The sequence below is a fragment of the Exobacillus caeni genome (genome assembly GCF_005747095.1).
Classification (GTDB): Bacteria; Bacillota; Bacilli; order Bacillales; family Guptibacillaceae; genus Exobacillus; species Exobacillus caeni.
In genome coordinates, this window is record NZ_SWLG01000010.1 from 115,343 (window position 1) to 156,559 (window position 41,217).

The following is a 41,217-nucleotide window of genomic DNA, read 5'->3' on the forward strand; positions in this document are numbered from 1 at the left end:
AATTATTAGGATGGTGTCTTATAAATGGAAAAACTATATCAGCAGCTTGATCAATTGTACGATGAAATGGTGGAAGTTTTCCGCCATCTCCACATGCATCCTGAACTATCTTTCGAAGAAGTGGAAACCCCTAAGTTCATCGCAAGCTTCCACACACAGCTAGGGCACGAAGTTCGGACTGAAGTGGGAGGACGAGGCGTTGTTGCAAAACTAAAAGGTGGAAAACCTGGACCGACCATCGCCCTACGCGCTGACTTTGACGCACTGCCGATCAAGGAAGAAACAGATCTTCCCCATAAGTCCAAAGTGGATGGTGTGATGCATGCATGTGGCCATGACGGCCATACTGCTGAACTGCTGATTCTGGCAAAAGCGCTTAACAAAATGCAGGACGAGCTTGAAGGTACGATCGTATTTATCCATCAACACGCTGAGGAGTATCAGCCGGGCGGTGCGATCGCGATGATCGAAGACGGTTGCCTGGAAGGCGTCGATGTGATCTTTGGCACGCACCTATGGGCTAACGCACATGTTGGTGAAGTAGGCTTCCGATCCGGCCCGGCGATGGCAGCAGCAGACCGGTTCCATATTACGATCCAGGGGCAGGGGGGACATGGTGCACAGCCACATTTAACAAAGGATTCTGTCGTGATCGCTTCCCAGGTCGTTACTAACCTGCAGCAGATCGTGGCACGCCGTGTTGATCCACTTGAATCAGCCGTTGTTTCCGTTGGGAACTTCGTTGCGAAAAATGCGTTCAACGTTATCGCTGACACTGTTGAGCTAACAGGAACTGCCAGGACGTTTAAAGAAGATGTTCGTAATTTAGTGGAAGCAGAAATCGAGCGTGTCGTAAAAGGAGCATGCCTCTCTGCAGATGCTGATTATAAGTATGAGTTTGTGCGGGGTTATCCTGCGTGTGTGAACCATCCGGAGGAAACGGAATTCGTTGCAGGGCTAGCTGAATCTGTACCTGGAGTGACAAACGTATACGAAGCAGCTCCGCAAATGGGTGGAGAAGACTTCTCTTATTATTTGCAGCATGTAAAAGGAACGTTCTTCTTCACTGGAGCAGGCGATCCGGAATGGGAAAAAACGTATCCACACCACCATCCTAAATTTAAAATCAGTGAAAAAGCGATGCTTGTTGCTGCCAAAACACTTGGAAAAGCTGTGATCGAATATGCAAAGAAACAGGCTAACGTTCCTGTTGAACAATAAAAGATGAAGAGAAGGCTTTAGAATGGCAAAAAACCGGCTGGGATAAAAATTCCCTGGCCGGTTTTTAATATATTAGAAAATGGAACAACTAAGCGAGACATGCTTTTTTCTTCTCCTGGATCAGTAAACTTCTTACATATTCATTGTGTTTCTTACCTTTATATTACCTGTTTATAATAATTTGGTTAATTAGATATATGGTTACTTAAACGGGGGTATTACTTTAGAAAGTTCTCAAGGGGTGAAAACATGGTCAGTAAGTTAAACAGGCTATATGAAATCGAAACAGACCTTAACAGGCTGCAAAAGGCGATTAATGATAACGAGAAAACGTTTCTTCCGTTAATGAGAGAGCTGTTTCCTGTTACTTTCATGCAAAAATATACTAAATTCTCTTCTATTGATAGCTTTTTAGAGGAAAGCCCCTGGGATTTTTCATCAAAGGAGGCTTTTGAGGATCTTGCAGACCATTATTGGGATGAATTTATTAATGAAAACACCGACTTCAATTCCTGGGAGGAGATGATGACGGTTGGACTGAATAAATGGCTTAATAAAAAAGCTGAACATCTAACGTTTCTCATCAAAGAATCTTAAAGAGGCTTTAAACGTAAAGATTCGCATCTTCCTACAAAAATGAGAAGGAGTTGTTGAGAATGTTCGAGCACCAGTGCCCTGAATGCGGAGCCCAGGCTGAACCACTGAAATCAGAACCATTCAAACTCTGTCCCGAGTGCCATACAGTAATGGCTTATATTGGAGAAAAAGAAGAGCAGGAGGAGTAGTTTCCATTAACCGGATGAGGTTGCCAGGATCAAACCGAATATCTTATTGTAAGCAGGGATGACTCAAAAACAAAGTGTCAAGCACCTCCAACATTTTAACTAGATGGACTTGTATTAATGTTCATATGGATATTGCTAAACGGAGAGAGACAGGTAACTATAAGTCTAACGGGTTCCGTTTTGAACAGTAAGTGACAGTAAAATTGACGTGCTATTTAAATACAAATTAGCACGTCAATTTTTTATTATTGAAGAGCCACTTTACATAGTTTTGGACAATGAAAATTGAGGGTAAGCTACTCAACTGACGGGCAGAATAGATTAAGTAGTTATATGTGTTTTAAAATAAACTAAGAAAGCACACACTATTTATTGTATAGGAGTGTGTTATATGAATTTTATGGTATATACTGCAGAATGGAATGATGTTTTAAAATTACGTTTAAAATTAAAAGAAACCAACCTTGATTATTGGCTTCACCACAATTTATTTTCTTTTTCTTGGTGGTTCCTTCTTATTACAATGATATTATTCTTAATTTTATGGTGGCTTTTATTGGACAAATCTCGAATGATGGAGATACTTTTATACGGTTTTTTAGTGACTACATTAGTGATCTTACTTGATATAATAGGCGTATCATATGTGTTATGGGGTTACCCAAATATGTTGACACCTTTAATTCCTCCTATTTTAGCTATTGATATTGGGCATTTACCATTTATTTATATGATTATTTACCAATACTCATCTTCGCGAAAATCATTTTTCATTTTAATGGTGATAACATCTTTCTTTTTAGCTTTCATTTTTGAACCACTTGCAGCATGGTTAAGAATTTATGAATTAAATAATTGGCGCCACATATACTCATTTCCAATATATTTTGTAATAGGTGTCCTATGTAAGTGGTTTATATCAAAAATAAAAAAATTAGAAAGTTAATGCGAGAGTTGAAAAGCAACGCAAATTAAAGCGTTGCTTTTTAATTAAAAGAATTTTCGGTAGGAATCCAGTATCAGCTTTCCGCTTAACTGAGCATAAATCCGCGTCGGTTCACTCTTTTCGTGCCCCTTACTTTGGATTGCTTAAATCAGAGCACCGTTGTTTCATAAGTGAGAAGCATAACTGTGTCTCAGTTGATGAGGATAAATTTCTTTATTGATTCCTGCCCGGGTTGAAATAACGTTTCAGTAAGTTACTTGTAGCTTGTATGCTTTTAGAGTTGAGTGAAAAACCTTTGATTCATTTGTCTGCTTCATAGGATTTTCAGGCTTCGGATAGCAGCATTTTATATCCCACCAATTAACAAGTTATCAGGATTATTGACAGTTTAAAAGAATCTTACCCAGGGTGAGTACCCAAATTATGGTACAATTTTTAGTGAAAAAACAGTTAAATTTAAAAAGATACTTTAAATTAGGATGATGTATTTGAACAATGTTTATGTTTGGTATGCTCTAGTTGTTTTGTCTTTACTGTCCCAGATGTTGTTTTTGTTAATTTATAGAACTGATCATTTAGTTGACCTAGACCCTCTTTTAGCAAGTGCCTTCTGGATATCACCAGGCTTATTCGGAGTCTTGATCGGTACATATGTTCTTTTTAGGGTGGAAATTGGATTAGCAGCAAATATGCTATCCTTCGTGGTAGTAATTTTGGGGGCTTGTATGCTTTGTTCCTGGTTATTTTCAATTCTTCTTACATCTATGTGATTAGGCAGTAAGGTTGCCTTTATTAAGATAAAGGGCAGGATTGTTGGGTTATATGATAGTTTACATAGATGAGGGGATACACCGTTTTAAATAAAGAGGGTGAAGAAATTTTCTAATTGAATTAAGGGTTGCTATGTAAATTAAAAAATCCTTTAATTCGAAGAAATAATATTGATATTATGCCTAAATATAGCACCCCTACAAGTGCACCTTTTTATAATATTAAAAAGGAGTTCGATGATGAAATGGAGATCCTCTCCGTTTATTTAATTATCGGGGTATTGATTAGTACATCAATTTATGTGTTAGCAGATTTTCGACTCGGGTATTTTTTATTTGCATTGTGCATTGCCTGGCTGCCTCTAATACTCATTGGAATAATTATATCTTTACTTATGGATTTAGAAGAAGTCTCCAATAAGCAAAACAGATTAGAGCACAAAACCAAGAAATAAATCCAAAAACGGTAACAATTTTATTTTCAGACCACCCATATTTTTTTCCGAAATGAAAATGAATCGGTGTGAAACTAAAAAGACGCTTTTGAGTAAGTTTAAAGGAAGTAACTTGTAAAATAACTGAAAGTTCTTCAGCAATGTATACAAAGAACAAAACGGGAATTAAAATTTCAACTTTCTCAATAACTGCAAGAAATGAGAGTGATCCCCCAATAGCTAATGATCCCGTATCCCCCATAAAAGCTTTGGCAGGATATATATTATAAATGAGAAAGCCGAGTAAACATCCAATCATAATTAAACAAAAAAGTTGCACCTCTGGTCTGTCTGAAACCATAAAAAAGAAAAAGTATGAAGGGATTGCAACAACTCCTAAAAGACCGTCTAAACCATCCGTGAAATTTATGGCATTTGCAGAACCTACGACAAATAAGGTGATGACTATGACATATAAGACCAATGGAAAACCTAAGGATATATTTTTATAAATATCAATGTTGGTGTCTACGCCTATTTCATTGATTGCGTAAAAAAGCAAGGTACCAGTAAAAATAAATTGAAAAATAAGTTTGGTCTTACTCGATACCCCTAATGGATCTTGACGAGAAGCTTTCCAAAAATCATCCAAAAACCCAACAAAACTAAAAAGAATGTAGGTAATAGACAAGAAATACATTAATGGAGTAGGTGAAAAAAGAATTGATATTATAATTCCTACAAATAGAATAATTCCAAACATTAACGGAGTGCCTTTTTTTAACTGATGATCTGAAGGAAGTTCTTTTCTTATCGGCTGAAGGAGCCCAAGTTTTCTCAAAACAGCAATTAATAGTGGAGATAAAATTGCAACAACTACAAAAGCAATTAACGCTGGTATTATTTGATCGCTCACTTTTTATTTCTCCTTTTCTCTTTAAATCTATAAATAAGTTCCATAATCTTCATTAATTCCCTCTATTTTATTACAAAGTTAATATGTATAGGTTTCTTCAAGAGAACGGCATCATTAATTAATTAGCGTCTCTTTCCTTGTTAAACTAAATGGTGCAATAGTTGAAGATCCTGGAGTTGTTGCGGCACCTCAGCTGTAATTGAAGTTACTGGACAGTTTGAGTCAATAGAAAAGATTGGTTAAGCAAAGGTGGGATATGTTTTGACGCAATTGGAAGAAAGATTACACGAGAGAAACTGGAAAATGCTTAAAAAGGAAGTTATTAAGGGTGCTCACGCAGGATATATATATCGAATTCAAGTCCTTGATAAAGAAGATCGTAAGTCTGATTATATATATAAAGAATTTGCAGATGATCGAAATAATGAAATAAAAATCTATAAGAAGTTAAGTGACTATATTAAGCCCTTCAGTAAATTAGTAGAAGTGTGGGATACTGCTCCACAAGCTATTCTAATGTGTGACCTTAATACACCATTAAAAGAGGGTTTTAACCTATATACTATAGAGAATAAAAGAAAACTTATCGATAGTATTTTAAGCAGATTAGCAGCTTTACATAGTTTAAGCCCTAGCTCAGTTGCTAAAGAATTACCAACTCACCAAATTAACTCTGATTGGTTTGATTGGTGTTTGGTCCAATTGAATAAATTATCTTCACAGAATAAATGGAATGCTTCTGAGTGGATAAAAACAATAGAAAATGCTTACAAGCAATTAAATCTTATAAACTACAAGCAACGGAGTTCTTTCGTCATTACTCACGGAGATCCTCACCTGGAAAACATTTTTTATGCAGATGAACAGGTTTGGTTTATTGATTGGGAGTGGGCAGCTATCGGATCACCATTAAGGGACATAACCATATTGTGTCAAGATATATATGATGCACATTTGATTAAATACATAAATGAATCTTATAGAAAATATCTGAAGACTAGTAACCTCAATATTCCTATTGAAGATTATCAACGAGATTTTGATTATCTGTATGTTGACCATATAACAATGATGTTAGCCTGGGAAATCGAGAAATATTTTCAAGGATATACTTCTGAAGAGGAAATCCAAAGGATAATAGCTTTTAAAATTAAAGAAATAAAAAGAACAATGAATGAAGAGTTAAAGATATTAGACTAAAGGAGGCAAGAGTAAAGAAAAGGTGTTGTAGCGCGATCTCTTTACTTGTTGGGCATATGGCAGTTTAGTAAAAAAGGATACTTACTATTAATAAACAATTGTTGATGGACAGAGTAAAGAAGAATAGTGATAAAAATGAAATTCGTATCCTGTATAGACATTCAATTGTGACAAATTATATTTGTAGGGTGATAAGTCGATGATAGGAATAAGCATAGCAACGAAATGGGAATACGAAGCAACATTGGAATACTTTAATATAAAAGAAAACGAACGTTTTGGTTATCCATATGGCGAGTATTTCATGAGAACAATTAATGATACCGAGCTTGTTTTTTACAGTACAGGTGTAAGAAAAGTAAATGGTGTTGGTGGTAATCAATATATGATATCTAAATTTAATTTAACTAAAGTAATCGTTGCTGGAACATGTGCAGGAATAGATGATAAGTTCAGTAATTTGGATATTTTTGTACCCGATAAAGCGGTTCAATATGATTGCACGGTAAAAGAAATTGAGCCTTTTATTAAACAATCCTTCATAGTCGATATTGATCTATCAAAATATGGAAACGATTTTCATACCGGAACGATTGGCACCGCTGATAAAGCAGTAGTTATGTGGAAGGACTATTTAGAACTTATAGAAAACGAAATAACAATAGCCGATACAGAGGCGGGTGCAATCGCTTATATCTGTAAGAAGAATGATGTTGAGTGCATTATTATAAAAGGAATATCTGATTTCCCGACAGAAGAAAGTAACTCTGATAAATTCGAATCGAACGTTGAACAAATTAATGTTTATTTAGAAAACACCCCCAAAGTTATGAACAAAATACTTGGCGAATATTTAAAAAGATTTATTTAAAAGACATAAAAGATTATATGGAAGAATGCTAGGCTGTTATTGAACGAACGGATCAGTTTAGTAAATGGTGATTTTCTTTAACAACAGCGCTAAAAAACTATGTCAAATATCCATTAAAATTCAAAAATAGGCGTACAAAACTGATGTCAGTTGGTACGTCATTTTTATTGTCATTTTAGGTTTTGCACCTTAAAATGGAACAGCCTTAAATTATAATTGTCCTCACTTCTGTTAAAATAAAAGAAGTTATTGTCGGAAGTTAACTAAAAGGAGAAGGTCTGATGTTAAATCTTTTAGATACCGTGCAGGATGCCATTTCTTTATTTTCATCGACAGGGAAGAACTCCCTCGAGGTGCAGAATAGTGAAGGGGAAGTTGTTGGTTTTTTTATGTTGAGCGATTTGAATGATGCGATACAGCAGGGAAAACTGAATGAGCCGATAGAAGCAATTATGAAAGGGCGCACTAGAAATGAACATGCAGTTCCTCCTATGCAGGCAATTAACGAAGAGGAGTATTCAAAGCTTATTAACAGCAACGTGTTTCTGGATATCATCAATTCATTATACGATGGGGTTTATATAACAGACCATAACGGGATTACCGTGCAAATCAATAGGGCATATGAACGGATCACCGGGATAAAGGCGGAAGAGGTCGTTGGCTATCATATGGACGAACTTGTTGAATCGGGCTTGATTTCAAGATCGGTTTCGATCGAGGTTCTAAAAGAAAAACGCCAGGTCACGCTGATGCAAACGATAAAAGACAAACGGAGGGTTATCGTCTCAGGTACGCCTATATACGGAGAAGAAGGGAAAATCCTGTATGTGATCAGCAGTGTCCGTGACATCACAGAGCTGTTGCATTTGAAGCATGAAATCGATGAACTGCAGAGCTTAAAGAAACTCCGCCAGAGCACCGGGTCGATGCATGAGAATACGTACGATGAGATTCTCCATTCGGTGATTATAAGCGAAGAAACGAAGGAGCTATACAAGCTGGCAGAACGTGTAGCCAGAACCGATGTAAAAGTTTTGCTGCAGGGTGAAACAGGTGTCGGAAAGACGCTTGTCGCAAAATTTATTCATGAAAAAAGCAATCGTACAGACGAAGCATTTCTTGAACTGAACTGTGGAGCCCTCCCTTCTAACCTTATTGAAGCAGAGCTGTTTGGTTATGAAGCGGGAGCATTTACGGGAGCATCGACGAAAGGGAAAAAGGGTCTCCTTGAATTAGCAGACGAGGGCACGCTCTTTTTAGATGAAATTGGTGATTTGCCGATCGAGGTCCAGGTGAAGCTGTTAAAAGTGGTCGAGGAAAATAAATTCATGCCTCTTGGTTCTACGGAAGTAAAAACAGTCGATGTCCGGATCATCGCAGCTTCCCATAAAAATCTAAAACAAATGGTGGATAAAGGGCAGTTCAGGGAGGACCTCTTCTACCGCTTGAGTGTCGTGCCTGTTACGATTCCACCGTTAAGACAAAGAAAAAGAGAACTGATCCCACTGATCCATTACTATATGGATAGATTCAATGCCAGGTATAACATCGACAAAGAACTCACCATCGAAGCCATCGATGCGTTAACAGAATACCGTTGGCCCGGGAACATTCGAGAATTGATCAATGTGATCGAGCGTCTTGTGGTGACATCCACGACAGACCAAATAGATCTTGAGCACTTACCCGACTCGATAAGACTGTCTTCCTACCCTAGAGATTTAGATGTAAACGGGATTATACCGTTAAAAGATGCAACCGAAAAGATCGAACGGCAATTGATCACAAAAGCGTTAAAACAGTATAAAACAACGAGGAAAGCAGCTGAAGTGCTACAGGTAAGCCAATCGACGATCGTACAGAAAATGAAAAAATGGAATATCAGTGATTAGATAACGAATCAAATTCTCATATTTGATTCGTTTTTTAATCAAAAGAGTTATTATCAGAAAGAATGAAATATTCTTGAAACCCTTTGAAACCCCTTTCAAATGAGTCTCTTTTGTGAATGTTTAAAAGTTGGCACGGTTCTTGCAATAGTAATTAGGTGAAAGGGGAGTAATGTAATGAATGTATCAACATTTAAAATTGCCAACAAATTAATCACTGGAGAAGGGGCAACAGACCAATTATTTAATGAGGTTCAACGGTTAAACATCAAAAACCCGTTGATCGTGACTGATAAGATATTGAAAGAAGTAGGTGTGGTAGAAAAAATCGAGGATAAATTGAACTGCCTTACATTCGATGTTTGGGATGGCGTTAAACCAGAGCCGGAGGTCCATCTTGTAGAAGAATGTACTTCTGTGTTCCGTGAAGGAAAGCATGACGGCCTTATCGCGATAGGCGGCGGAAGTGCGATCGATATTGCGAAAGGGGTTTCTGGTTTTGCAGGCTTCGATGGGAAGATCGAAGAATTGTTTGGAACCGATATTGTTCCTGAAAAAGGAGCGCCTGTCATCGCGATTCCGACCACGGCTGGAACTGGTTCTGAGGTAACAAACATCTCGATTCTTTCCGATACGGAGGCTCAATTGAAAAAGGGAATCGTCAGCGACTATATCTTGCCGGATGTAGCGATCGTTGCACCGGAAATGACACTGACAATGCCCAGATCCGTTACTGCAGCAAGCGGAATCGATGCGCTTGTCCATGCGATTGAAGCCTATATTTCTGTAAACGCTTCACCGATTACGGACGCACTCGCTTTAGGGGCGATAAAGTTAATCGCAACCAATTTGCCAAAGGCATTTTCCAATCCAAACAATGTTAAAGCCAGGGAAAACATGGCGACAGGTAGCCTGATGGCTGGCATGGCCTTTGGGAATGCAGGAGTTGCAGCAGTTCATGCCCTTGCATATCCGCTTGGCGGACGATTCCATATCGCCCATGGCGTCAGCAACGCACTTTTATTGCCTTACGTGATGGAGTGGAACAAGATCAGCTGTGTGGAAAGGTTCCGTGATATCGCAGAAGCGTTAGGAGAAAACGTTTCACATCTCTCAGACATCGAGGCGGCCGACCGTTCTGTAGAATCGATGCGCCGGTTATGCGAAGCGGTCAACATACCAAAAGGGATCCGCCATTTTAACGTACCGGAAGACGCGATCGCTTCCATGGCTGAGGACGCAAGCAAAATTGAACGGTTGTTGAAGAACAACCCGAGGATTTTTACTGTCGAAGAAATTGAGAAAATCTACCGAGCTGCATATTAATTTTAATGGGGGAATGAAATAATGTGGAAAAACCGTAAAGAAGGAGCGGAACTGCCATATATTCCGTTAGGCCCTTTTAAGCTAAGGCTGCCTTTTATCCATTACAAGTTCGAATGGCCGGATTATGTTCAGGGATTGTTGATGTGTGCGGTCGACTTAGCTGCGATTCCGTTGATGATTGAACTTCTTGGAATGCCGTTTGAAGTGGCACTTGCCGTTGTTATGCTGAATGGTTTACTTTATTTGACTCATCATCTGTTGGGAGACCCTGTCGTTCCGGGATGGATCACACCTGCTATCCCGCTTATTATGGCTTATGTCTCAACCTTTCCAGAAGGACCGGAGAGGGTGCATGCACTAGTCTCGTTCCAGTTAACGCTTGGATTGTTGTCTATTTTGCTCGGTGCAACAGGGATGGCGCAAAAGGTTGTAAGGTTGGTGCCGCCAGCGATTAAATCTGGCGTTATTTTAGGTGCAGGATTCGCCGCTGTTATGTCTGTTTTTGAAGTTGGCGGACGCTTTGAATCATTTCCGTGGACAATCTCGATCGCGGTAGGTATCGCATTTTATATTATCTTTTCCAAACATTTTAGTAAGCTTAAAAACCGCAACAGTATGTGGATGTTGATTTCAAAGCTCGGCATTTTCCCGATCATTTTGTTAGCGGTAATCATCGCACCGCTTTTTGGCGAAGCGCCATGGCCGAACGTTGAATGGGGATTAAGTTCACCTGATTTCGCTACCCTCTGGAGTGAATATACAGTATTCGGGTTAGGGATGCCTCCTCTCATGATGTTTATCACAGCGCTTCCAACTGTTCTCGCAGCATATATCGTACTGTTTGGAGATGTTCTTCAAAGCAGGGCGCTGATTAAAGAGGGACAGGAAGAAAGAAAAGATATCGATGTGGATTATAACCCTGACCGGGCGCATATGATTTTTGGTGGAAGGAATACGATTATGAGTATCCTGGGACCTGATGTTACGATGGCTGGTCCGTTATGGGCGGCGATGCAGGTCGTTGTAATCGAACGTTTTAAAGAAGGAAAGAAAGCGATGAACTCCCTCATCGGAGGTTCTGGTTCTTTCCGCTGGGGTACCAACACAGGCTTGCTGCTCCTTCCGATTGTAAGTCTTGTGCAGCCGATCTTAGGAATCGCCCTTGCCTTAACCTTATTGATACAGGGCTATGTTAGTGTGAAAGTCGGTATCCTTGAATCACGAAGCCAGCGCGATCTTGGAATCGCAGGCGTGATGGGTGCTGTACTGGCAACAAAAGGCGCAGCCTGGGGATTCGCAGTAGGTATTGTCTTGACACTATTAATCTATGGTAAAAAGTTCTTCACAGGGGAAAACGAAGAAATCTTTACGAAGGATTTAGAAGAAGAAGAAAGCAAAGCTTCATAGAAAGGAATTTATACGATGACGACTAATTATATGATGTACATTAATGGAGAATGGACAGGACAGGATCTAGAAACGATCAAAGTTGAAAACCCGGCAACCAATGAACTGGTAGGAACAGTTCCAAAAGGCAGTACAAAGGAAGCGGAGGAGGCTGTTGATGCAGCTTATGAAGCTTTCAAGGAATGGTCCCAGTTCTCGGCTTACGAACGTGCGGAGATTATTCGAAAATGGCATGACTTGATCGATGAAAAGAAAGAAGAGATCGCAAAAGTCATGACTGCTGAACAGGGGAAACCGCTCAAGGAAGCTCTCGGGGAAATGGGTTACGCAAACGGCTTTTTCTCATGGTATGCAGAAGAAGCGAAGCGTATCTACGGGGAAACAATCCCTGCCACTCAACGAAACAAGCGCCTCTTTGTTCATAAGCAGCCAGTTGGAGTAGTAGCTGCGATCACGCCATGGAACTTTCCGGCAGCTATGATAACAAGAAAAGTTGGTCCGGCTCTTGCAGCAGGATGTACTGTGGTGATCAAACCGGCAAACCTGACACCGCTAACGGCGATCAAAATGATAGAGCTCGCGGAAGAAGCAGGCATTCCGAAAGGGGTCGTCAACCTTGTAACCGGTGATTCGAGAGCGATCGGACAGGTGTGGCTTGAGGATGACCGTGTTCGCAAGCTTACATTTACCGGTTCAACTGAGGTCGGAAAGGTATTGTTGAAGGGTGCAGCAGATACGGTGAAAAAAGTATCCATGGAGCTCGGGGGCCATGCGCCTGTTATCGTGATGGATGATGCCGACCTGGACAAAGCGGTGGAAGGTGTCATCAATTCGAAATTCCGTAATGCAGGACAGACGTGCATCTGCTCAAATCGTGTTTTCGTACATGAATCCATTGCAGATAAGTTCGTCCCTGCACTTGTTGCTAAAGTGAAAGAGCTTAAGATGGGTAACGGAATGGATGAAGGTGTCGATGTTGGTCCGCTTATCGATCAACATGCTGTAGAAAAAGTTCAAGCTCACATTGATAATGCCGTTCAAAACGGTGCGAAAATCGAAACAGGAGGAAAAAGTAAAGAAGGCCTTTATTTTGAACCGACTGTCTTATCGAATGTAAGTGATGACATGCTTTGTATGTTTGAAGAAACGTTCGGGCCATTAGCGCCTGTCACAACGTTTAAAACAGAAGAAGAAGTGATCAAACGAGCGAACGACTCGATCTTCGGACTTGCTGCGTATGTATTTACGGAAAACATCTCTCGTGGTATCCGTGTATCTGAAGCGCTTGAATACGGAATCGTTGGCCTGAATGACGGACTTCCTTCCACACCACAGGCACCGTTCGGCGGTTTTAAGCAAAGCGGTATCGGACGTGAAGGCGGACATTATGGCATCGAAGACTTCTTAGAAGTGAAATATATTTCTTTAGGATTGTAATCAGAAAAGTAGGCTGGCAAAGATCAGTCTACTTTTTTTCATTATCTTACCATATGTTTTATCACATGCTAGTTTTATGTTGAAAATTTTTCATTTGCATATGGTAAAGCCGAAGTATAGAATAAACATTAAGGGATGCAACTGAATATGAAGTTTCTACTAGGGGAGCCTGTGGTGCAGGCTGAGAAAAAAGCGATCAACTTTTTGACCCTCAGGACCTGATCTGGATCATGCCAGCGTAGGGAAGTAGTTTAGTCGTTTAAAACTATGACCGGGTCCTTTTGGAGCCCGGTCTTTTAGTTTTTTTGAGATATAAAAATAGGAGGCGAATGGAATGGAAGTCGGAAAACAAACGGTTCTGGTCACTGGGGCTAGCAGAGGGTTAGGGGCTGCCATCGCAACTGCTTTTGCAAAAGAAGGAGCAAATGTGGTAGTTAACTATTTTAAGAGTAAAGAAAAAGCAGAAGAGCTTGTGAAGGCGTTAGGCGATAATGCTATTGCCATACAGGCTGACGTAAGAGACAGGGACCAGGTAAATGAAATGGCCGCAAAAGCAAAAGAACACTTTAACACACCGGTGACAACTGTCGTGAACAACGCCCTGGTCGATTTTCAGTTCAATCCGGTTACCCAGAAAAATGTTTTTGAGCTCGATTGGGGGAAATTTAACACCCAATTTGAAGGAAGCATTAAAGGAGCGTTAAACACTGTTCAGGCCTGTGTAGCGGATATGAAAGAACAGGGATTTGGACGCATTATAAACATCGGAACGAACCTGGTACAAAATCCGGTCGTGGCCTACCACGAATACACAACAGGAAAGGCTGCTTTACTCGGCTTTACACGAAACCTGGCAAAAGAGTTAGGGCAATATGGCATTACAGTCAATATGATTTCTGGAGGCCTTCTAAAGCAAACAGACGCGAGCAGCGTGACGTCAGAAGAGGTGTTTGGGATCATCGAATCGGCCACACCTTTACAAAAAGTCACTTCCCCGGAAGAACTTGCAGATACCGCCCTATTTTTCGCTTCGCCATGGTCGAGAGCTGTGACAGGGCAGAATCTTGTTGTGGACGGCGGATTGGTGATGGATTAAGAGAAAAGGGGGAAACAAGTGATGCTTGAAACGATAGCGTTAGTGCAAGAGTCCAACCCTCTTGTACATAATATTACCAATGTGGTTGTAACCAATTTTACAGCGAACGGCCTGCTGGCACTCGGTGCTTCACCGGTGATGGCGTATGCACCTGAAGAGGTGGGAGAGATGGCAGGGATAGCTGGAGCGCTTGTTCTGAACATCGGAACCTTAACCAGTGAAGTGATCGAAGCGATGATCATCGCGGGAAAAGCTGCGAATGAAAAAGGGACCCCTGTCATCCTTGACCCAGTCGGTGCTGGAGCAACTGGCTTCCGTACCGAGATGGCCCAGAAAATCTTAAAGGAAGTGAACGTCACTGTCTTAAGAGGGAATGTAGCTGAAATCGCGAATGTCGCGGGAGAAAATTGGACGATAAAAGGAGTAGATGCAGGCGAGGCTGAGGGGGACGTGACGGAGCTTGCGAAAAAAGCAGCTTCGAAGTTTGGGTGCACTGTTGCCATTACCGGGAAAGTCGATGTGATTGCCAGCAAGAATGGCACAAACCTTGTGAAAAATGGAGATCCTCTATTAACAAAAGTAACGGGGACAGGCTGTTTGTTGTCATCTGTAATAGGTGCCTTCACGGCTGTCGAAAATGACACGCTTCTTGCAGTCACAGCAGCAGTTGCCTCTTACGGAATCGCGGCTGAAAGGGCAGCAAAAATAGCAGGGGATAAAGGTCCCGGAAGTTTTCAAATCGCATTTTTAGATGAGCTTTCAAAGCTAAGTCCTGAGGATGAAACTTATGCAAAAATAGAAAAGATATAACGGGATGGGTGCAATCTTCAACTGATCCGACATGGTTAATTATAGTGTAGAAGGGACATGGAAAGCTTCCATGTCTTTTTTCGCATACTTTGTTGCTTAATAAGCTTCACATTAAAGATGAACGGCGACGTAACGGATGGATGCCCGCGGAAAGCCAACTGCCCGAAGTGGAAATCAATGCTGCAATTACGACGCAGTTTACTGCTTTTGTGCAAAAACAACAAACTTATAGAAAAGGGCTTTATTTGATAAATACCTATCCTTAAATAGTTTATTCCGGACAGATAAAGGTTAAACGATTACTAAGTTACCGTTCCTATACTGGAAAACTTGAATTTAATAAAGGAGTTGTTTGCTTTGGATAAGGAAGAAAAGCTGGAAGCGCTAGTAGCTAAAGTAACGGAGGACACAGTGTCTAACAGTGCAAAGTTGCAGGTTATCATTGATTTATTGATAAAAAGCGAGATAACAACAGAAGAGGAGATTGATAGCTTAGTGAGAAATAAATATGAAAAGGAATCAGGAAAATTTACTGATGAGTTATCTGATGAAATAGAATGAACCAGAAATATTTATGGGAGATCGTTGCATAAATCGAATAGGTTAACACCCATACCTTTTCCCCATTAGGCACATACACTATGGTGAAACTTATGGAGGGGGAAAAGGAAAATGGATAGACAATTTTTTGGTTACCCAAGGCCGAGGCCAAGACCTTTTTATGGATATGGAGGCTATGGCGGATTTTATCCGGGATACGGGTACCCTGGATATGGAGGATATCCCGGGTACGGCGGGTACGGCGGCTATCCCGGGTACGGCGGTTATCCTGGATACGGATATGGTTTTCAACCTGGATTTGGCACGTTCTTTTAAAATGAGTTCGACCTAAAACGCAGTGAATACTGCGTTTTTTCACGTTTCAAAAGTATAAACTTGCAGCATTAAGTTTATTCAAAGTTCAGGCCGAATTTAAGTTTTAAGGAAAAGTTTAGCAAGGCAATCACCATCGCCCAATGGCCTTGTTCTAGCAAGTTTCCGTTATTTATTCCTGTGGATTTTATCTTCAAGGACATGTTTTTTTAACTTATTTGAAAAATCATCGTGCCTGTTTCTATAAGCCTATAAACGCTTTACAAAAGGATGCATAGAATGTAGTAAACCCTGGCAGAAAAAAGGTGAAAGATATGGCAAAAGCTCTAGAAAATAAGGAACGCATTTTTATCCTAATCGTTGTGCTATTCGTTCTTCTTGTGATCGTCGGCACCATTATTCCGACAGGTTGCACGCGTTGCGGTAGAGGAAATTGCAGAGGATGTAATAAAGGTTATTATGGCGGAGGATATGGATATGGCTATGGCGGCTATGGTGGGTACCGAGGTGGTTATTACAACGGATACGGCGGTTATGGGCCGTACGGATACGGAGGATACGGAGCACCGGGTTATGGCTACGGATGGCTCTAAAATGAATAATAGCCTGTGTAGAAAAAAGAGCCTTTTCTTCACAGGTTTTTTAATGGAATTTAGTAGCACTGTTTTTTGCTCCGTTCAGAGGGGGTATACGCAGCAAAAGTTCATTGGTACATATATTTCCTGAAATTTAGTTCACATTAGTGCTTCAATCTATCTTGATGATTAGAAAGGGCTACGTTAGAATATAAATTAACTAAAATAGTTAACCTATTTAAATATTTATATTGTTAATTAAAAGTTTTAATGGGAAAGGGGCTCAAGAGATGCCGAACATCGTGGAAGTATCAGGTTTAAAGAAGTTCTATAAAAATTTCGAGGCGGTAAAAGGAGTAGACTTGACCGTTAAAGAGGGAGAGATCTTTGGCTTTCTTGGACCGAACGGAGCGGGGAAAAGTACGACGATCAACATGCTTTCCACGATCATAAAACCCTCTGATGGTACTGCGAAAATAAACGGCTATGATAACGTAACGGAAAAAAATAAAGTCCGTGCAAGTATCGGATTGATCTTTCAGGAATCCACTTTGGATGAAAAGTTAACCGCCAATGAGAACCTGATGCTGCACTGTAAGTTTTACGGGATCGATAAAAGTCTGCGGGAAGAACGGATCCAGGAAGTACTGGAAATAGTAGATTTGACTGATCGCCGGAAGAGCATCGTCGAAACCTTTTCAGGTGGGATGAAGCGAAGGCTGGAGATTGCAAGGGGGCTTCTTCATTATCCAAAGGTGTTGTTTCTTGATGAGCCTACCGTTGGACTGGATCCGCAAACAAGGGCACATATCTGGGAGTACATATTAAAACTGAAGAAAAAAGCTGGGATCACGATTTTTCTTACCACACACTACATGGATGAAGCGGAAATCTGCGACCGGGTTGCCGTGATCGATCATGGAAAAATCATCGCGCTCGATACTCCGGAAATACTTAAGTCCCAGGTCGGCGGGGATATGATCGAGGTGTCGACCGGGGACAATGCCGCTGCGAAAAAATTAATAGAAGAAAGGTACGAAACGGAAGTGACTGAGAGTGAAAACAACCATCTTGCTTTCCGGGTCGATAACGGCAGTGAGTTCTTAGTGGATTTTGTTAAGGAGTTCGATATTCCGATCAAAAGCGTCAACTTAAGAAGGCCGACATTGAATGATGTGTTTTTGCATTTAACCGGTAGAGAGATCCGGGAAGAAACGCTTTCGAAAAAGGACCTTGCGAGAAAAGGCATGAGAAGGAGGTTCCACTGATATGGAAGGTATCATAGCAATCTGGCAGCGAGATGTGATCAAGTTTTTCAGGGACCGGCCAAGGCTTATCGGTTCTTTTGCGATGCCGTTCATGTTCTTGATATTGTTTGGAAGCGGGATGAGCGGAGCGATGTCGGCTATGCTGGGCGGTTCAAATCAGGCCGGGCCGCTCGCTGATTTTGACTTTGTGGAATTTATGTTTCCGGGAATCATCGGGATGACAGTGTTCAATACGGCGATCTTTTCTGCGCTTTCCGTTGTTCAGGATAAGGAGTTCGGCTATATGCGTGAAATTCTCGTTTCTCCCATCTCGAGGGTGTCGATCGCCATTGGTAAAGTCCTGGGAGGAAGTACCGTTGCCGTTTTCCAGGGACTGATGATGTTGATATTTGTGCCTTTTATCGGCGTATCACTATCGTTCGGAATGGTTCTTGAGCTAATACCTGTCATGTTCCTCGTTGCGTTTACGATCTCTTCACTCGGACTGTTGATCTCAAGTTCCTTAAAGACAACGCAAAGCTTTCAGATGGTCATCCAGGTGTTGATCTTTCCGATGTTGTTTTTATCAGGAGCATTGTTCCCGTTAAACGGTATGCCCTCATGGATGAATTTTATCGTGAAGATCAACCCGTTAACTTACTCGGTCGATATGTTTAAAAAGGTGATCCTACAACCTGAGCAGATGGCACCGGCATTAAGGCAGGCGATGGGACTGGACCTATCGATATTTAACCATGTGATTACTTTTTTGGAGGAAATCTTAGTAGTAGGAGTCCTCGGAGCAATCTTTGTGATAGCTGCAACGATCAAGTTTTCGAACTCAGAGGCGTAACGATCTTTAAAAGCTGTTCAGATAAGAAAGTACTTAATAAGGATAATAAACCTGATTTTAGTATGAGCTATGATTCGATGGATGGCACCTGCGATTATGAGAGGATTCAGTCCTTGAAAATAGCTATAAGTTGGACCCTTCACCGGAAGAGATTTCGGTGAGGGTATTGTTGTTTTTAGAGTGTTTTCCCTTTATCAGCTATTGAAGCAGTTTATGGTAAACAAAAAACAGAAGAAAAAACGGTGAGTGGCTGAGACCGCTGACCGTTTTTTATACCTGGATGGGATTCGGTTAAAACGCCGTGTAGGATAAGGCTGGTATTCCAAATTTTTAACAAAAATATCCAAAAGGATCAACTTTAAGTTCCAGGTTTTCTATCGTATAGGTACATAATATAGTCAGTCTGTACACCAGGAAAACCCTGTTGGCGAATCATTGCAGCAAGATTTCCACGGTGGTAGGTACCATGATTAACGACATGTTGCACAAGTTCTGAAAGGCGGGTTTCAAGTCGGCCGAACGTCGGATGTTCCGGAGCGATAGGCTTGTCTAAATCTTCTTGACTATTGAAAAAGGCTTTATACAGATCGGCCAGTTTTGCATACACGGTTTCTATTTCTTCGAGGCTTTTATCTTTTGTTTTTCCCTGCACTTGTACAATAGAAGCTTGAATCTCTTCCATACTGCACTCCTGCATTACGCCGAGCCATAATGTATCTGTGGTATAAATATGAACAAGTGCTTGCCTTATCGAGGGAAAAACACTTTGTATTTCCCGGTCATACATCTCCTCTGGCAATTCTTTCAATCGCTCAAAAAACTTATTGTTCGCCCAAACATGATAATCATATAGCTGCAACACGTGATGTTTTTTCATTACGGGTTCCTCCCTCGTTTTGGCTGGGTTTTTCCACAATATATATTTCTACTGTCTATGAAAAAATCCTTTATCCATTAGAATTGACCTTAAGGCATTTACCTTTTTTAAAAAGGGAAGTATGGTATTCATCAGTCGAAACGGGGACACGTTACCCCGGGAGTAATTTTTTATTTGCTCTTCTTATATTTTGTAAGCTATAATATCAATAGGAACAAATGTTCTGTTTTTTAAGTAGCATGGTCAATTGGAAGCACGATAGAAAAGGATTTTTGTTATTTGGAAAGTAAATGGGAAAAATTAATTTGAAAAATATTCCCAAAATTTAAACATTTAGGTATAATCGGATTTAGGGGTAGAAAAAAATGGAAAATAAGCGTATCTACTCGAATAAACACATAAACTGTCATCCTTTATTAAAGCCAGATTGTATCCTGCAGTTAAGTTGAAATTGCTCCCAACAAGATACTGAACAACAAGTACGTTTGGTTCAGCGCAACCCTGCGATATTCTTCTTATAGAAACTACTTCTAAGTCAATAAATTCCGCTTCTAGAAAGCTATTCCAACATTTGAAAAAACATCAGAAAAAAACGCATACCTTAAGACACTCTGTGAAAAACTGGAGATCAATATTCCGGGAATTGAAAGGAGGTGTAGATATGTGAGGAAAAAAGTACATAATAAAACCCCTGAATCATAAGTCTTGGGGACTCTTTCAGGGGAGTAAGCCGGCCAACAAACCAACTTATCTTTTATTATAACCGCTAACGTTTCAAAACGAAACTATAAACGAAACAAAAGCGCAAAGAAAAGTCCTTACGATACATAAAGATAAGTTGAAGTCAGTGAGTTTGCAGTACAGTCTTTCAGCCTATTTATATCATGAAAAATGGAGGTTTTATATGGAAATTACAGTAGAAAAAGTAACGGAACTTAGAGAATGGGTAGATTACGAGATTAACATCAATACGATGGCTATTCTGCCTGCAAAACATCTTGTTTATCAATCGATCGTCATTGAACCATCCGGCAGGTACTATGTAAAAGAAACGGTAAAACAGTTGCTGACGAGAGCATGTTTGGAAGGCGGTTCTACCTATGAAGGAAGAAAAATTGCGGTTATTCACCATTTTCACTATGAACAGAAAACACCGATCCCGGTAGATCCTAACCAGTCGATCTATGCTTTTCCTACAGAATCGCCAACCCAGATCGAATGCTGCTGGATATTTTATAGCCATGTGAGAAGAATTATACCAAGAAACAACGAATGCACGATTGAATTTAAGAATAAAACCACATTGGATGTTCGAGTATCTGAACATCAGATCAGAAAGCAAAGAGAAAGAGCTGGAAACTGCATGAGCCATTTCTCGAATCGGTTCGTGATTATTAAATAAGCAAAGAGCAGGAGCCATTAGGATTTTCTTAATGGCTCTTCTAACAAGCTGTAGATCCTGAATGTTAAAACCTTAAGAGGGTGATATAATAATGAAAAGCTATTCTGATCGGAGGAAATAGCATGGAAGAAACGTTAAAGCAAATTTTAAATGAAGTGAAAAGCCTGAATGTTCGCCAGGGCCGGATGGAAGTAGATATAACCAGATTAAAGGATGGCCAGGAGCGAATGGTATCAGATATACATGGACTCAAGGCAGGTCAGAAACGATTGGAATCAGATACTCATGAATTAAAAACTGGCCAGGAAAGACTAGAAAAAGGACAAAAGACACTACAGAAAAATCTTGTCGACAGTATGGGGTCTTAAACAGACAAAATTATCGAGCACTTTGATAATAGAACAGAAGCATTAAATAAAAGAGTATACAATGTAGAAACGCAAATTGAAGGGTTGAGCAGACAGTAGGAGAAGTTGTCCTTACTGTCTTTTCTTTTTTTATGGAGGCGATTAAAATTACTAATCAATTTCTTCAAAATAGACGTCATAGTGTAAACGGCAGCCTTCATTAAAACGAGATTTGCAGGAAGGGCATTCATAACCGGATTTCAGATATTCATTGACCGTTAATTCATGCTTGCAAACTCCGCAAAGAACCGCTTTTTCATCAAATTTTTCTTTTGGCCAGCGTGTACGTGGATGGTCGGCGCATTCATCATGGCATTTAAAGCATGGATAGTAAGTATCACAGCAATCGAACTTGATCGCAATAATATCTTGAGGTGTCTGGTAATGCTCGCACCTTGTTTCTTCGTCAACGAGCTTGCCTTTTAGTGGTAGCTGTTTCATGATTAGCTTTCCTTTCTGAAAAATTTTCTTTTAGTTATGTTGTTTGTTTTATCATTATCTAATCGTAACACACCTCCTAACCATTAGTGTGAGGCAGGTTCGATGAAAGTTTCAAAAATGGAATTCAGATTGAGGTAAAAATAGCTAAAGAAGGTCTGAAGTTCATTAATAGTTTAATTCAATTAATTTTACAAGTAGAAGGTTCTGATAAGTATGCCAAAAGTTACGCCGTTTTTTAATGTTCACAGGAAACACGGAAGAGGCGATGAATTACTATACTTCTTTAATTAAAGCCTATAGGGAACTACGGATTTAGTAAAAGGTTTGGATGGGTGACTGATCGGTTCGGTGTTTCATGGCAGCTTACTCTTCCTCAATAGCTTATTCTATTATGCTTCATCAATTCAGTTAATTAAATTCTCCAATAACGGGTATAAAACCAGTAGATTCAAACCAGGTGAATTAGTCACTTATAAGTCTGGAGGATTTATATATGAAGTGGAGAGGGAGAAGAGGAAGCACTAACGTTGAGGATCGCAGAGGGCGCGGGGGTGGAGGAGTAGGAAAGCTAGCTGGCGGTGGGATCGGAGGTATTGTGCTCCTCCTAGTTGTGATACTGCTTGGAGGAGATCCCGGACAGCTACTGAATGCGATTACGAACATGACGACCGAAACATCGGCCCCATATCAAGAAACTGAGCAGGAACAAGAGGCGTCTGAATTTGTTTCCGTTGTACTGGCGGATACGGAAGATGTATGGACAAAGATTTTCAATGAGAGGGGCCTGGAATACACAGAGCCTACCCTGGTTCTTTACACAGATAGCGTTCAGTCAGCCTGTGGCCTGTCTACGTCAGCAACAGGACCGTTCTACTGCCCGGGTGACCAGAAGCTTTATATCGATTTGAGTTTCTACGAGCAGCTCAGGACAGAATTTCAAGCGCCTGGAGACTTTGCGATGGCATACGTGATCGCCCATGAAGTTGGGCATCATGTCCAGACACTGTTAGGAACGACGGAGGAAGTGATGCCGCTTCGGCAGCAGCTTAGCGAAGAAGAGTTCAACAAGTATCTAGTCAGATTTGAGCTGCAAGCAGATTATTATGCTGGCGTATGGGCACATCATGCACAGTCGATGGACCTGTTAGAAGAAGGCGACCTTGAAGAAGCGCTGAACGCAGCGACCGCTGTTGGGGATGATACACTTCAACAGAAATCACTCGGACGCGTTGTGCCCGAGAGTTTTACGCACGGAACATCAAAGCAAAGGAAGAATTGGTTCTATAAAGGATACCAGTCCGGAACCATCAAGGGCGGAGACACATTTGAAGCGAAGTTACAAAATTGACGATGAAATGGTGCCAGGCACCGCTTGTGGACAGTTGTCCATTTGCAGTGCCTGGCACCATTTTTAGTCTTTTAATAACTGGTTATCAAGTTCACGGATTTTGTCATAGGCATTCAGTAAATTTTCAGGGACCAGGGTTTTCCCGTATTCCCACGCATTTTTGTCTATTTTAGCTCTCAGTTGTCGTTTTTCTCTTTTGTCACCATACATCAGAGTCCTCAGATCATGCCGCTTGTTCTTAAAGTCTAAATAATAGCCGATCTGGCGATAAAGAAGGAGCTTGATGAAGTTTTCGTCTGTTTCTTTTACTTTGGGATTTACTTTCGCTTTATATCCATTAACTTTTAAATAGTTGAATTTAATCGTATTCGTCGATACATTAAAGCTCATCGGTGCAGGCAGGTCATTGTCGATTTCATAGTTTATATCCAACTTGTGTTCCTCTAAAACGCTGTTAATAATATTCTCAATATGCCATATATAAATCATTTAACCTATCACTACCTTCCAGAAGCCTTACTTTATTAGTTGTATAATCACTACGTTCTTGTTCCATATAATCAAAAAACTATTTTTACGTCAATCTTTATTAAGCCCTATTTCTTTTACGGTTGTGAAAAAAGCATCAACGGAACGACCGATACCTATTGTTTAAATAGTTTGGAAGGCCAGTGTTTTTTTGCCTTGCACAAAACATGCATAAACTGCACAGAATCTGCACAATAACGTAGGTTACTGCGATATCCTCTTGGGTAAAGAACAATTAGAACTACTACATTTAAGGAGAGGATATTATGAAACCTTATATAAGGTTTGCACTTATGGTATTAACGTCAACTGTCGTTATGTTTATGTTTAAATATTTAAGCACGTACAAGATCGATCACGTCTTTTTTAGTGAGACAAGGCTATATATGGCACTATTGATGGGAGCCTCAATGGCTGTGATCATGTTATTATTCATGCGTAATATGTTAAAGAATCGTAAAATGAACATAGGGATCATCACTGGAAGTATCGCAGTGTTCTTTATTGCTCTATTCCTATTGCGCAGCCAGACCATTGTCGATGATGTCGATTATATGGAAGCGATGATCCCACACCACTCTATCGCGATTCTAACAAGTGAACGAGCTGAAATCTCTGATCCAAGGGTTAGAAAGCTAGCAGATGAAATTATTAAAGCACAGGTACGAGAAATCGGTGAGATGAAGAAACTGATCAAAGACCTGGAAGAGGATGAAGAACAAGAAGCGGAAGAAGCGAAAGAAGAATAACTTATATTAAGGTGCCAGGCACTGCTCGTGGACAAATGTCCATCTGCGGTGCCAGGCACCTTATTAATTCATTTTACTCTTGTCTTAAGATTCTCTGGAAGCCATCGCACTGGGTTTGTAGTATCCTTTTTTGAAAATAAACTATGAGGCAGCATGCCGGTGATGATGGTGAATAGGCCGGCCATCACGAACATTACCTGCGTGCACTGTGTCGCTTCGACAGCCGCGAGCTTCTCCTGATGATCTCTGACCCTGTTAGTTGCTACAAAGTGTGCAAAAAGGTGATAAGGTTTGAAAAAGTGCCAGGCACTGCTCGTGGACAAATGTCCATCTGCGGTGCCTGGCACCAATGCATGGCACCAGTGCAACTATATAAACAAAAACAAAACAGTTGAAATTACTGCTCCAAGAATCAAGGGTAACAGTTTTCCCTTTCTTGCGCTTGGAAGTTCTTCTTTAATAATGTTTAAGAGGATGCCGCCTGCAAGCCAACTGAACCATATGGCATAGACGACAGTCGGAAGAGTGGTGAAGAATCCAAGTAACCAACCAGCGAGAAGCGATACTGCAAGGATTCTTGAACCGAAGGGATCGTATCGTTTCTTATGCTCTATTCGAAGCCCGACATCATTCACGGTAAGGTGCAGGATAAAGATCGCGCCAAAAATGAGGATGCTTTGAGGTTCTTGCTTTAAGCCCTTGATCAAATAATAACCGATAAAAGCGTTATAGATAACAAATGCCCCGATATGAGCATTAAAAACATAGGAACGCTCTTGTTTGTCCAGTTTTTCCCCTACAACTCTTACAAAGTGGTTAATCGTATAAAAGGCTATAAACCCGACCGTAGCAATAATATACAGGCTATATGGTTCAAACTGCTTCGGAATATTCAAAACGTGATTGAATTCCTTCTGTACTTTCTGGAAATCCGGAAGCAAGTGAACGGTAATATAGGCGATAGACGCACCGCTGGCAAAAGTAAGAATGGGTTTTCGGGGATTCTTCGTTAATTTCGGAAACTTTTTTACAAATAGATGAACGCAACAAAATAGAATTGCTACGACAAGTGTCAATACCTCCATACTTCCAACCTCCTTCCATCTTTTCTTCCCAATAATCAAATACTAAAAACTAAAATAGATTATCCCTATAAAGAATGGTAAGATATAAAAATGAAAGTATTTTCCATATAAAGTCGCGATTTGACTTTTTATTATTTGATTCTTAATTTAGCATAAAAGGCTTAAATGGAATGATGCCTGGGCCTTGTTATTGTATTGACCGATCCGATGGCAAATTTCAGTAGAGTAAAAGAAGAATGCAAAAAGACCAGCCGGCAGCTTCTTAACTGTCGGCTGTTACTTATAGATTGATAGGAAGAAAAAGTGATTAATTGGAACTTTTTTCTTTCTGTTCCGTACAACATTGTACATAGTCTTAAAAGAATAACAGAAGCAGTACATAACCAGGTTTTTAAAGTAGATGACATTTAAGTAGAAAGAGGTTTTCAGATGAAGAAAAGATCGTGGCTTATTCCTATACTTATGGCGCTTTTCCTAATTTCGCTTGTTTTTGTTCACCAATTATCAATCCAGAAACAGCTTCCGAGTGAAGGATGGAGCAAGACCGTTACAATCAGCGATGGGGTGAAAGCTAACCAGCCTTTTATCATAAAGGGAGATTCGAACTGGCAGTACTATATCCAGGTTAAAGATGCCGTCAAGCAGATTACGGTCGATGAACGGTTAAACAAAGTTGATGAAATTACTGTTTTTAAAGACCTTCCTTCAAAAGTGCAATATTGGACGGATGGAAATAAGATTGTATATTTGAACGAGGGGGATCTGATTGAAAAAGCTCCAGGAACAAATAAAGAAACGGTGATCGATAGCGAGGTAATGGGACTTTCCGTTTCTAAACATTATGTGGCCTACTGGAAAAATCATAAAGCGTTTGGATACATACCGTCGGAGGACAAATCGCATGAAGTAGCAGCAACAGAAAACAACATCATGTCACTCTCTGTATCCGATGCAAAAGAAGATCCTACCCTGCTGATCAATACAAAAAATGAAAATTTAGTCCAGGGATTTATCGTTCCGTTCATGGAGGAGGGCTCAGAGTTAAATAAAATCTTTGAACTTCCAACTCAGCCAGGAGAATACGTGTCTAATTTTCAACTGGTAGAATCAAACGATAGGTTATCAGTTTACTATAACTTTAATGCTGTAAAACAGGGCAACAAGATTGTTGACCATTATGTTGGTGATATCGATAAAGGGGCAGAGGATAACAAGATTGCAAAAGTGAAAATCGTAGAAGAGGAAACTGGATATCAATTTCAAAAACCTTCTTTTGCGACTTTAACACTCGAGGATGGGCAAAAACATCTTTATTTTAGCGCAACAGGATTGTTATCGCCGAAGCGTGCTTCTTTCAACGTATACGAAGCGGTATTTGATGAAAACAGTGAAACATGGAAAGCAGAGAGAAGAAGCAGTACAGAAAACAGCTCTTATTTCGCTTACCCATTATCAAACGAAGCGATCGTATGGCTTGATAAGCAAAAGGACGAATATCTACTTGCGGGTACGAGCCAGAATGAAAAGGTGATCGAATCGAGCCTAAAGACATCAGGGGAGGACTATGCGTTAGCTGGCTACTACACGATGTTCTCTTTGACAGGGTCAGCGATGATGCTGTTGTTTGTCGCAGGATTCTTGATAGGGCCGGGAATATTCCTGTTCGGGCTTTTCGCTGTAAATATTTCAGCCATTGAGAATGAAAGAGGCTGGGTCCGGTATGTAACAGTTGGCCTATTTTTAATCACCGTTATCATTTTCCTGCCAAAAATAGTCTTTGGCCAGTTTTCAGTACTTGCGCCGGAATATTTAGCGTTCCAATGGAACGGTATCGTCATCCCGATTATAATCGCGGTCGTCAGCCACTTCCTGTCTAAAGCAGGAGAAAACGAAGATTGGACACTCATCCAAAAGACATTCTATGAACTGGGCTTAAACGCATTGTTCATTGTCTTATTGTTTGGTCCTTATATTATTTAAAAGAATTGGTGCCAGGCACCGCAAATGGACAACTGTCCACGAGCGGTGCCTGGCACCAGTTATGTTAACTGTTAAATTCTTTTTTCACTGCCTCCAATAATTCTTTTTCAACGATTAGGTCATTCCCTGTCATTGCTAGGGCGAGGACTCCCTGGCCGAGAATTTTATGGGAGTTCGGGGTGATGGTCGTTTCAGCGAATTCTCTTGTGTGTGCGACAAGTCCAGGAGAGTCGAGTCCGAGGTATGGATGTATCGCCGGAACAACGTGGCTGACGTTTCCCATATCGATCGAACCGGAGCCTTTTTTGGCTTTATGAATCTGTTGGACACCTGTTTCGAGTAAATTCTTTGAAAAGGCTTCTGACATCGTTTTGTTCGTAACCATGTTATCGTAGCTTAGTTCGTAGTTTGAAATCTTGACTTTCGCGCCGGTCATCCGGGCTGCACCATCGGCGATATCTTTTACCTTTGAAACTACTACATCAAGGTATTCTCTATCTTTTGAACGTACGTAAAATTGAGCTACTGCTTTATCAGGGACGACGTTCGCGGCTTTTCCGCCTTCTGTGATGATACCGTGAATCCGTACATCGGACCTGACATGCTGGCGCAGTGCGTTGATTCCGTTAAACAGCTGGATAACAGCATCAAGCGCATTGATTCCTTCTTCAGGGGAAGCCGCTGCATGGCTCGTTTTACCCCTGTATTCAAATTGAATCGCATCCATCGCGAGGGATTCTCCGCTTTCGTATGACTGGTCAGCGGGGTGGACCATCATCGCTGCATCGATATCTTTAAAGGTTCCCTGTTCAGCCATATCTACCTTTGCGCCGTTCGTTTCTTCGGCTGGCGTTCCGAGTACCACGACACGGCCGCCGATTTCATCGATAACCTTGCTCAAAAGAACACCGGCACCAGTGCTCATTGTCCCGATCATGTTATGGCCACAGGCATGGCCGACTTCCGGCAATGCATCATATTCTGCCAGATAAGCGATTGTGGGTCCGTCTTTTTTGCTGTCATATGTCGCCTGAAAAGCGGTGGGCCGATCTACAATTCCTTTTTCGACCGTAAAGCCCTGCTCTTCTAAAAAGTCTGTCAGTAATTTCATTGATTTATATTCTTGATCGCCGAGCTCCGGGTTATGGTATAAATGCTTACTTATCTCTACCAGCTTTTCCTGGATTCCTTGTAAATGCTCTTTTAAATCGCTTTTCATAGTTTCCCTCCTAGTTATCTTATGTAGTTGTATCAATCAACGCATGGCAGCGTTATTGTAAAGGTCGTCCCTTTATCGAGTTCGCTTTCAACATCGATTTTTCCGTTATGGTTCTGGATGATCCTAAAGCTTACCATGAGTCCAAGACCAGTTCCTTTTTCCTTCGTTGAATAAAAAGGCTCTCCAAGTTTTTTAATGTTTTCAGGCGGAATCCCCTGGCCTTCATCGGTGACCGAAATTTGCACCTTTCCTTCAACGGCTCTTTGTTTAACGACGATTTTTCCTCCGGCAGGCATTGCATCGATCGCATTTTTTAAAAGGTTAAGAAATACTTGCTTCAGCTGGTTTTGTTCTCCCTCGACAAGACAGGTGGCCGTTTCAAAATCTGAAACCAGGACGATGTTTTTTAAATTTGCTTCGGAGGAGAGAAGGGAGACGACATGGTTTACCAGCGATATGATATTGTGTTCTGAAAATTTAACAGAATGCGGCTTGGCAAGTACCATGAATTCACTAACGATAAAATTGATCCTTTCGATCTCCTCGAGAATGATTTGCTTATATTGTTCATTTCTGTCCATCAACTGGGTGAAGCCTTTTATCGATGTTAAAGGATTCCTTATCTCGTGAGCAACACCTGCTGCGAGTTCCCCGATCGCGGATAGTTTTTCTGTTCGTTGAACCAATTCTTCCGCCTGTTTTTTCGAAGTGATATCATGCTGGATCGTTACGTACTTATAAGGTATGCCTTTGTCATCGAGGAGTGGGACAAGTGTTAAGTGGACCCAGTAACTTGATCCGTCTTTTGCTTTTTTCAAAACTTCGCCTTTCCAGACATTACCGTTTTCAGCAGTTTCAAAAATTGCTTTATTATACTTCTCAGAAAAATTATCAGATTCCAGCATATATGCGCTTTGTCCGAGTAATTCTTCCCTGCGGTACCTTGATATTTCGCAAAACTTATCATTCACATAGGTGTACATAAAATTTCTGTCAAGAAAACTCAGAATAGAGGATTCATCTAAAGCGTACTCAATATCTGATAATTTCTTTAGTGTTTTCTTTAACATTTCCTCTGTTTCTTTTGCTTCGGTTATATCCGTTTGAATCACAGCATGTTTGTAAGGTTGCCCATCCGGGTTAAGAAAAGGATGGATGGTAGTTTGAACCCAAAAATATCTTCCGTGTTTTGTCTTGTTCTTAATAATCCCGTTCCAGAGTTTTCCGGACTTGATCGTTTCCCACATCTCATTGAAGAATGCATCGGTATGGTATCCGGATTCAACCAGAGAGTAGTTGTTCCCAACCAATTCATCCATCCGATAACCCGATAGTTCACAAAATTTTTTGTTGGCATATGTAATCGTTCCTTCGTTATCCATAAAAGCCACGATGGAGGAGCGGTCCAGTGCCTGTTTTATATCGGCGACCTTTTGTTCGAACTCGGTAATATCCTTCCAGGTCAAAACGTATCCTTTTATTTTCCCTTTAACAAATAATCGGTCAATGACTAGATTCGCAGTATAACGATTAAACAGATTAATCGTAGTTTTGTAAGGGAAGGGGCCTTCTTTTAGAATCTGGATTTGTTTTTCTCCATTTTCCGGGTGGAACATCTTGATGTTCTTACCTAATAGTTCTGAGCGTGAGTTTACTTTTATATACGGATTCAAGTTATGGATCAGGTTTTCCGCATAATCATTGATCCATACGATGTTAAAATCTGTATCTGCAATAAAGATGTTTTCCCCGATCGTATTTAAAACAGCGGTTGTTTCATCGTGCTCGAAAAATCCCATGTCAGCCTCCCAAGGAAGTGAAGTAATACAAAACATGCTTTGTATTTGATGTTACCATAAAGCTACATATTTTCCAGAAAAAATAGTTTTCTCTTTCACATACAAAAGAGGCGCCAACCAGTATTACGGTCAGCGCTTTATTTAAGAAATTTATTCTTCGGCATCCATCAAGTTATCGAATGCTTCGGAAACCTTCGCAAACTCCTCATCACTTTCAACAGCAGACAGGTCACCGTCTTCGTCTACTTTTAAAAAGAAGACATCAATATCATCATTATTTCCTTCTTTCAGATCTTCTACAAAGCTGACAGCTACATAGCCGGTTCCTTCAAGGTTAAGCGATGCGAGCACTTCAACCTCTTGCTCTTCGCTTTCTTCATCGCTGATTGTAAAAACTTCGCCTACTTCAACATTTTCCATTCGTATCACCTCTCCTATGAAGAATAAGTTCTTGCTCATAGGTTATTTTCCCAACTTTCACTAATATAATGCTATTTGTCTGGATTTAGAGCCATAAATGTTTTAAAAATAGTGGGCAAGGAACTTAGTTCTATTAAGAAAACCACATAGAAGAAGGAAGGGGGACAGAATAGAAGGAAGGTGCCAGAGGGCCTGGCACCAGTTTGATATCATCAATATGAAAGCTGCTCTCCGTCATCAGGGATTACGACATGATCGGAAGCTCCTTTTTCAGCTATAAATTGCTTTAATTCTGCACGTGACAGTAAGCAATGGTTTAAAGATTCCATATGTGAAACGATAATCGTTGCTTTCGGTGCTTGCTGGTGTGTTTGATAAATGTCCTCTTTTGTCATCGTAATCGGCCCGCCTTCTAAAAATTGGGCTGCACCTCCGTTTACGATGATCACTTGAGGCTGGTGCTTAGCGATCGCTTCTTTCACGGCATCATAGAAGATCGAATCACCAGCAACATATAACGTTTTTTCATCCGGGTGGGTGAAAACGATACCTGATACAGTCCCCATTCTCTCCACTATTTCTGGAGAGCTGCCGTGTTGGCCGTCTGTATGAATCAGGTTTACCTCACCGAATGCTGCTCCGTTTTCAAAGGTTTCTACGTTCTGGAAACCTGCTTCCTTAATTACAAGTCTGTCGGCTTCGTTTTGTGCAAAGATAGGAAGGTCTTTAGGCAGCGATTCTTTCGCTTTCTCGTCAAAGTGATCAGGGTGTAGATGAGTAACGATCACCGCATCGACGTTCTTGATTTCATCTACAGACACCGGTAACTCAACAAGCGGATTTCTTTTATCCATGTTAGGGGTGTTCGAGAATGGAGGCATAGAACCTTTATCCGCGAAAAAAGGGTCGATCAAAAACTTCTTATCCGCATATGTTAGAACAATGGTTGCATTTCGAATTTGATGAATGTTCATCAGTGCTTCCTCCTTTTTGTGTAACGTTCGGTTTTAGGATACTATGAAAGAGACATGAGCGTACATAACTTAAATCAAGCGTTTCAACAAGAACACTTGATTTGTGAAAGGATTATGAGAATGATGGATGCTACTGATATAAAGATTATCGAAGCGCTGCGTGAAAACGGCAGGATGACGATGAAAGAGCTGGGAAAGAAAGTACATTTAACGGGGCAGGCAGCTTCTTCACGCGTGATCAAGTTGGAAGAAGAAGGGATCATCGAAGGCTATACGATTCGTGTCAATGAAAGGGCGATGGGCAATCCGGTTCATTGCTTCCTGCAAATCTTCACTAACAGTCTTCACCATAAACCCTATTTTTCATTCCTTGAAACAAGACAAGAATATGTCAGGAATAATTATAAAATCAGCGGAGAAGCCTGTTATCTGCTGGAATGCCGCTTTCCATCGAATGAAGAACTTGATCAATTTTTGATCCAGCTAAACGAGCATGTGAGCTATAAGCTGTCGATCGTTATTCGCGGGTAAAGAAAACACGCCGATCGGAAATCCGTTAGGTGAAGGGTAGGGGGAGTTGCACTGAACGGTCTTCTTACACGGCAGAAAAACATTTAAACCTCACCGGCGATCGGTGAGGTTTTAAGATTCTACCCACTGAATCATCGGATAAGTTTTATCTCCTTATTCAGTTCGAATCATTATCAAGAAGCATTTCTTTCATGTAAAATAAACATAGATTTTATCAGTCATAGGAGATGTTTTTGTGAGTAAGCTATTATTCTTATTGTTAGCTGTGATCGGTGGAATGTGCTCGGGGATTCAGGCCCCGATCAATGGAGCGCTCGGAAAAAAAGTGGGCGGCTTTGAAGGAGCGTTTGTCTCTTTCTTTATCGGAACCGTTTTTCTTGCGTTTATCGTCACGTTTTTTGGAAGGGGACAGCTCGGGAATGTCTTTTCCGTTCCCAAATGGCAATTGATCGGCGGATTTGTTGGTGCTTTGTTTGTAACAGCGGTTATTTTAGCGGTGCCTAACATCGGTGTTGCGATGGCGATCTTTGCTACGATTGTCGGACAGATGATTATCAGCATGGTTATCGACCATTTTGGCTTTTTCGGGACACGCCCGATTCCGATCAACTGGAACCGTGTACTCGGTTTTGTCTTTATGCTTGCCGCTTTGTTTTTCATTTATAGAGGCAGCTTTGAATAGTAGATATACAGGGAGGAACTGTCGATTGGGATGGTTCCTTTTTTTGTTGTTTAAACATAAACAAGGCGCACAACTATCATGTTGGACGCCTGTTCTTCCTTTATAGCACTTTTAAAAATTCAATAACATGTTTGTTAAAAATACCAGGTTTTTCCATGTTCAGCATGTGGGCGGTGTCAGGAATCAATACTTCCTTTGACCCTTCCATTTTTATTTGCAAAGCCCGATTGAAGCGAAGTCATTTTAACTTCCCCATTCAAAAAATGTTTTTTAGACTCTAATAGAAGTTAGTTTTTCTTAGGCTTTGCCAGAATCTCATCAAGTGTGCCGCTCCACATTAAGGTGTTAACCTCAAGACCATCTGCAGCGCCATCTAAAATTCTTCGCACATCATTGAGTGTATCCTGCAGCGGAACGGAAACACCCTTCATTTTTGTGAATTCTTCAGCTACATAGAAAGGTTGGGTTAGGTATGCCTCAAGGCGCTGGCCCCTGTTGAAAATTTGTACATCGGCATCAGGCATCCGATCGATCCCATAGGCGTCTACAAGGAAACGTAGTTCACGATAGCGGCGCATCACTTTACGGGCACGCTGCTGGATCGTCATATGAGTTGAATCCACATATGCACCCTCCAACACAGTAGAAGTCGACTGGATCGGATTTACGGCTGGATAAAGTCGGCGGGATATCATTTCAGCATCGAATTGCAAGAGTGTATCGAGCGGTCCGTATGGCTCAATTTCATCAACGGCTTCACCGCGCGGGTCAACGAGAAAAGTTGTAACAGATGTGATGTTGGCTTCTTGAAGGCGATCCTGTAATTCATAGATTTCTCCTGTTAAAACGGTGGAGCGGTCTGCTGCTAGCATAACTTCTTTCTTCTGGCCGACCGCTGAGATTTCCTCAAAGGCTTCTTCGATGGATGAGCAAACGATTTCTGCTGTTTCGGTAATGTCGCTTATCCCTTCGCCTTCCGCATTTGGCATCAACACCACGGTGCTATACCCTTTTTCTTTCAGTCTATGGAAAACTTCAGCGAGTACTACGAGCTGCCCCATACCAGGACGGGCAACAAATCCAATCGTCCCACCGAGTGTCAGTGGCGAGAACAGGTCCAGGGTTTTGATGCCCGTCTCGATCATTTCTCCTTCATTTCCTCTTATGACCAGTTCATCAAGGCTGCATTCTGCGAGCGTTGCCAGTGCTGCGAGCGTTCGCACTTCAGCACGCCCAAGCGGAATTTTGCCGGTACAAAGATTCGAAACAGTAGCAGGGCGCAATCCAACAGATCGAGCAGCCGAAGTTAAGCTTGGAACACGTTTTCTAAGTAAAGGCACATTTAATTTAAGATCATCCATTTTAATACCTTCTTTCCAATTTTTTCTTTGCTTTACATTTATATCGTAAAATAAATTACTCTTAAAAGCAATAACTAATTTACATTTAGGAGTAAAAAAAATTACGGTATATTGTTAGAAGTGTGGACAATAAGCTGTCCAATCCGCTTTGCTAAGGTGTATATTGCTGGATTCCCAACATTTTCGGGCTGTTAACTAGAAAGCAGTAAGTTCTAATGCCACTGCAGAATAGTTTTCACTTTAAACTGCGAAAGTAAATCGGCTCACTCCACTCTTAGCCCTGTCAAAACTATGATTCTTGCATACGTTATACAAGTGATTATTGTAAATAGCGATAATAGAAGTTTCAGCGGGGAAAATAGAGAGGAGGCATGATTCACGTGTGGAAAGGCTGGAATAAATGTTTTAAGAAGAATGAAGAGATTTCCTACACTGCACTGGGTGATTCTGTCTCACTTGGTTTTGGCGCTTCAGAGAGATCAGGGTATGTATCTAAATTTCACAGGTTTCTTAAAAGTATTTTTGAAAAAGTCATATTCACCAACAAATCGTTTCCTGGCATGGTTTCTCCTTTGTTGCTATTACAGTTAACAGTAGGCGTCTTCACTAGAAGAGCGGTTAAAAAGGCTGATGTTCTGACGATCAGTGCTGGAGGTGCCAATGTAGCGCTGTGTAGACGAAAAAATGGACAAATCATATGCAAAAGATGTGCAGATTCGGGTGTTCGGCTATTCGAGCATGATTGGCCGCTCATTCTTAAAAAGATCCGCAAAAAACTAAGATGCGATGCAAAGATATATGTGAATACACTTTTCAATCCGTACAGGGAAGATGAACCTAACTTTCTGATGGCAGACCAGTATATCCAGAGGATAAACAGAGCCATTTTGAATCCGGCCTATCGTGACCAGTACGAATATGAAGTTATCGATCTGTACAGTCACTTTAAAGGAATGGTTCAAGATGAGTGGAAGGTTTGCCGTTGGACTCACTTTTGTGGAACAATCCGGGATGTTCATCCGAACGACTTTGGTCATGAAGAAATCTTTCAACTCCTAAAAAGCCGGTTTCATAATGAATGTAAGAATGATGGCTATTGAAGATAATTCTTTCGATAGCCATTTATCTTACTTTAAAATTTAAGGGCGATAATCAGTCCAGTGCCCCATAGCAAAGCATGGTTTACAGCATACCCTGATAGTAAACTATGATTTTTGCTGGTAAAGGGGCATGTTGGATGATTCGGAAAAATGTTGATATCGTTGTAATAGGCGCTGGCCCCGGTGGAGCTATGGCTGCATTTCTTCTTTTACTGGAAGGCTACCAGGTTTGTCTGGTTGAGGTCGAAAGGCAAAATCGGAAGGTGGCAAGAGGCGAGTACTTTCAGGTTGACTCTATCAACCTTTTAAAAAAATACGATTTACTTGAAGAAGCGATATGCTCGGGTTTGCAAAAATCGCAAAACCTTTCTATTTATGACGAAGACGGCCTTATTAAAAAGAATGATATCCGAGAGCTGTTTGGAGACGGGAGCTTTGTACTGACTGGATACCATCATACTGTCCGCGATATTCTCAGAAAAAAGGTTCAAGAGCATCCTGCTGGCGATCTGATGATGGGAACGGCTTTTGTAGATTTTATTAGAGAAGGAGACGCGGTCATCGGAGTGGTTTGCGATAGAGCTGGAGAAAGAGTGGAGATTTATGCAAAATTAACGATAGGTGCTGACGGACGTGGATCAAAGGTTAGAAAAAAGCTTTCTCCGGAGATGCAAACTCTTCAGCAATATCCGGTCCAGGCCCTGCTGACAACCCTCCCGGCCCCGGAAGACTTTACACCAGAAGTTTCCATACGAATAAGCAGGCATTCACACCCCACGCTTATATACCCTCTGGACCAAAAAAATGCACGGATTGTTTCCTCGATCGAAAAAGGCACCTTTTCACAACTGGTAAAAGAACATGTACACAAGTTCTATGATCCCATTTCAAAAAGCAGCCCCGAATTTCAAAACTCTGTTGCAGGCATTAAAAACTGGAAAGAATGCCATCCTTCCGTGTTTCATTACTACACCCAGCATGTCGGGCAGTATGCATGGGATGGCTTAATCTTAGTAGGGGATGCTGCACATACGTTTACCCCGAATCTTGGTCTCGGGCAAAATATGGCGTTAAAAGACGCAGAAATGCTGAAGGAGACTGTAAACTGGGGATTCGAAACGAATGACTTCAGCCGAGAAAACCTGCAATTGTTTGAAGAAAGAACGATGGAAACGCACCGTTATTGGATCAAAAAAGATATCGAGTTCAATCGGCTTTTATTGCACAGAAAGTATCATAGATTAAGGTATGAAGTCCATCGAAGGGTTTTTCGGATTCCTTCAGCGAGTAAAAAAATCGTTTCCCATCTGCTGGGAAGAAGAGAATCAGGCTTTGTTATGAAAGAAGTGCTTCAGGCAATCGGTTTATTGCCGCTATGGCTATAGCGATTTGCTGTTTGCGGTTTCAATTATCCTCTCAGGGGAAATATCCATAAAAGAACTCCAGTGGGAGGTAGGTACATTGAACCGAAAAGTGATCTCGACTTTTGATAAGGTGAAGGATGCGATTTCTACCATTAATGCTGTCCATTCTGATGGGTATAGCTTAGAACATCTCACGATCATCGGAAAATATGAAGATGATGTGAAGCGAATCACCGAAAAGACGGATGTAAAAGGAAAAGCGGTTTACGAAGGATCGAAGCCGGATGGAATGATCGAAAAGGTCGAGCAGAAATTTTCCAGTGATCATAAAGAAAAACCGGAAGACTTCAGGCAGATTCTTCAAGAAAATGGGCTTGGACCTGTGAAAACAGACGAATTTGCACCAGTTTTGGAAAAAGGGAAATATATTGTTCTCGGAGAAAAGGACTATGAGCCATCAGATGCTCAAGAAGAATAAGCAGGGGAGAGCCGCATATGAGTTGCGGCTCTTTTTCTCATCTGTATAAGGCAAAAGGTAAGTAAACCCTACTATCTAAGTTTAATCAATGTTTTCCTGTCATTTCCATAAGGATGTTAGCGGTCCTTCTTTTCCGTAAATTGGATCTTCCTCAGGGATCGGCACCTGTTCGATGTCCTCCATGTCTTCGAACCTTACAGAATTCTCGCCTGTTTTAAGGTTGTGCTGTATTCCGTCTGGATAAGCCCCCACGACTTTAAAATTCGAACTGGCATCGATCCTTTTATGACCTGTCCCGGCTGGCAGAACGACGACATCCCCCTCGGCAACCTTAACCTCGTTCCCGTTTTCACCGCCAAGTTTGATCGTTGCACCTCCACTGATAACACCGAGTACTTCATGCGTGTTGCTGTGGTAATGGTGGTAGTCAAACACCCCGTTGGTCCAGCTGTTCGTCCAATTATTGCTGTTGAAAATCTCTTCGCAGCGGTCGAGTTTTCCTTCCAGGGCTTTTTTATACAACAGGACTGGAAGTGAAGAGTTGTTTGGAATCGGTCCATCTTCTTTAAAATAAAGTGTTTTAACATCGGAAGCTTGCATGTTCATACCTCCTAGCAGCGTTTTTGTAAGTTTGATTCCCTCCATAAAAGCGCTTAAACAAAGAGATGGTTTTTTAAGCAACGTTTTAAAAAGAAAAAGTCCTCCACAATATTTTTTAACGTTTAAGAAAAATAAAAGAAGCTAACCAGGCACCAACTGTCTTTCATCCGGATAGTCTGCTCATCAGAACCGTTTCAAATATCAAGCACTTTGAAGGGGTTTTTTTAATGGCATTTGCATTGATCGGCAGTTTTATATCGGCGATGGCAACTGTACTTGGTGCCGTTCCTTTAATGTTTGTAAATGGGTTATCGTTAAAATGGAAGGATATCTTAATCGCTTTTACGGCGGGAATCATGGTTTCGGCCTCGATCTTCGGTTTGATTCCCCAGGCTTTGTCAGAAGCCAATATCGTCTCGCTTTCGATCGGCTTGCTTATCGGGATTATCGTCCTTGACGTAATGGAGAAGAACATTCCGCACATTAACATTGAAGACAATGAAGGTACGCCAAACTTTGATGCGAAATCAATTCTGGTCATCGCAGCATTGATTCTCCACAATATTCCCGAGGGGATGAGCACTGGATTTAGCTTTGCGAGCGAAAATGCAAAGCTCGGCCCGATTGTCTCCGTTGCGATCGGAGCGCAAAACATACCGGAAGGACTTATCCTGGCAGTATTTTTGCTTAATTCGAAAACGACAAAAGCAAAAGCTTTCTTTATCGTTTTTTTAACTGGATTAGTGGAAGTGGTCTCGGCGTTTATAGGATATGCTGCGGCAAGTTATATTTCCTGGGTGATTTCTTACGGCCTTGCATTCGCAGCAGGCGCGATGCTATTTATCGTATACAAAGAGCTAATCCCTGAAAGCCACGGAAACGGATATGAACGAGTATCAACTTACTCATTTATCATAGGGCTGCTCTTGATGATCTACATCAGCCATTTCTTAGGATGAGAAAGAAAGAAGACGGATTCTCTGGATAACACAGGTATCCGTTTTATTCTTAAGGTCGGATTGGAGAGGCATGTTGAAGGTGATATTTAACTTATTCTTTAAATTTTTTGGAATTCCTTCAGTTGAAAATTAAAGAGGATACTAATAAATTTAGCTTAATAGGGTAATCTTTTTATAGTGAAAATAGGAAGCGGGTGACATGATGAAAAAGCTTTCAGCAGGATTGGTTTTAACGGCCGGCGAGAAATTCCTGGGATGCCATTCGACCGGGAACTGGTTTTACGATTTGCCGAAGGGAGAGGTCGGTCCTGATGAAGATCCCAAAGAAACGTGTATCCGGGAGGCTAAGGAAGAGACGGATCTGGATCTCTCAGAACATGACTTGATTGACATAGGGGTTTTTGATTATAACCCAAAAAAGAACTTGCATCTCTTTTTAGCAAAAGTGGAAGAGTTTCCTCCAGTGGATGCAATGAGCTGCTCCTCTTGCTTTATCCATCCGTATTCTAAGAAAGAGACGATGGAAGTGGATGGATACAACTACATCTCGTTTTCAGAAAAAGAAAAGTTCCTAACCAAAAACATGGCAAAAGTACTGGATAAAGTGGAGCAAATAGTTATCAACAAAAAATCGGGGGACTGACCCCCGATTTTTTGTGGGTAACTTCTGTAAAACTATTTTTTGTTTTGCTGAAAAATATGACACAGTTGTAAAGTTTTTCAACAATGGGTGAAAAATCGGTAAATTCTATCTTCTTTTCTACCAATCTTACTTATACTAGATTTCGTTAGGGAGAGAGATACCCTAAAATACAAGATTGGGATCAGGAGGAAGAAAGAATGAAGAAATTGTTGCAGTGGTCAACTGTAGGAGCCTTGGCGTTGGGATTGTTTGCAGGTAGTGGAGATGGAGCAGCATTAGCTGCGGAGAAGGACCCGACTTTGAATGATGAGCAGTTCCTTGTTGTAGGGCATCGCGGCGTTAGCGGATTAGCGCCTGAGCACACTTTAGCTTCTTATGATCTTGTTAAAGGGCAAAAAGGAGATTATATTGAGGTAGATCTTCAAATGACAAAAGACGGCGAACTGATAGCAATGCACGATACAAAGGTAGACCGGACGACAAACGGGACAGGCGAGGTCCGAGATATGACGCTTGATGAGATCAAACAACTGGACGCGGGTTCATGGTTTAATGAGAAGTTCCCTGAGTATGCAAAGGAAGAATACGAAGGGCTTAAAGTTCCTACACTTGAAGAGGTTTTCCAGCGGTACGGCAAAGATGCAAGATATTATATCGAGACAAAATCACCGGATGTTTATCCAGGTATGGAAGAAAAGCTACTTAACCTGCTTGAAGAGTATAACCTAACCGGACCGAACGAAGAATCAAGTAAAGTGATCATCCAATCGTTTAGCCAGGAAAGCCTGTTGAAAGTCCATGACTTAAACGAAAACATTCCGCTTGTTCAGTTGCTATGGTATGCTCCAGATGGAAACGGCGGTTATGTGGAAGAAAGCGGACTGACTTCTTCACCTGAAAAAGTAACAGAGGAAGAACTTCAAGCAATTGATGAATATGCAGTAGGGATCGGCATGAACTATAAATACAACAATAAAATGGTAATCAACGAGGAGTATGTGCAAGAAGCAAGAGATCTAGACATGCTCGTCCATCCTTATACGGTGAACGAGGAAAACGATATGGAAACATTGATCGATTGGGGCGTAACAGGCATGTTTACAAACTTTGCCGGGAAATTAGACAGCACTTATAAGTCGATCAACAAAAAGTAAAAATATCTATTAAACTGGGCCAGACTTACAGAGTTCTGGCCTTTTTGAGTTGAAGATTAAGTTTTTTTGTTGGATAATCACAAAATTACTATTTAAAGAATATGATACCTCCGGTGAAAAAAGGAGGTCGAACAAAAAATGTCCGGTGTGAAAAGAAGGAAGGGTATGTCAGGGGTAAAGAAATGGCTTGAGACAACTTTGTCACGGTTAAAGCTCTATCGAAAATTTCGAGGCGGAGCCTGGTATAAGGTCACACTTAAAGCGATGCCCTCCAAACATATGTGGGTTCGTGAAGTTGACCCCGATTATGAATTTGTCTGGAAACGGGAGGATTACTGATCAAAAAGAGACTTTCTGGTCTCTTTTTTGTGCGACGGGCAGTCGCAAAGGGTGTTGCCGCAGGCAACACCCTTTCACTCTGTTTCTGGACAGAGACGACACCGAGGTGTAACGACTG

General features: G+C 41.0%; 43 protein-coding genes, 2 pseudogenes and 1 riboswitch. Of the genes and pseudogenes, 32 read left to right on the top strand and 13 right to left on the bottom strand.

Annotated elements, in window-relative coordinates; translation table 11 throughout:
• Window positions 1-24: 24 nt before the first annotated feature.
• The 4 genes from FCL54_RS15025 to FCL54_RS15035 all read left to right on the top strand — a co-directional run bounded on the left by FCL54_RS15025 (window position 25) and on the right by FCL54_RS15035 (window position 2,952).
• Window positions 25-1,221, top strand: a complete 1,197-nt coding sequence (locus FCL54_RS15025) for a M20 family metallopeptidase (RefSeq protein WP_138127552.1) — start codon at window positions 25-27, stop codon at window positions 1,219-1,221.
• A gap of 249 nt (window positions 1,222-1,470) precedes the next feature.
• Window positions 1,471-1,818 (top strand): hypothetical protein, encoded by a 348-nt coding sequence (locus FCL54_RS15030; protein WP_138127553.1) that lies wholly within the window; start codon window positions 1,471-1,473, stop codon window positions 1,816-1,818.
• A 59-nt stretch (window positions 1,819-1,877) separates the two neighbouring features.
• Window positions 1,878-2,006, top strand: a complete 129-nt coding sequence (locus tag FCL54_RS24645) for a hypothetical protein (RefSeq protein ID WP_281281384.1) — start codon at window positions 1,878-1,880, stop codon at window positions 2,004-2,006.
• Between the two features lie 391 nt (window positions 2,007-2,397).
• Window positions 2,398-2,952 carry a CBO0543 family protein gene (locus tag FCL54_RS15035; protein WP_138127554.1) on the top strand — a complete coding sequence of 185 codons (555 nt, stop codon included), beginning with the start codon at window positions 2,398-2,400 and terminating at the stop codon, window positions 2,950-2,952.
• A 44-nt stretch (window positions 2,953-2,996) separates the two neighbouring features.
• On the opposite strand, the pseudogene FCL54_RS24445 reads toward FCL54_RS15035, so the two are convergent.
• Window positions 2,997-3,191: pseudogene (locus FCL54_RS24445) on the bottom strand (tyrosine-type recombinase/integrase); the annotation flags it as partial.
• A 924-nt stretch (window positions 3,192-4,115) separates the two neighbouring features.
• A complete protein-coding gene (gene mraY / locus FCL54_RS15045) occupies window positions 4,116-5,072 on the bottom strand; it encodes a phospho-N-acetylmuramoyl-pentapeptide-transferase (RefSeq protein WP_138127555.1) in 957 nt (318 codons plus the stop codon).
• Between the two features lie 261 nt (window positions 5,073-5,333).
• Between mraY and FCL54_RS15050 the strand changes: the two genes are divergently transcribed.
• From FCL54_RS15050 to FCL54_RS15110, 13 genes are all read left to right on the top strand, one after another.
• A complete protein-coding gene (locus tag FCL54_RS15050) occupies window positions 5,334-6,272 on the top strand; it encodes a phosphotransferase family protein (protein ID WP_171016866.1) in 939 nt (312 codons plus the stop codon).
• Between the two features lie 199 nt (window positions 6,273-6,471).
• Entirely contained in the window at window positions 6,472-7,143 is a 672-nt protein-coding gene (locus FCL54_RS15055; protein ID WP_138127557.1) for a 5'-methylthioadenosine/S-adenosylhomocysteine nucleosidase family protein, read from the top strand.
• A gap of 281 nt (window positions 7,144-7,424) precedes the next feature.
• Complete coding sequence (locus FCL54_RS15060; protein ID WP_138127558.1) at window positions 7,425-9,038, top strand: sigma 54-interacting transcriptional regulator; 1,614 nt, start codon at window positions 7,425-7,427, stop codon at window positions 9,036-9,038.
• Between the two features lie 174 nt (window positions 9,039-9,212).
• Window positions 9,213-10,361: an iron-containing alcohol dehydrogenase gene (locus FCL54_RS15065; RefSeq protein WP_138127559.1), complete on the top strand. Its 1,149-nt coding sequence runs from the start codon at window positions 9,213-9,215 to the stop codon at window positions 10,359-10,361.
• Between the two features lie 18 nt (window positions 10,362-10,379).
• Complete coding sequence (locus FCL54_RS15070; protein ID WP_210238535.1) at window positions 10,380-11,768, top strand: hypothetical protein; 1,389 nt, start codon at window positions 10,380-10,382, stop codon at window positions 11,766-11,768.
• 15 nt (window positions 11,769-11,783) lie between these two features.
• Window positions 11,784-13,205, top strand: a complete 1,422-nt coding sequence (locus FCL54_RS15075) for an NAD-dependent succinate-semialdehyde dehydrogenase (RefSeq protein ID WP_138127561.1) — start codon at window positions 11,784-11,786, stop codon at window positions 13,203-13,205.
• Window positions 13,206-13,356: 151 nt separating this feature from the next.
• Window positions 13,357-13,467, top strand: a riboswitch (TPP riboswitch).
• 72 nt (window positions 13,468-13,539) lie between these two features.
• Complete coding sequence (locus FCL54_RS15080; RefSeq protein WP_138127562.1) at window positions 13,540-14,301, top strand: 3-oxoacyl-ACP reductase; 762 nt, start codon at window positions 13,540-13,542, stop codon at window positions 14,299-14,301.
• A gap of 21 nt (window positions 14,302-14,322) precedes the next feature.
• Window positions 14,323-15,111: a hydroxyethylthiazole kinase gene (gene thiM / locus FCL54_RS15085; protein ID WP_138127563.1), complete on the top strand. Its 789-nt coding sequence runs from the start codon at window positions 14,323-14,325 to the stop codon at window positions 15,109-15,111.
• A 357-nt stretch (window positions 15,112-15,468) separates the two neighbouring features.
• Window positions 15,469-15,672: a hypothetical protein gene (locus FCL54_RS15090; RefSeq protein WP_138127564.1), complete on the top strand. Its 204-nt coding sequence runs from the start codon at window positions 15,469-15,471 to the stop codon at window positions 15,670-15,672.
• Window positions 15,673-15,783: 111 nt separating this feature from the next.
• The gene (locus FCL54_RS15095) at window positions 15,784-15,987 is read left to right on the top strand and encodes a hypothetical protein (RefSeq protein ID WP_138127565.1); all 204 of its coding nucleotides are present in this window, start codon (window positions 15,784-15,786) and stop codon (window positions 15,985-15,987) included.
• A 311-nt stretch (window positions 15,988-16,298) separates the two neighbouring features.
• Window positions 16,299-16,577 carry a sporulation protein YjcZ gene (locus tag FCL54_RS15100; RefSeq protein WP_138127599.1) on the top strand — a complete coding sequence of 93 codons (279 nt, stop codon included), beginning with the start codon at window positions 16,299-16,301 and terminating at the stop codon, window positions 16,575-16,577.
• A gap of 272 nt (window positions 16,578-16,849) precedes the next feature.
• Entirely contained in the window at window positions 16,850-17,827 is a 978-nt protein-coding gene (locus tag FCL54_RS15105) for an ATP-binding cassette domain-containing protein (protein ID WP_138127566.1), read from the top strand.
• 1 nt (window position 17,828) lies between these two features.
• The gene (locus tag FCL54_RS15110) at window positions 17,829-18,659 is read left to right on the top strand and encodes an ABC transporter permease (RefSeq protein ID WP_138127567.1); all 831 of its coding nucleotides are present in this window, start codon (window positions 17,829-17,831) and stop codon (window positions 18,657-18,659) included.
• 358 nt (window positions 18,660-19,017) lie between these two features.
• Here FCL54_RS15110 and FCL54_RS15115 read toward each other — a convergent pair whose 3' ends face one another.
• Complete coding sequence (locus FCL54_RS15115) at window positions 19,018-19,536, bottom strand: DinB family protein (RefSeq protein WP_138127568.1); 519 nt, start codon at window positions 19,534-19,536, stop codon at window positions 19,018-19,020.
• A 904-nt stretch (window positions 19,537-20,440) separates the two neighbouring features.
• Here FCL54_RS15115 and FCL54_RS15120 point away from each other — a divergent pair.
• Both FCL54_RS15120 and FCL54_RS15125 read left to right on the top strand, forming a co-directional pair.
• The gene (locus FCL54_RS15120; RefSeq protein ID WP_138127569.1) at window positions 20,441-20,938 is read left to right on the top strand and encodes a competence protein ComK; all 498 of its coding nucleotides are present in this window, start codon (window positions 20,441-20,443) and stop codon (window positions 20,936-20,938) included.
• A gap of 122 nt (window positions 20,939-21,060) precedes the next feature.
• Complete coding sequence (locus tag FCL54_RS15125) at window positions 21,061-21,306, top strand: hypothetical protein (protein WP_246055288.1); 246 nt, start codon at window positions 21,061-21,063, stop codon at window positions 21,304-21,306.
• A 150-nt stretch (window positions 21,307-21,456) separates the two neighbouring features.
• Here FCL54_RS15125 and FCL54_RS15130 read toward each other — a convergent pair whose 3' ends face one another.
• Window positions 21,457-21,786, bottom strand: coding sequence for a CHY zinc finger protein (locus FCL54_RS15130; protein WP_138127570.1), 330 nt, complete (start codon window positions 21,784-21,786; stop codon window positions 21,457-21,459).
• A gap of 287 nt (window positions 21,787-22,073) precedes the next feature.
• Between FCL54_RS15130 and FCL54_RS15140 the strand changes: the two are divergent.
• Both FCL54_RS15140 and ypfJ read left to right on the top strand, forming a co-directional pair.
• A pseudogene (locus FCL54_RS15140) lies at window positions 22,074-22,166 on the top strand (VOC family protein); the annotation flags it as partial.
• Between the two features lie 113 nt (window positions 22,167-22,279).
• A complete protein-coding gene (ypfJ, locus tag FCL54_RS15145) occupies window positions 22,280-23,134 on the top strand; it encodes a KPN_02809 family neutral zinc metallopeptidase (protein WP_138127571.1) in 855 nt (284 codons plus the stop codon).
• A 63-nt stretch (window positions 23,135-23,197) separates the two neighbouring features.
• On the opposite strand, the gene FCL54_RS15150 is transcribed toward ypfJ, so the two are convergent.
• Complete coding sequence (locus FCL54_RS15150) at window positions 23,198-23,566, bottom strand: hypothetical protein (RefSeq protein WP_342773895.1); 369 nt, start codon at window positions 23,564-23,566, stop codon at window positions 23,198-23,200.
• Between the two features lie 362 nt (window positions 23,567-23,928).
• Here FCL54_RS15150 and FCL54_RS15155 point away from each other — a divergent pair, with 362 nt between their 5' ends.
• Complete coding sequence (locus FCL54_RS15155; protein WP_171016867.1) at window positions 23,929-24,411, top strand: DUF305 domain-containing protein; 483 nt, start codon at window positions 23,929-23,931, stop codon at window positions 24,409-24,411.
• Between the two features lie 68 nt (window positions 24,412-24,479).
• Here the strand turns inward: FCL54_RS15155 and FCL54_RS15160 are convergent, their stop codons facing one another.
• Window positions 24,480-24,758, bottom strand: a complete 279-nt coding sequence (locus FCL54_RS15160) for a multidrug resistance efflux transporter family protein (protein ID WP_425467133.1) — start codon at window positions 24,756-24,758, stop codon at window positions 24,480-24,482.
• 21 nt (window positions 24,759-24,779) lie between these two features.
• Entirely contained in the window at window positions 24,780-25,496 is a 717-nt protein-coding gene (locus FCL54_RS15165) for a hypothetical protein (RefSeq protein ID WP_138127575.1), read from the bottom strand.
• A 429-nt stretch (window positions 25,497-25,925) separates the two neighbouring features.
• Here FCL54_RS15165 and FCL54_RS15170 point away from each other — a divergent pair, with 429 nt between their 5' ends.
• Complete coding sequence (locus FCL54_RS15170; RefSeq protein ID WP_138127576.1) at window positions 25,926-27,476, top strand: hypothetical protein; 1,551 nt, start codon at window positions 25,926-25,928, stop codon at window positions 27,474-27,476.
• Between the two features lie 64 nt (window positions 27,477-27,540).
• Here FCL54_RS15170 and FCL54_RS15175 read toward each other — a convergent pair whose 3' ends face one another.
• The 4 genes from FCL54_RS15175 to FCL54_RS15190 all read right to left on the bottom strand — a co-directional run bounded on the left by FCL54_RS15175 (window position 27,541) and on the right by FCL54_RS15190 (window position 31,888).
• The gene (locus FCL54_RS15175) at window positions 27,541-28,695 is read right to left on the bottom strand and encodes a M20 family metallopeptidase (protein ID WP_138127577.1); all 1,155 of its coding nucleotides are present in this window, start codon (window positions 28,693-28,695) and stop codon (window positions 27,541-27,543) included.
• Window positions 28,696-28,727: 32 nt separating this feature from the next.
• Entirely contained in the window at window positions 28,728-30,494 is a 1,767-nt protein-coding gene (locus FCL54_RS15180) for a PAS domain-containing protein (protein WP_171016868.1), read from the bottom strand.
• Between the two features lie 150 nt (window positions 30,495-30,644).
• Window positions 30,645-30,914 (bottom strand): DUF1292 domain-containing protein, encoded by a 270-nt coding sequence (locus tag FCL54_RS15185; protein WP_138127579.1) that lies wholly within the window; start codon window positions 30,912-30,914, stop codon window positions 30,645-30,647.
• A gap of 212 nt (window positions 30,915-31,126) precedes the next feature.
• Window positions 31,127-31,888, bottom strand: a complete 762-nt coding sequence (locus tag FCL54_RS15190; RefSeq protein WP_138127580.1) for an MBL fold metallo-hydrolase — start codon at window positions 31,886-31,888, stop codon at window positions 31,127-31,129.
• Window positions 31,889-32,008: 120 nt separating this feature from the next.
• On the opposite strand from FCL54_RS15190, the gene FCL54_RS15195 reads away from it, so the two are divergent.
• Together FCL54_RS15195 and FCL54_RS15200 are read left to right on the top strand one after the other, a co-directional pair.
• On the top strand, window positions 32,009-32,419 hold the full coding sequence (locus FCL54_RS15195; protein WP_138127602.1) for an Lrp/AsnC family transcriptional regulator: 411 nt from the start codon (window positions 32,009-32,011) through the stop codon (window positions 32,417-32,419).
• A gap of 235 nt (window positions 32,420-32,654) precedes the next feature.
• The gene (locus FCL54_RS15200; protein WP_246055290.1) at window positions 32,655-33,101 is read left to right on the top strand and encodes a DMT family transporter; all 447 of its coding nucleotides are present in this window, start codon (window positions 32,655-32,657) and stop codon (window positions 33,099-33,101) included.
• Between the two features lie 287 nt (window positions 33,102-33,388).
• Here the strand turns inward: FCL54_RS15200 and FCL54_RS15205 are convergent, their stop codons facing one another.
• Window positions 33,389-34,462, bottom strand: a complete 1,074-nt coding sequence (locus tag FCL54_RS15205; RefSeq protein ID WP_138127581.1) for a F0F1 ATP synthase subunit beta — start codon at window positions 34,460-34,462, stop codon at window positions 33,389-33,391.
• A 380-nt stretch (window positions 34,463-34,842) separates the two neighbouring features.
• On the opposite strand from FCL54_RS15205, the gene FCL54_RS15210 reads away from it, so the two are divergent.
• The 3 genes from FCL54_RS15210 to FCL54_RS15220 all read left to right on the top strand — a co-directional run bounded on the left by FCL54_RS15210 (window position 34,843) and on the right by FCL54_RS15220 (window position 37,404).
• The gene (locus FCL54_RS15210; protein WP_171016869.1) at window positions 34,843-35,562 is read left to right on the top strand and encodes an SGNH/GDSL hydrolase family protein; all 720 of its coding nucleotides are present in this window, start codon (window positions 34,843-34,845) and stop codon (window positions 35,560-35,562) included.
• Window positions 35,563-35,699: 137 nt separating this feature from the next.
• Window positions 35,700-36,947, top strand: coding sequence for an FAD-dependent oxidoreductase (locus FCL54_RS15215; RefSeq protein WP_171016870.1), 1,248 nt, complete (start codon window positions 35,700-35,702; stop codon window positions 36,945-36,947).
• 76 nt (window positions 36,948-37,023) lie between these two features.
• Window positions 37,024-37,404 carry a general stress protein gene (locus FCL54_RS15220; RefSeq protein WP_171016871.1) on the top strand — a complete coding sequence of 127 codons (381 nt, stop codon included), beginning with the start codon at window positions 37,024-37,026 and terminating at the stop codon, window positions 37,402-37,404.
• A 99-nt stretch (window positions 37,405-37,503) separates the two neighbouring features.
• Here FCL54_RS15220 and FCL54_RS15225 read toward each other — a convergent pair whose 3' ends face one another.
• Window positions 37,504-38,004, bottom strand: a complete 501-nt coding sequence (locus tag FCL54_RS15225) for a cupin domain-containing protein (protein WP_342773896.1) — start codon at window positions 38,002-38,004, stop codon at window positions 37,504-37,506.
• A gap of 227 nt (window positions 38,005-38,231) precedes the next feature.
• On the opposite strand from FCL54_RS15225, the gene FCL54_RS15230 reads away from it, so the two are divergent.
• The 4 genes from FCL54_RS15230 (at window position 38,232) to FCL54_RS15245 (ending at window position 41,099) form a co-directional block, all read left to right on the top strand.
• On the top strand, window positions 38,232-38,963 hold the full coding sequence (locus FCL54_RS15230) for a ZIP family metal transporter (protein WP_138127586.1): 732 nt from the start codon (window positions 38,232-38,234) through the stop codon (window positions 38,961-38,963).
• A gap of 199 nt (window positions 38,964-39,162) precedes the next feature.
• Window positions 39,163-39,606 (top strand): NUDIX hydrolase, encoded by a 444-nt coding sequence (locus tag FCL54_RS15235; RefSeq protein WP_138127587.1) that lies wholly within the window; start codon window positions 39,163-39,165, stop codon window positions 39,604-39,606.
• A gap of 197 nt (window positions 39,607-39,803) precedes the next feature.
• The gene (locus tag FCL54_RS15240) at window positions 39,804-40,760 is read left to right on the top strand and encodes a glycerophosphodiester phosphodiesterase (RefSeq protein WP_138127588.1); all 957 of its coding nucleotides are present in this window, start codon (window positions 39,804-39,806) and stop codon (window positions 40,758-40,760) included.
• A gap of 138 nt (window positions 40,761-40,898) precedes the next feature.
• Window positions 40,899-41,099, top strand: a complete 201-nt coding sequence (locus tag FCL54_RS15245; protein WP_138127589.1) for a hypothetical protein — start codon at window positions 40,899-40,901, stop codon at window positions 41,097-41,099.
• Window positions 41,100-41,217: the final 118 nt, after the last annotated feature.

What these genes read in the sequence shown, in the direction of transcription:
- thiM (WP_138127563.1), top strand. Translation starts at nt 14,323, where the DNA reads ATGCTTGAAACGATAGCGTTAGTGCAAGAGTCCAACCCTCTTGTACAT.
- FCL54_RS15170 (WP_138127576.1), top strand. Translation starts at nt 25,926, where the DNA reads ATGAAGAAAAGATCGTGGCTTATTCCTATACTTATGGCGCTTTTCCTA.
- FCL54_RS15120 (WP_138127569.1), top strand. Translation starts at nt 20,441, where the DNA reads ATGGAAATTACAGTAGAAAAAGTAACGGAACTTAGAGAATGGGTAGAT.
- FCL54_RS15100 (WP_138127599.1), top strand. Translation starts at nt 16,299, where the DNA reads ATGGCAAAAGCTCTAGAAAATAAGGAACGCATTTTTATCCTAATCGTT.
- FCL54_RS15240 (WP_138127588.1), top strand. Translation starts at nt 39,804, where the DNA reads ATGAAGAAATTGTTGCAGTGGTCAACTGTAGGAGCCTTGGCGTTGGGA.
- FCL54_RS15110 (WP_138127567.1), top strand. Translation starts at nt 17,829, where the DNA reads ATGGAAGGTATCATAGCAATCTGGCAGCGAGATGTGATCAAGTTTTTC.
- FCL54_RS15190 (WP_138127580.1), bottom strand. Translation starts at nt 31,888, where the DNA reads ATGAACATTCATCAAATTCGAAATGCAACCATTGTTCTAACATATGCG.
- FCL54_RS15165 (WP_138127575.1), bottom strand. Translation starts at nt 25,496, where the DNA reads ATGGAGGTATTGACACTTGTCGTAGCAATTCTATTTTGTTGCGTTCAT.
- FCL54_RS15185 (WP_138127579.1), bottom strand. Translation starts at nt 30,914, where the DNA reads ATGGAAAATGTTGAAGTAGGCGAAGTTTTTACAATCAGCGATGAAGAA.
- ypfJ (WP_138127571.1), top strand. Translation starts at nt 22,280, where the DNA reads ATGAAGTGGAGAGGGAGAAGAGGAAGCACTAACGTTGAGGATCGCAGA.
- FCL54_RS15155 (WP_171016867.1), top strand. Translation starts at nt 23,929, where the DNA reads ATGAAACCTTATATAAGGTTTGCACTTATGGTATTAACGTCAACTGTC.
- FCL54_RS15065 (WP_138127559.1), top strand. Translation starts at nt 9,213, where the DNA reads ATGAATGTATCAACATTTAAAATTGCCAACAAATTAATCACTGGAGAA.
- FCL54_RS15235 (WP_138127587.1), top strand. Translation starts at nt 39,163, where the DNA reads ATGATGAAAAAGCTTTCAGCAGGATTGGTTTTAACGGCCGGCGAGAAA.
- FCL54_RS15105 (WP_138127566.1), top strand. Translation starts at nt 16,850, where the DNA reads ATGCCGAACATCGTGGAAGTATCAGGTTTAAAGAAGTTCTATAAAAAT.
- FCL54_RS15175 (WP_138127577.1), bottom strand. Translation starts at nt 28,695, where the DNA reads ATGAAAAGCGATTTAAAAGAGCATTTACAAGGAATCCAGGAAAAGCTG.
- FCL54_RS15075 (WP_138127561.1), top strand. Translation starts at nt 11,784, where the DNA reads ATGACGACTAATTATATGATGTACATTAATGGAGAATGGACAGGACAG.
- FCL54_RS15115 (WP_138127568.1), bottom strand. Translation starts at nt 19,536, where the DNA reads ATGAAAAAACATCACGTGTTGCAGCTATATGATTATCATGTTTGGGCG.
- FCL54_RS15035 (WP_138127554.1), top strand. Translation starts at nt 2,398, where the DNA reads ATGAATTTTATGGTATATACTGCAGAATGGAATGATGTTTTAAAATTA.
- FCL54_RS15125 (WP_246055288.1), top strand. Translation starts at nt 21,061, where the DNA reads ATGGAAGAAACGTTAAAGCAAATTTTAAATGAAGTGAAAAGCCTGAAT.
- FCL54_RS24645 (WP_281281384.1), top strand. Translation starts at nt 1,878, where the DNA reads ATGTTCGAGCACCAGTGCCCTGAATGCGGAGCCCAGGCTGAACCACTG.
- FCL54_RS15030 (WP_138127553.1), top strand. Translation starts at nt 1,471, where the DNA reads ATGGTCAGTAAGTTAAACAGGCTATATGAAATCGAAACAGACCTTAAC.
- FCL54_RS15245 (WP_138127589.1), top strand. Translation starts at nt 40,899, where the DNA reads ATGTCCGGTGTGAAAAGAAGGAAGGGTATGTCAGGGGTAAAGAAATGG.
- FCL54_RS15230 (WP_138127586.1), top strand. Translation starts at nt 38,232, where the DNA reads ATGGCATTTGCATTGATCGGCAGTTTTATATCGGCGATGGCAACTGTA.
- FCL54_RS15215 (WP_171016870.1), top strand. Translation starts at nt 35,700, where the DNA reads ATGATTCGGAAAAATGTTGATATCGTTGTAATAGGCGCTGGCCCCGGT.
- FCL54_RS15225 (WP_342773896.1), bottom strand. Translation starts at nt 38,004, where the DNA reads ATGCAAGCTTCCGATGTTAAAACACTTTATTTTAAAGAAGATGGACCG.
- FCL54_RS15025 (WP_138127552.1), top strand. Translation starts at nt 25, where the DNA reads ATGGAAAAACTATATCAGCAGCTTGATCAATTGTACGATGAAATGGTG.
- FCL54_RS15130 (WP_138127570.1), bottom strand. Translation starts at nt 21,786, where the DNA reads ATGAAACAGCTACCACTAAAAGGCAAGCTCGTTGACGAAGAAACAAGG.
- FCL54_RS15060 (WP_138127558.1), top strand. Translation starts at nt 7,425, where the DNA reads ATGTTAAATCTTTTAGATACCGTGCAGGATGCCATTTCTTTATTTTCA.
- FCL54_RS15095 (WP_138127565.1), top strand. Translation starts at nt 15,784, where the DNA reads ATGGATAGACAATTTTTTGGTTACCCAAGGCCGAGGCCAAGACCTTTT.
- FCL54_RS15080 (WP_138127562.1), top strand. Translation starts at nt 13,540, where the DNA reads ATGGAAGTCGGAAAACAAACGGTTCTGGTCACTGGGGCTAGCAGAGGG.
- FCL54_RS15205 (WP_138127581.1), bottom strand. Translation starts at nt 34,462, where the DNA reads ATGGATGATCTTAAATTAAATGTGCCTTTACTTAGAAAACGTGTTCCA.
- FCL54_RS15055 (WP_138127557.1), top strand. Translation starts at nt 6,472, where the DNA reads ATGATAGGAATAAGCATAGCAACGAAATGGGAATACGAAGCAACATTG.
- FCL54_RS15180 (WP_171016868.1), bottom strand. Translation starts at nt 30,494, where the DNA reads ATGGGATTTTTCGAGCACGATGAAACAACCGCTGTTTTAAATACGATC.
- FCL54_RS15195 (WP_138127602.1), top strand. Translation starts at nt 32,009, where the DNA reads ATGATGGATGCTACTGATATAAAGATTATCGAAGCGCTGCGTGAAAAC.